This window comes from Corallococcus sp. AB030, from assembly GCF_003668965.1.
Lineage (GTDB): Bacteria > Myxococcota > Myxococcia > Myxococcales > Myxococcaceae > Corallococcus > Corallococcus exiguus.
The window spans coordinates 1-54827 of sequence record NZ_RAWQ01000012.1; the positions used below are offsets into that span (position 1 = coordinate 1).

Annotated in this window: 54 protein-coding genes (1 of these 54 running past the window's edge); 23 read left to right on the forward strand and 31 right to left on the reverse strand. The window is 68.2% G+C overall.

Translation table 11 applies throughout. From position 1 onward, the window contains the following. Together D7Y15_RS46350 and D7Y15_RS46355 are read right to left on the reverse strand one after the other, a co-directional pair. The coding region (locus D7Y15_RS46350) for a transposase (protein WP_255430331.1) at positions 1-390 on the reverse strand (390 nt) is incomplete at its 3' end. Further along, entirely contained in the window at positions 276-863 is a 588-nt protein-coding gene (locus D7Y15_RS46355) for a transposase (RefSeq protein ID WP_255430330.1), read from the reverse strand. The genes D7Y15_RS46355 and D7Y15_RS46350, both read right to left, overlap by 115 nt. Positions 864-1672: 809 nt before the next feature. Here D7Y15_RS46355 and D7Y15_RS04920 point away from each other — a divergent pair. After that, positions 1673-2302, forward strand: coding sequence for a hypothetical protein (locus tag D7Y15_RS04920; protein WP_233604826.1), 630 nt, complete (start codon positions 1673-1675; stop codon positions 2300-2302). 381 nt (positions 2303-2683) lie between these two features. On the opposite strand, the gene D7Y15_RS04925 is transcribed toward D7Y15_RS04920, so the two are convergent. Continuing rightward, positions 2684-3964 (reverse strand): TcdA/TcdB catalytic glycosyltransferase domain-containing protein, encoded by a 1281-nt coding sequence (locus D7Y15_RS04925; protein ID WP_158629007.1) that lies wholly within the window; start codon positions 3962-3964, stop codon positions 2684-2686. A gap of 152 nt (positions 3965-4116) precedes the next feature. Between D7Y15_RS04925 and D7Y15_RS04930 the strand changes: the two genes are divergently transcribed. The 4 genes from D7Y15_RS04930 (at position 4117) to D7Y15_RS45555 (ending at position 5804) form a co-directional block, all read left to right on the forward strand. Beyond that, on the forward strand, positions 4117-4566 hold the full coding sequence (locus D7Y15_RS04930; RefSeq protein WP_233604827.1) for a transposase: 450 nt from the start codon (positions 4117-4119) through the stop codon (positions 4564-4566). A gap of 4 nt (positions 4567-4570) precedes the next feature. Continuing rightward, the gene (locus D7Y15_RS44615; protein ID WP_158620536.1) at positions 4571-4717 is read left to right on the forward strand and encodes a hypothetical protein; all 147 of its coding nucleotides are present in this window, start codon (positions 4571-4573) and stop codon (positions 4715-4717) included. A 595-nt stretch (positions 4718-5312) separates the two neighbouring features. Next, positions 5313-5648, forward strand: coding sequence for an NlpC/P60 family protein (locus tag D7Y15_RS04935; RefSeq protein ID WP_233604828.1), 336 nt, complete (start codon positions 5313-5315; stop codon positions 5646-5648). 18 nt (positions 5649-5666) lie between these two features. After that, positions 5667-5804 carry a hypothetical protein gene (locus tag D7Y15_RS45555; protein WP_233604829.1) on the forward strand — a complete coding sequence of 46 codons (138 nt, stop codon included), beginning with the start codon at positions 5667-5669 and terminating at the stop codon, positions 5802-5804. Positions 5805-6555: 751 nt separating this feature from the next. On the opposite strand, the gene D7Y15_RS04940 is transcribed toward D7Y15_RS45555, so the two are convergent. Continuing rightward, the gene (locus tag D7Y15_RS04940; RefSeq protein WP_120593324.1) at positions 6556-6750 is read right to left on the reverse strand and encodes a hypothetical protein; all 195 of its coding nucleotides are present in this window, start codon (positions 6748-6750) and stop codon (positions 6556-6558) included. A 239-nt stretch (positions 6751-6989) separates the two neighbouring features. Here D7Y15_RS04940 and D7Y15_RS04945 point away from each other — a divergent pair, with 239 nt between their 5' ends. Both D7Y15_RS04945 and D7Y15_RS04950 read left to right on the forward strand, forming a co-directional pair. Beyond that, entirely contained in the window at positions 6990-7637 is a 648-nt protein-coding gene (locus D7Y15_RS04945) for a hypothetical protein (RefSeq protein ID WP_120593323.1), read from the forward strand. Then, positions 7638-7967: a hypothetical protein gene (locus D7Y15_RS04950; protein ID WP_233597302.1), complete on the forward strand. Its 330-nt coding sequence runs from the start codon at positions 7638-7640 to the stop codon at positions 7965-7967. On the opposite strand, the gene D7Y15_RS04955 is transcribed toward D7Y15_RS04950, so the two are convergent. The 3 genes from D7Y15_RS04955 to D7Y15_RS04965 all read right to left on the reverse strand — a co-directional run bounded on the left by D7Y15_RS04955 (position 7925) and on the right by D7Y15_RS04965 (position 10627). Then, positions 7925-8293 (reverse strand): DUSAM domain-containing protein, encoded by a 369-nt coding sequence (locus D7Y15_RS04955; RefSeq protein ID WP_120579501.1) that lies wholly within the window; start codon positions 8291-8293, stop codon positions 7925-7927. The genes D7Y15_RS04950 and D7Y15_RS04955 overlap by 43 nt on opposite strands. A 4-nt stretch (positions 8294-8297) precedes the next feature. Then, complete coding sequence (locus D7Y15_RS04960) at positions 8298-8720, reverse strand: hypothetical protein (protein ID WP_233597301.1); 423 nt, start codon at positions 8718-8720, stop codon at positions 8298-8300. A 704-nt stretch (positions 8721-9424) separates the two neighbouring features. Continuing rightward, the gene (locus tag D7Y15_RS04965) at positions 9425-10627 is read right to left on the reverse strand and encodes a hypothetical protein (RefSeq protein ID WP_121751839.1); all 1203 of its coding nucleotides are present in this window, start codon (positions 10625-10627) and stop codon (positions 9425-9427) included. Positions 10628-11034: 407 nt separating this feature from the next. On the opposite strand from D7Y15_RS04965, the gene D7Y15_RS04970 reads away from it, so the two are divergent. Beyond that, positions 11035-12675, forward strand: coding sequence for a hypothetical protein (locus D7Y15_RS04970; protein WP_148712688.1), 1641 nt, complete (start codon positions 11035-11037; stop codon positions 12673-12675). 28 nt (positions 12676-12703) lie between these two features. Here the strand turns inward: D7Y15_RS04970 and D7Y15_RS45560 are convergent, their stop codons facing one another. Continuing rightward, positions 12704-12892 (reverse strand): DUF1615 family protein, encoded by a 189-nt coding sequence (locus D7Y15_RS45560; protein ID WP_255430332.1) that lies wholly within the window; start codon positions 12890-12892, stop codon positions 12704-12706. A gap of 308 nt (positions 12893-13200) precedes the next feature. On the opposite strand from D7Y15_RS45560, the gene D7Y15_RS04980 reads away from it, so the two are divergent. Then, positions 13201-13572, forward strand: coding sequence for a hypothetical protein (locus tag D7Y15_RS04980; RefSeq protein ID WP_121751841.1), 372 nt, complete (start codon positions 13201-13203; stop codon positions 13570-13572). A gap of 327 nt (positions 13573-13899) precedes the next feature. Here D7Y15_RS04980 and D7Y15_RS04985 read toward each other — a convergent pair whose 3' ends face one another. Beyond that, the gene (locus D7Y15_RS04985; protein WP_148712689.1) at positions 13900-14097 is read right to left on the reverse strand and encodes a hypothetical protein; all 198 of its coding nucleotides are present in this window, start codon (positions 14095-14097) and stop codon (positions 13900-13902) included. Between the two features lie 164 nt (positions 14098-14261). Further along, positions 14262-14795, reverse strand: coding sequence for a hypothetical protein (locus D7Y15_RS04990; RefSeq protein WP_121751843.1), 534 nt, complete (start codon positions 14793-14795; stop codon positions 14262-14264). A 140-nt stretch (positions 14796-14935) separates the two neighbouring features. On the opposite strand from D7Y15_RS04990, the gene D7Y15_RS04995 reads away from it, so the two are divergent. Continuing rightward, positions 14936-15700 (forward strand): hypothetical protein, encoded by a 765-nt coding sequence (locus D7Y15_RS04995; RefSeq protein ID WP_121751844.1) that lies wholly within the window; start codon positions 14936-14938, stop codon positions 15698-15700. Positions 15701-16138: 438 nt separating this feature from the next. Continuing rightward, entirely contained in the window at positions 16139-16768 is a 630-nt protein-coding gene (locus D7Y15_RS05000) for a hypothetical protein (RefSeq protein ID WP_233604831.1), read from the forward strand. 23 nt (positions 16769-16791) lie between these two features. On the opposite strand, the gene D7Y15_RS05005 is transcribed toward D7Y15_RS05000, so the two are convergent. Continuing rightward, positions 16792-17637: a dienelactone hydrolase family protein gene (locus tag D7Y15_RS05005; RefSeq protein WP_121751846.1), complete on the reverse strand. Its 846-nt coding sequence runs from the start codon at positions 17635-17637 to the stop codon at positions 16792-16794. Between the two features lie 75 nt (positions 17638-17712). Between D7Y15_RS05005 and D7Y15_RS05010 the strand changes: the two genes are divergently transcribed. Continuing rightward, positions 17713-18729: a GlxA family transcriptional regulator gene (locus D7Y15_RS05010; RefSeq protein ID WP_121751847.1), complete on the forward strand. Its 1017-nt coding sequence runs from the start codon at positions 17713-17715 to the stop codon at positions 18727-18729. A 7-nt stretch (positions 18730-18736) separates the two neighbouring features. Here the strand turns inward: D7Y15_RS05010 and D7Y15_RS05015 are convergent, their stop codons facing one another. From D7Y15_RS05015 to D7Y15_RS05045, 6 genes are all read right to left on the reverse strand, one after another. Then, positions 18737-19606: an endonuclease/exonuclease/phosphatase family protein gene (locus D7Y15_RS05015; protein WP_233604833.1), complete on the reverse strand. Its 870-nt coding sequence runs from the start codon at positions 19604-19606 to the stop codon at positions 18737-18739. A 36-nt stretch (positions 19607-19642) separates the two neighbouring features. Continuing rightward, positions 19643-19885, reverse strand: a complete 243-nt coding sequence (locus tag D7Y15_RS05020; RefSeq protein ID WP_121751849.1) for a hypothetical protein — start codon at positions 19883-19885, stop codon at positions 19643-19645. Between the two features lie 417 nt (positions 19886-20302). Beyond that, complete coding sequence (locus tag D7Y15_RS05030) at positions 20303-22159, reverse strand: M9 family metallopeptidase (protein WP_121751851.1); 1857 nt, start codon at positions 22157-22159, stop codon at positions 20303-20305. A gap of 104 nt (positions 22160-22263) precedes the next feature. Beyond that, positions 22264-23415 (reverse strand): TIGR03118 family protein, encoded by a 1152-nt coding sequence (locus D7Y15_RS05035; protein ID WP_121751852.1) that lies wholly within the window; start codon positions 23413-23415, stop codon positions 22264-22266. A 157-nt stretch (positions 23416-23572) separates the two neighbouring features. After that, positions 23573-24334 (reverse strand): hypothetical protein, encoded by a 762-nt coding sequence (locus tag D7Y15_RS05040; protein ID WP_148712690.1) that lies wholly within the window; start codon positions 24332-24334, stop codon positions 23573-23575. Between the two features lie 111 nt (positions 24335-24445). Further along, positions 24446-25561: a sterol desaturase family protein gene (locus tag D7Y15_RS05045; RefSeq protein WP_233596672.1), complete on the reverse strand. Its 1116-nt coding sequence runs from the start codon at positions 25559-25561 to the stop codon at positions 24446-24448. Between the two features lie 125 nt (positions 25562-25686). Here D7Y15_RS05045 and D7Y15_RS05050 point away from each other — a divergent pair, with 125 nt between their 5' ends. Both D7Y15_RS05050 and D7Y15_RS05055 read left to right on the forward strand, forming a co-directional pair. Further along, positions 25687-26121 carry a hypothetical protein gene (locus tag D7Y15_RS05050; RefSeq protein WP_120574897.1) on the forward strand — a complete coding sequence of 145 codons (435 nt, stop codon included), beginning with the start codon at positions 25687-25689 and terminating at the stop codon, positions 26119-26121. Next, positions 26105-26461 carry a hypothetical protein gene (locus D7Y15_RS05055; RefSeq protein WP_121751854.1) on the forward strand — a complete coding sequence of 119 codons (357 nt, stop codon included), beginning with the start codon at positions 26105-26107 and terminating at the stop codon, positions 26459-26461. Before D7Y15_RS05050 ends, D7Y15_RS05055 begins: the two co-directional genes overlap by 17 nt. Before the next feature lie 10 nt (positions 26462-26471). Here D7Y15_RS05055 and D7Y15_RS45570 read toward each other — a convergent pair whose 3' ends face one another. Next, positions 26472-26699: a helix-turn-helix domain-containing protein gene (locus tag D7Y15_RS45570; RefSeq protein ID WP_233596667.1), complete on the reverse strand. Its 228-nt coding sequence runs from the start codon at positions 26697-26699 to the stop codon at positions 26472-26474. 98 nt (positions 26700-26797) lie between these two features. On the opposite strand from D7Y15_RS45570, the gene D7Y15_RS05065 reads away from it, so the two are divergent. Together D7Y15_RS05065 and D7Y15_RS05070 are read left to right on the forward strand one after the other, a co-directional pair. Then, positions 26798-27148 carry a PaaI family thioesterase gene (locus D7Y15_RS05065; RefSeq protein WP_121751855.1) on the forward strand — a complete coding sequence of 117 codons (351 nt, stop codon included), beginning with the start codon at positions 26798-26800 and terminating at the stop codon, positions 27146-27148. Positions 27149-27226: 78 nt separating this feature from the next. After that, entirely contained in the window at positions 27227-27544 is a 318-nt protein-coding gene (locus D7Y15_RS05070) for a hypothetical protein (RefSeq protein ID WP_121751856.1), read from the forward strand. 38 nt (positions 27545-27582) lie between these two features. Here D7Y15_RS05070 and D7Y15_RS05075 read toward each other — a convergent pair whose 3' ends face one another. The 3 genes from D7Y15_RS05075 to D7Y15_RS05085 form a co-directional block, all read right to left on the reverse strand. After that, a complete protein-coding gene (locus tag D7Y15_RS05075; RefSeq protein ID WP_121751857.1) occupies positions 27583-30798 on the reverse strand; it encodes a type 2 lanthipeptide synthetase LanM family protein in 3216 nt (1071 codons plus the stop codon). Between the two features lie 116 nt (positions 30799-30914). Next, positions 30915-31142 (reverse strand): mersacidin/lichenicidin family type 2 lantibiotic, encoded by a 228-nt coding sequence (locus D7Y15_RS05080; RefSeq protein ID WP_199745882.1) that lies wholly within the window; start codon positions 31140-31142, stop codon positions 30915-30917. 187 nt (positions 31143-31329) lie between these two features. Continuing rightward, positions 31330-31893 carry a hypothetical protein gene (locus D7Y15_RS05085; RefSeq protein WP_148712691.1) on the reverse strand — a complete coding sequence of 188 codons (564 nt, stop codon included), beginning with the start codon at positions 31891-31893 and terminating at the stop codon, positions 31330-31332. Positions 31894-31997: 104 nt separating this feature from the next. On the opposite strand from D7Y15_RS05085, the gene D7Y15_RS05090 reads away from it, so the two are divergent. After that, the gene (locus D7Y15_RS05090; protein ID WP_121751859.1) at positions 31998-32924 is read left to right on the forward strand and encodes an RluA family pseudouridine synthase; all 927 of its coding nucleotides are present in this window, start codon (positions 31998-32000) and stop codon (positions 32922-32924) included. Between the two features lie 19 nt (positions 32925-32943). On the opposite strand, the gene D7Y15_RS05095 is transcribed toward D7Y15_RS05090, so the two are convergent. Continuing rightward, positions 32944-33675 (reverse strand): hypothetical protein, encoded by a 732-nt coding sequence (locus D7Y15_RS05095; RefSeq protein ID WP_233604832.1) that lies wholly within the window; start codon positions 33673-33675, stop codon positions 32944-32946. Positions 33676-34076: 401 nt separating this feature from the next. Here D7Y15_RS05095 and D7Y15_RS05100 point away from each other — a divergent pair, with 401 nt between their 5' ends. The 3 genes from D7Y15_RS05100 to D7Y15_RS05110 are packed head-to-tail and all read left to right on the forward strand — an operon-like array spanning position 34077 to position 38150. After that, on the forward strand, positions 34077-35018 hold the full coding sequence (locus tag D7Y15_RS05100) for an efflux RND transporter periplasmic adaptor subunit (RefSeq protein ID WP_120574891.1): 942 nt from the start codon (positions 34077-34079) through the stop codon (positions 35016-35018). After that, positions 35015-35962: an HlyD family efflux transporter periplasmic adaptor subunit gene (locus D7Y15_RS05105; RefSeq protein ID WP_120574890.1), complete on the forward strand. Its 948-nt coding sequence runs from the start codon at positions 35015-35017 to the stop codon at positions 35960-35962. The genes D7Y15_RS05100 and D7Y15_RS05105 overlap by 4 nt, the downstream gene beginning before the upstream one ends. Continuing rightward, positions 35952-38150: a peptidase domain-containing ABC transporter gene (locus D7Y15_RS05110; protein WP_120574889.1), complete on the forward strand. Its 2199-nt coding sequence runs from the start codon at positions 35952-35954 to the stop codon at positions 38148-38150. Before D7Y15_RS05105 ends, D7Y15_RS05110 begins: the two co-directional genes overlap by 11 nt. On the opposite strand, the gene D7Y15_RS05115 is transcribed toward D7Y15_RS05110, so the two are convergent. Together D7Y15_RS05115 and D7Y15_RS05120 are read right to left on the reverse strand one after the other, a co-directional pair. Further along, positions 38147-40288, reverse strand: a complete 2142-nt coding sequence (locus tag D7Y15_RS05115) for a M28 family peptidase (RefSeq protein WP_121751860.1) — start codon at positions 40286-40288, stop codon at positions 38147-38149. The two genes, D7Y15_RS05110 and D7Y15_RS05115, sit on opposite strands and share 4 nt — an antisense overlap. Before the next feature lie 249 nt (positions 40289-40537). Then, entirely contained in the window at positions 40538-42049 is a 1512-nt protein-coding gene (locus tag D7Y15_RS05120) for an ABC transporter substrate-binding protein (RefSeq protein ID WP_121751861.1), read from the reverse strand. A gap of 697 nt (positions 42050-42746) precedes the next feature. On the opposite strand from D7Y15_RS05120, the gene D7Y15_RS05125 reads away from it, so the two are divergent. Further along, positions 42747-43727 (forward strand): ferritin-like domain-containing protein, encoded by a 981-nt coding sequence (locus tag D7Y15_RS05125; RefSeq protein ID WP_121751879.1) that lies wholly within the window; start codon positions 42747-42749, stop codon positions 43725-43727. Here the strand turns inward: D7Y15_RS05125 and D7Y15_RS05130 are convergent. Both D7Y15_RS05130 and D7Y15_RS05135 read right to left on the reverse strand, forming a co-directional pair. Then, positions 43717-44094: a hypothetical protein gene (locus D7Y15_RS05130; protein ID WP_121751862.1), complete on the reverse strand. Its 378-nt coding sequence runs from the start codon at positions 44092-44094 to the stop codon at positions 43717-43719. The two genes, D7Y15_RS05125 and D7Y15_RS05130, sit on opposite strands and share 11 nt — an antisense overlap. 185 nt (positions 44095-44279) lie before the next feature. Next, positions 44280-44639 (reverse strand): helix-turn-helix domain-containing protein, encoded by a 360-nt coding sequence (locus D7Y15_RS05135; protein WP_120574885.1) that lies wholly within the window; start codon positions 44637-44639, stop codon positions 44280-44282. 301 nt (positions 44640-44940) lie between these two features. On the opposite strand from D7Y15_RS05135, the gene D7Y15_RS05140 reads away from it, so the two are divergent. Together D7Y15_RS05140 and D7Y15_RS05145 are read left to right on the forward strand one after the other, a co-directional pair. Beyond that, a complete protein-coding gene (locus D7Y15_RS05140; protein WP_120574884.1) occupies positions 44941-46773 on the forward strand; it encodes a serine/threonine-protein kinase in 1833 nt (610 codons plus the stop codon). Positions 46774-46799: 26 nt separating this feature from the next. Beyond that, complete coding sequence (locus D7Y15_RS05145) at positions 46800-47714, forward strand: DUF2381 family protein (RefSeq protein WP_120574883.1); 915 nt, start codon at positions 46800-46802, stop codon at positions 47712-47714. Positions 47715-47748: 34 nt separating this feature from the next. On the opposite strand, the gene D7Y15_RS05150 is transcribed toward D7Y15_RS05145, so the two are convergent. The 5 genes from D7Y15_RS05150 to D7Y15_RS05170 form a co-directional block, all read right to left on the reverse strand. After that, on the reverse strand, positions 47749-49041 hold the full coding sequence (locus tag D7Y15_RS05150) for a kelch repeat-containing protein (RefSeq protein WP_121751863.1): 1293 nt from the start codon (positions 49039-49041) through the stop codon (positions 47749-47751). Next, entirely contained in the window at positions 49038-49937 is a 900-nt protein-coding gene (locus D7Y15_RS05155; RefSeq protein WP_121751864.1) for a hypothetical protein, read from the reverse strand. The genes D7Y15_RS05150 and D7Y15_RS05155 overlap by 4 nt, the downstream gene beginning before the upstream one ends. Before the next feature lie 77 nt (positions 49938-50014). Next, entirely contained in the window at positions 50015-50833 is an 819-nt protein-coding gene (locus D7Y15_RS05160) for a hypothetical protein (protein WP_121751865.1), read from the reverse strand. A 126-nt stretch (positions 50834-50959) separates the two neighbouring features. Then, the gene (locus tag D7Y15_RS05165) at positions 50960-51859 is read right to left on the reverse strand and encodes an RNA polymerase subunit sigma-70 (RefSeq protein WP_121751866.1); all 900 of its coding nucleotides are present in this window, start codon (positions 51857-51859) and stop codon (positions 50960-50962) included. After that, on the reverse strand, positions 51856-54827 hold the 3' portion of the coding sequence (locus D7Y15_RS05170; RefSeq protein ID WP_120574878.1) for a tetratricopeptide repeat protein. It continues 133 nt past the right edge of the window; only the last 2972 of its 3105 coding nucleotides appear in the window; its start codon lies beyond the right edge, outside the window; the stop codon is at positions 51856-51858. Before D7Y15_RS05170 ends, D7Y15_RS05165 begins: the two co-directional genes overlap by 4 nt.

The window sequence follows — 54827 nt, forward strand, 5'->3', positions numbered from 1 at the left end:
GAACGTCCTTTTCAGCAGCCCGGCCTGGTCCAAACGGGATGTGCGCTCCTTCCTCGGCTCCTCCACCGTCGCGGCAAAGGCGAGGCTCTCCTCCTCCAGCCCCGGCTCCGCCCCTGCTTGAGGGAGCAGGAATGGCCGCACTTTCGCGCCTGGGGCAAAGATGCCGTGGAACCTCGTCAGGTTTGCCCTCGGCGAAGGCACCAGGCTGGCCAGCCGGCGGAGCAGCGTAAGCCCGGTGAAGAGCAGGTGCGTGGTTCCGTCCGGCAGCGGGCGCTTCATGCGATAGGCGATGCGGCCATCCTCCGCTCGTGACAACCGCTCCAGTGCCAGCGCACCGCGTGCCCCGTAGCGGCATAGCCGCTCCAGTCCTTGCCTGTCGTTCGCATGCAGGTGCGTTTGGCGTGCAGGGAGAAGCCCTCCAGGAAGGCGCACCGGGGCTGTTTTCTGGGAGGGAGCCGCACGTCCACCTCCGTCCAGCGCAGCCGCTGCAGCAGGGAGTGCGCCTGGTATGTCTGCAGCGCGTCCTCGGGCCCTTGCGCGGGCAGGGCCCCTCTTTTCTCCAGCAGGCGTAGCACCCGGTGACGCGCCACCCGCAGCAGTCGCTCCACCTCTGCTTGCGTGGGCGGAGGCAACGGCTCGAAGCGCACGCCGCCCTCCCGCGGCACGAAGACGCCGTCCGGCACCAGCGAGTGGAAATGAGGAGTCACCTGCGAGGCGGAGCCGAAGAACTGGATGAACGACACGGCCCGACCTGCCCACCACGTAGGCCATGCCGTCGTGCCCTTCCGGCGCTGCAGGGCGAACACCGCGCGCAGGAAGAGGGTGAGGACGTCCGAGAGTAGCCCCACGTCCTTGAGCAGCACCCACCGCACCCGATGCGGAAAGGACAGCGTCCACTGCCGGTAGGGAGCCCGTCACCCGCGGCTACACCCGGGCCATGGATGAGGCCGGTGCGGAGGCGGGGCTCGCGAGGATCGAGGCCGCTCCTGTCTGATCAGAGCTGCCCCTACTCCATCGCATGACCCACCAGATCATGGTGGGAATCCAACTCCACTCGAAGTGGGGGATTCTCCGATGAAAACCAGTGAGGAGTCCTTGCTCCGCCTGGGCTGGCCTCTTGCTTTGCGGCTGGAGCATGGTGGGCGGTGTGGCCGCGGAGGCTCCCGTGCATGGCATTACGGGTTCAACGAGCCCTGCGCGCGAATGGCCTCTCACCTCTGGTCTTGGGAGCCTTCATGGCCAGGGGCCTTGGGCGGGCCCGGTTCCGGCACCTGCTCTGGACTTCTCCAGTCCTGTTGCAATTCGCTTCCTGGTGAAGGTGCAAATCCTGGCGATAGCGTTCACAAGGCAAACACTTGTTGCTCCATTGGTTTGCTTTGCTCTACCTTTCAAGGCGTCGCCACCGGCCCGGGCGACGTCAGTTCCTGGGAGTGCGAATCATTGTCCGCCCCCAGCGGCTGTCAGCGGAATCGCCTTGTCCCCGGATACCCGGTCCGCTCGGCAGCACCCACCCTTGAATGGAGATGAATCCGTGCGCGTTGTCTCGTTTCTCGCAATATTTCCTCGTTGGCTCGCTCTGGGGCTGAGTCTCTTTGGTGCTCAGGCCCTCGCGGGCTACGCGCCCATCCCGGACGGTTACGTTCTCCTCAGCACGGACACGACAAACCGATACGTGGTGGCGGGTGGCGCGCGGTTCTTCATCCCTCCCGCGCAGTGGAGCAATTATTCCTCCGCCAGCACGGTGGTGCTGTCCCAGGCCACCATCGATTCCTATGCGGAGATTCCCCAGGAGGGCACGCTGCTCCGCCAGATTGGCTTCTCTGCGATTTATGTCGTGGTGGGAGAGATGTTCTGGTGGATTCCGAGTCCCACGGAGTTGGACTACTGGGATGACTGGAGGACCGTCAACAACATCCCGAACGCCGGCTGGAGTGATACGTTCTTCAACTACTCCTACAAGGTCCTGGTCCAGGAGCGCACGGGGAGCCAAGTCTATCTCTGGATCGCGGGCGCCAAGTACCCCATCACCAATGCGTCGGACCTCGCCTACTACGGGGGCGCGTCCAGCGTGAAGATCGTCCCCTTGGGAACGCTTGCCAACAACACGCACGAGCCCTGGTGCGGCGCTCTCTTGCGCGAGCGCTCGAGCAGCACCGTGTATAGTCTGGGGTATATCAACTCCTCTCTCCCCGGTATGTATCGGTCGCCCGTGGCCGCCACCGCGCACGGTGAGGTTCCGGATGGCGCGCTGAGCTCCATCCCGGTGTTCACCCCCGGCGGATTCCTCAGCTGCATCTGGTAGCGACAAGCTCCCAGCGGGGGGCGGTCACCGACAGGAAGCTGGATGCGCCCGGGGCAGGCTTCCCCGGGCGCATCCCTGGAATGTTTCCTGCTTCGACCGCGAGAGGCTCAGCGCCTGGGACTCCATCTCCGGATCCGCGGTGAAGAACAGCGTACGGGTGGCTGGTTCATGAGGCCGTTGCCGAACGCGAGCGCCCAGAGGCCGTGATAGGGGGTAACTGCCCGAGGGGTCGATTCCCTCCGCCTCCACAGTGAAGGAGCCTGGCAATCCAGTACGGGTTGTCAGGCTTTTTCTTTGGGCCGAGCTCGGGGGCTGTCGGACGAGTTGGCCTCGCGCATGGCGCTGGACCCGGGGTTTCGCCACTTTTGCGCAGAGGGCTCCCTACGGGAACCACATGGCCCTGGGGGATAGCCACGAGAGTTCATTGCCGTAATGCATGCCTTCCACGGCGAACTGATAATTTCTTTCCCAGGTGATCATTGGCGCGCCGAGGACCATTGTGACGGCCTCATTGAGGACGTCGGGACCTGTCCTGAACATCGTGAAATTCTTCGCCGTGAGAAACACCGGCATCTCCTCCGTCCACTTGTCGTGGTTTTCGCGCATCGTCTGGGTGATGAGCTGGAGGTCCTTGTCGGAGAGGTACAACGACAGGTAGTTCGCCATCGCCTCCACGTACGCATGGATGACCTTGGCCAGCTTGGGAGAATTCGGACGGGCGGCCATGCCCGCGTTGACGGGATGCCCGTTCTGCCACCGCAGAAGCGCGAAGCCGTGCTCGTTCAGCGGGAAGGAGATGTTCCTCTTCTTCCAATCCCGGGCCATGGGCATGTCCATGTCCAGGTAGAGGCCCCCGTACAGGTAGACAACCACCAGGCGCAGCACATCCGAAGCAGCCGCGGACGCGACAAAGCACTCGGCGCCCTCCATGCGGGGCCTGAGCCCGATTTCCTTCTCATAGGCATCGGTCCACATCGCCTGACAGGCCGCGGCCAGCGCCACGCTGGCATCGAACACCTTGCATCGGGACTTGCCGAAGAACTGCGAGTTGATGGCGTCCCAGCCGCGAACACGTGAGTCCGCCCAGACATACACCTGGAGGCCGGGGTCGAATGCGCTGATCCAGGTGTCCAGGGCCTTCATCCGGGCCTCGGGCAGCGCGCTCCCGAACCAGATGATGTGAAGCCGCGGCTGCTCGTCGCAGGTCAGCCGGCAGAGCGCCTGGGAGAAGGCCTCGCGTGAGACCTCGTTCTCGCGCATGGCCTGGAGGGTGGGGTGCGGGACCACGTCCTGGGCGTTGACCCAGACATGCTGGTTCGTGGTGCCACCCACGCGCACCTTCAGCGTAGGCGCATCCGACGGGCTGGCGAGCTGGCCGAAGAGCTTTCCACGCCCCTTCACTTCCACATGCATTGCATCCCTGAGAGGAAGGTTCGCGGGCTTCGTGAGCTCCCGGGCCGAGATCATCTCGACGGGCGGCAGGCTGGTGGACGTGGAGGACACCTGCCTCGGGGCGGTGCTCTTCTTTTCGACGACCCCTGAGGGCGTGGGTTTCTTCTTGAGGTAGGGCGTCTTGGGGGCTTCGAACTTGGGCGCGGTCGGAGCCTTCAGCGCTTTGCGGCAGGTGGCGCACAGACCATCATCTGTATCCTGCTGTTGCATGAATAACGGACACGGCCTGGGCGGTTCGTTGTATCGCTTGTTGAAGCACTTGCCCCTGATGCCCATGTTCACACCCCCGGCGTTTTCCTAGGCGGAGGGGGAGTATAGCGAAAGCTGTCCGTAGCGCTCCAGCCGACCTTCCGGTGCCCGCGGTGGTGCTGGTGCGCCAGAAGGGAATGAAGGAGCCGTGGTGTCTGGCCACCAGCCTGGGGGCTGTCAGCGCACGCCAGGTGGTGGACCTCTATGCCCGACGCTTCTCGTGCGAGGAGACATTCCGGGACGTCAAGGACTTGAGATTCGGGATGGGACTGTCCTCGGTGCGTGTGAAGAGTCCCGAGCGCAGAGACAGGCTGCTGCTGGTGAGTGCCTTGGCCCAGGTGCTGCTGACGCTGCTGGGCGCCGCTGGGGAGAGTCTGGGGATGGAAAAGGGCTTGAAGGCCAACACAGCCAAGACGCGCACCTACTCGCTCTTCCGGCAGGGCTGCATGTATTACCAAGCCATTCTCATGGTGAAGGAGGAACGATTGCGGCCTCTCGTCGAGCGCTTCGCCGAACTCCTCCATTGTCACCCTGTCTTCAAAGAAGCGCTTGGCTTCATATGAGGGGATGGCTCAGGACTGGATGGGCGCCGCGCGGCCGCAGCTGCACCAGGCGGTGAACCACGTCACGCTGCTGATGGGGGAGCGCACCTCTCGGCAGATGCAGCACGCCGCCAACGTGGTGGCCAAGGACGCAAGCCCTGGCCACCCCTGAGCCTCATCCCTTGCCGTGGCAGATCAAAAGGCCCAGGCTTGGCGTTGTACGTGTACGTGCCCGATTCTCCACACTCATCACGGGCGAAGGCAAAGCATGCCGCGATGCTGCCGGCGTAGGCGGATGTTCGATAGCCCGCGCGAGGGCCGACGTCACACCAGACGTGGCAGATGTTGTCGGGTGGGAGGCCTGCCGCGAGAAGCTTTGCGCTCTCGTCCTGGCGGGAGGGGGCAGCTCCCGCCAGCTCGCACTTCGCCTCGCATGCTTCGAATGCGGCAAAACATTCGTTTATGCCGCCCCCTTTTCGATAACAAATCCTCAGCTTTTCGCTGCACGCATCGTAGCAGTCGGCGGACGCTGATTGAGCTGAAGCACTATCCGCTCGCCCATCGCTGGCTTCTGCCGTTCCCTCTGCTTCAGGGCCGCCGCAGCCGAGTATCAGCCCCACAGTCATCAGCCCGGCAATGATTGCCACTCGCATCCGTTTCTCCTGGTTTGAGGGTTGGTGCTGCCTCGCCAGGATGGCGCTGCCATTCGCGGTGAGCCAATGGGCACCCCTTCTCCGGGGAACACGTCGCAGTCCCCGGAGTCCACCGTGCCCATCATCACCTCGCAGCGCGCCGCCTTCCTCGCCCTCGTCCTCGCCCAGATGCATTCGCCCTACCGGTGGGGCGCAAAGGGGCAGCGCGTGCCAGCGGATGGCCCGCGCTTCTTCGACTGCTCCGGACTCGTGACGTGGGCGCTCAACCAGGTGGGCGGCCCGGACTGGCGGGCCACGCACAACACGGACCGCCTCTGGGACATCTGCGCGCCCGTGGCGACGGAGGCGGAGCTGCTGCCAGGCGACCTCGTGCTGTACGGGCGCGCGGGCCACACGACGCTTCAGGGGCGCCCGGTGACGCGTGACGACCCGAACCACGTCATGGTGTAAGTCGGAGCGGGCGTGGTGATGGGAGCCTCCGGAGGCGGGAGCACGACGCTCACCCTGGCGGCTGCGGCTGCGGCTGGGGCGCGCGTGAAGACGCACCCGCGCATCGCCTACCGGAGCGACGTCCTGGGCTTCCGCCGGCTGCCCTTCACCTCCTGATGGGCTCGCCACCTCGATGCCACCTGTGCGGCAGGCGCCTGGGCCAGTGCGACCACCCGCGCTGGCTGCCACGCCGCTGAGCCGCCCCTTCCTGCTAGTGCCGTGCAGTCCACCCGCACGCAACAACGCGCAGCATGAGCGCTTACTGCAATCAGGGCAGTGTGAAGCCTTGGGGAACGCAATATGGGCTCAGGGCGGGCTGATAGAACCAACAGCTCGTGCCTGGAGGACAATCCCCCCCATATACCCACGCCCCCTGGGCGTTACAGACCAGCCACCCACCACTGCCTGGTGCGCATGCGTATGAGATGGGCGTGCAGGCCCCCCCTACTACTTGGCCGGACGAGGCGCTTTCCTTCTGGCCGGCCTCCGTTGGCGCTCCGTAATTTGGGGTCGACGGCTGAAATGCAAGGATACCTAGGACAGCCAGCAGGATTGGGGCTGTTCGCATGATCCGCTCCTTCATTTGCTTGGCCATTCAGCGGGGGCGAAGCGCCGTCGGCTGATGGCCATGTTGGCATATCGCAAGTGACCTCAGGCGGAGGCAGGACCGAAGCCACCAAGAGGCGAGCCCCCCGCGAGGCGCCCCTTCTTCGTGGTGCAGCTCATCCGCCGCACCAGGAAAAGCGCCCATGTCCACGCCCACCCCCGCGCCGTACACGCCTCCGCCCGAGCTCATCGCCAGTGCCGAGAAGGCACTGGCCCAGGCCAGCCCCAGCAAGCTCGCCCTCGCCCTGATGCTGTACCACTGCTACGGCAGCGTCACCGGAGGACGCTCCGCGGTGACGGGCGCCGAGCTGCGCCCGTTCGAGAAGTGCTCCACACTGGTGCGCGCCGGCTGGCTCGCGGTCGCCGAGACCATCAACACGCCGGTCGCGTCCGTGTCCACGGTGCTGCCGGGACCGGTCGGGGCTCCGGTGGTGCCGCCCGGCCAGAAGCCCTCCATCGACCGCGCCGTCCACTACCAGCACGGCGTCCTGGTCTGCGCGGCGGACATCACCGCCGTCAACAGCGACGGCTCAGTGTCCCTGCTCGTGAAGCCGCCCAACGCGCTGCCCTTCCCGGTGAGCATGGCCGCCAGGCGGCCACCGAGGCCCCAATGGACGGCTGCTGGAACTGGATGCCGCGCGTCTGAGCCGCCCCTTCTTCCTGGTGCTATCCACCCCCCTCAACGGGAGCAACACCATGAAGAAGCGTCTCACCCTGGCCGCGGGTGTCACCGACCACGCCCTGAAGCGGCTTCGGCGGGCGAAGAAGGCGGCGCGGAAGGAGGGCGTGCCGGTGTCCACCGCGCTGCGCGCCCAGGGGCTGGACGAGGCCTCCATCCTGACGCTGGGGGAGGGCTCCATCTCCACCGTCTCCCTGGACCAGCTGCTGGCCGGCGAGGAAGGCCGGGACTCCGCGGCGAACATGGAGACGCGCCTCGGGCTGGTGGACACGACGGCCGCGCGTCACCGACTGGTGGCCGAGCGCGAGGCGGCCCTCACCGAGCTGTACCAGATGCCTCGCCTGCAGCGCGTGGTGGCCCAGAAGCTGGCGGGCTACGAGCGGGGCCCGGGCGCTGAGCCCGCGGCGCGGACTGTGGCCCAGGAGCTGCGCCTGTCGGAGGACGAGGTGCTGCGGCTCCACCGACAGGCGCTGAAGCGGATGCGCGAGGCACTCGACGCCAAGGGGCTCGGGCCGGAGCTGCCCGCGCGCGTCTCCGGGAAACTGCGCCAGCGCCGCGCGGCCGCGCCTCGGGATGTGCGGCCGCGCCCGGTGGGGCAGGGCGCTCAGATGGGGCTCGCGCTCCCCGCAGTGGAGTCCCGCCGCCCGTCGGCGTGGGGCGCGTAGGTGCCCACCATCATCGCGGCGAAGGCGGGCACGTGCACGGCGGCCGGGTGCAGCGGGCGCATCCTCAAGGGCGAGTACGTGGAGTACTCCGCCGCCACCGGCACGCGGCACCTGGTGTGCGCGAGCGCCGAGCAGGGCAGGCGCCCCAACCTCCGCGCTGGGCTCTGCCGGTTGCGGCGCCCAGGTGGCCCCTCGCGAGGGTTCGCTCGTGCTGAAGGAGACGACTCGCGGGACCAGCTTCCAGAAGAAGTGGCTGGTGCTGTGCCCGCGGTGCGCGTGAGCGCCGGTCAGTCCAGGTCCTCCAACTCCAGCTCCGCCTGCTGCCGGTAGAGAGGCACCACCTCCACGGCGAGCAGGTCCTCCAGCAGCTTCCGGGCCCCGGCTTTATCGCCCGCCTTCGCGAGGTCCCCAGCCAGCATCCTCGTGCGCGCCAAGCGCATGGAGCCCTCGCGGATCCGCGAGCGAGCCTCGCGCAGAAGCGCGGTCGCAGTAGCCGCGTCTTGGACGGCGGCCTGTGCATCCGGCTCAGGGATGGCCACCTCGCGCGCAGTACGCAGCAGCAACTCCCGCACGTCTGGAGTGAGCGCCAGTGCTTCGCCGGCCTCGATGCGCGCAGCGAGCGCACGCACCTCGTCCCAGTTGATGTCCTGGCTCATGCCGCTACCGGCCCTTCCGTTGCCGGAAGCATCGGTCGTGCGGCCATTCCCCCTGCTGGCCCTCACAGAGGCGGAAGCAGTCGTAGCAAGAGCCTATCCAGTCCTGATTCTGGCACTTCTCGTACTCGTTCATGCAGTAGCGCTTCCACTCCGGCAGGTCCTCGCGGGCCAGCTCCTTGGCGACCCTGGCGCCGAAGAGGATTTCCTCTGCCTCGAAGTCCGTGGCCCCGCAGCGCGTGGGGTTGCCCGGGTGCGTCTTTACGCAGCAGCTCACCGTGGAGTCCTGGGGGCCGCACTGCGCCTGGGCCAGGTACACCGCAGTGGCGCTGGGCTCGGTGTCGCTCGCCCGCGCATGGGCACCGCCACCACAGCCCGCCCCCACCAGCGCGAGCGCCGCCACGAGCATGCCCAAGAATCGGGTGTTCAAACTGCGCATGCATAGCTGTTTAGTTTCGTTTTTCTTGTGCTTCAATCCTTCTCAGGAGGGAGCCGGAGCCGCGCATGAAGGCCGGCCCCGGAGCACGCCGCCTCTACGCGATGAGCGCGGGCAGCCCGTCGGCCGGCAGCACCTTCTCGCGGTAGGCAGCGACCTCGGATGCGCCAGGGGAGACGGGCGTAACGTTGTTACGCTGCTTGGCGTCGTTCAGCGCTCTGGCGCCGCTGCTCTCACCTTCAACGACAACGCGCCCCGATTGGTGCTCTCCACCGCCAGCGTGGCGCCCGGCGCCGCTCCCGCGGCGTCTTCGTCTTGTCGTGGGTGGACACGGCGCGGACATCGCACGCGCGGGCACGAGCGCCGAGGGTGTCGGTTCTACCGACCTCCCTGTCTGATGGCTTCCGTCGCGCCTGCCGCCCAGAAGATGGGGTCGCGGAAGCGAAGGGCCAGGAGCGCTAGAGGCACCACTCCTGGCTCTTCGAGGCCATCCCCGAGCCGGCAAACTCGGGTGCAACCAGCCCTCTCGCAAACTACCTCCGACCGCAACGCCAGGCGAGGGCCTACCGGGTGATGTCATGGATGCCCCCAGCGACAACGTGGCAGCTCGGGCGCCGCGCGATCACCGTGCAGGTCCGGCAGAACTCCTGAAACAACAGAGCTCCCTCCCCAGGGCTTGGAGGGGCGGGGAGGGGACCTCAGTGGATGCGCGCCGGCGTCTCCTGTTCCCGCGCCGCCGGGGATGCGCGTGGCACGGCGGCCGGGGCCTTGGGCGCATGGGCCACGCCCTCCTCGCGGTAGCGCCGCACCAGCGTTTCCAGGTGCCCTCTGTCAAGGGAGGTGTGGAGGGCCTGCGCGGCCTTTTGAAGCAGGGCCCGCTCGGGTTCGGTCACGGCGAGGTCCGCGGCGGCGAGCGCGTTCAAGGACTCCTGGAGGACTTCACGCGCGCTGGCCGGTGCCGAGCGCAGGCGTTGGAGCCACTCGGACTCATCGTCCACGAAGCGCACCAGCGCCTCCCGGCGCCGCGCCGGGGTGAGCCGGGAGAGCTCGTGGGTGAGCACGGCGGACTCCTCCTCGCGGAGGCGGCCGTCGGAGACGAAGAGGAACCACGCGCTCTCCAGCAGCAGGCTCTCGTTCCGCGGCGCCACCTCGCGCAGGGCCGCGTCGGCGTCCTCCAGCGCGTGGCGCAGCCGCACGTAGCGCAGCATGGAGTCGCCCAGCCGCCGGGTGCGCCGCCAGTTGTCCACGGAGGACGTCACCACGTTCAGGAAGGGCACGATGTTGCGCGCCACGCTGTCACCCAGCAGCTTCGCCCCCAGGTCCTCGCCCAGGTCGGTCGCCTTCGCTTGCGACAGGTGCTCCACGCGCTCCAGGCCGAGCGGGTCCTCTTCCTCGTCGTGCCCCCCGCCACGGAGGAGGGCGTAGAGTCGCGAGAAATCCGCGGGGTCCTCCGGGTCGAAGCGGATGTGGAAGGCGCTGGCCAGGTCGCACGCCAGCCGCAGGTGGATGAGGGCCCGCACGATCATCTCCGCCGTGACGACAATCCCCGATGCGGGAAGGGCCACCATCAACCCGACGACGCCCGCGTCCGCCGAGGCCGCGGTGATGCCGGTGGTGACCGAGCCACTCCCCGCGCCGGTGAGGAAGGCCGCCTCGCAGGCCTGCCGGATGAGGGTTTCGGTGGTGTCAGCGCCCGTCCCCTTCGCCGCGGCGACCGCGTGCAGCCGGTGCGTGTCGTAGTGCCGCAGATAGATGGACAGCAGCTGGGTGAACCAGCGCCCCGTGCGCAGGTCCCTGGGGGACAGCTCCTGCAGCAGCGCCCTCGTCAGCTGCCAGGAACGCAGCAGGACCGCCGCGCCTTCCTCTCGCTCCCGTGGGACGACTTCCAGTGTCTCCGTCATGGTTCCTCCTCGCGGATTCGCAGCCGCGGAGTGGGAGACCATGCATTCACGTGTGGCATGGCCTCGCGGAACGATGGACACGCGGAGCATGGGAAGGACAGGAGCCCTCTTGGGCGTAGCGGGCGGGAGCAGGGCGGGAGGTGGGGGAGGCTGACGGTCAGCCCATGAGCCGCACTCCGGGCCGGCGCAGAGGCCATACAGCTCCAGCAGACACACGCCAGATTGGCTCCTCTCCGCGTTCACCGTCCACCGCGGCGCGGTCCATCCGGACGCGGTCAGCGCGCAGGGAGCTGCTGGAAAATCCCGGGAAATTCAATGAGCCAGGGAAAAACGCCCACTGCGTATAGAGGGGCCGGGTCTGGGCTGAGGCCCGGCCGTCAATCCATTTCATGCCTCCCGGGACCGTCATGTCATTGCGCCGTCTGTCGTTGTTGCTCGTTCCCTCTTGCGCGGCCTGGCTGGGCTGCGCGGAAGCAGGGCCTCCCTCGGATGAGGTGAAGGGGCCGGACGTCGTGTGGAGCGACCCCCGCGAAGGCACCGCGACGGTCAGCGACGGGGACCTGCTGCCGGGCTGTGGCGAACCCGACGCGGGGCCGGTGGAGCCGGACGCGGGCGTACCCGACACCTCCGTGCTGGTGACGGCCGACTCCCGCTTCCATGCGAGCACCGGCGTGACGGTGGTTCCCCAGGACCTGTCCACCCGCGACCTGGAGCTCCTCGTGCCCGACCCGAGCGGGGTGGGCTTCGACCGGCGCTCGGGCACGCCCGTGCCGGGCGGCATGCGCTTCGAGAACATCCCGGATGGGGAGTTCTTCGTCCGCTCCAACCACCTCTACTACCTGACCCGGGAGCGGCGCTTCGACCTGGGCGTCAACCGCGTGGGGCGTCCGGACGCCGTCTATTCGCCGGTCACCTACACGCCCGTGACGGCGGACCTGTCCCAGATGGATCCCTGGCAGGACTACGAGTCCATCAGCTCGCCGGGCACGGTCTTCCAGGTGGTCAGCGGCGACGTGGACCTGGCCGCGTCGCTCGACTTCACGGCGTGGCCCTCGGCCGGCACCACGTCTCATCAAGACCCGGACGCCTTCCTGACAGGCTTCACCGGCTACCCGCTGCCCGTCCTGGACCCGGCGAAGGGCGACCGGGTGTACGTCAACCAGCTCAATGCCGTGCCGTCCGGGACCCTGCCGAGCGGCGCGCCCATGGCCTACACCACGGTGACGAGCAGCCAGCACCTGCCGTCCTTCGCGTTCACGCCGGATGGCACCACGCCCCTGTCGCTGACGAGCAGCCTGCAGCCCACGCCCCGGAGCGAGTTCTCCATGGAGTGGCGCCTGTCCGAGTTCACCCGCTGGCGCGCGGACGTGAACCCGGACTCGACGCTCAGCCTGCCCATCTTCCAGGTGCTGCCCGTGCCGCACGGCCTGGAGGATGGCTGGGTGGGCTACCAGGGAGAGCTGCTCAACCTGACCCTGCCGCGCGGTGAGAACGGCGTCATCACGCGCCGGATGGCCTTCGGCAATCCCTATCCCGCCTCGTGGGGCGTGCTGGGGTACGCGACCTATACGTTCCGCGCGGGGGCCCCGGTCGTCGTGGGGGCCAGGGGGCACTACCCCACTGGCTCCATCACCGTCGTCGACCGGTTGGAGCACTTCATCGCGGGTCCCATCGTGCCGAAGATCTCACCACCGCGGGAGGTGCGCATCGACGGCCTGGATGCCTACGTGTCGCGGTCGGTGGGCACCACCCAGCCGGTGGTGAGCTGGCGGCAGCCGGTCCTGGGCACGCCCCAGGCCTACAGCGTGACGCTCACCAAGCTCACCGACAGCTCCGTCACGCCGCCCGCGAAGCGCTTCTACGTGCCCGGTGACAGGACGTACCTGCGCCTGCCTCCCAACGCGCTGGAGCCCGCCTCCACGTACTTCCTGCGTGTGACGGCGGATGGCTCGCCGGGCTTCGAGCCCTGGCGTGCGCCCTCCATCAGCATGGAGCGGCTGCCCGGCTCCAGCGCGTCCACGTTCAGCGCCGCGTTCACCACGCCGTAGCCCGCGGAGTCCCGGGCGGGCCCGCCCGCTACCGCGCCGTCTGGCGGTGGCGGGTGAGGCACTGCGGGTGGCGCACGTCCACGGACCCGGTGAGCTTGCTGACCTGGGCTTGCAGCGCGGCGTTGCGTGAGCTGTAGACATCGCTGTTGGAGTCCGCGAAGAGCATCCGCGCTCTGGGGCACCCCTCGCGCAGGGGCCAGGTGCGCACTCGCTTCACGTACGCCAACACCCGTCGCCTGCCTCCACACCTCCAGCACGAACGTCTTTTGGGTGGCAATGCAAGGCACACTCAGGGGCATGGGCGAACCACGTCGGAACGCCCGGTGTGGCAAGGGACTCATTCGCGTGAGAGCCCGCGACCTGGTTGTGGTTGCTGTTTCCGAGAAGCACTCGGACTTGAAATAGAGGTGAGGAGGAAATGCCGTCCCGCACGTTACTTCGAGCGGAAATGCAGAAACGCTTTCCGGAGCCCCACGCCCATCCTGGGCGCGGAGGCCTCAGCCAACGGCAAAAGGGGACAACACAATGAAGCGAGCGTCCATCGTTGTTTCGGCGGTGATGATGTCGGTCGGATTTGCCAGCACGGCCCTGGCGGCCCCCATCACCGTGAATGGCTACGTCTGCGCGGCGACGTACACCCGGCAACCCAACGTCACCTACGGCCAGGGCTACGTGGTCGTGCAGGTGAACACCGGGGCGAATTGCACAGGGAGCTTCGTCGGCAACTACTACTACCTGGGCTCGGGCGCCTCGTCCGCCGGCTACCAGTACAGCGAGGCCGAGCGCCTGGGCCTGTTCGAGCGCGCCACCCAGGCCGCCACCCAGGGCACGTCCGTCAGCCTGTACGTGGAAGGCGCGGGCATCGGCATCCTCAACACTACCTACCGCGGCAACTGACGGCGGACGGGCTATCGCGCTCCTCTGGCGAGTAGCCGCGCGGGGGACCGGCCTCGTTTCGGACCGGCAGAATGATGGGAAGGGGTCGCGGGAGGGCACGTCAGCCCCCTGTGTCAGGAAAGCTGTCGCCTCGGGGTTACGCGCCGAGCTGACGATGCCCTCCGCGCGCCTCGCTCACTCGCTTCGACGAGCTCATGACGCAGTGAGCGAATTCTGGGCAGGCACAGCGGCGTCGAAGCGGTGAAATCGCCCCTCGGCGCAACTCCAGCCATGCTGGATGCGCGCCCCCCCACGAACTGGAATGCGCGCATCAGGGACCCCGTCAATTCAGTACACCACCACCGAGGCGTAGATACTGGTGCCGTTCATGTAGGCCACCAGGGCGCCGCCGTTCGACGGGAGCGCCGCGACCGCTGGCGTGGCGCCTGGCCCCACGGTCGGGGCGTCGCTCTCCGAGAAGACATCTCCGCTGATCTTGTCCACGATGACGTCGAAGAATGCACTGCTCCGGTCTACGGCCGTCACGCTTGGAAGTCCCCACGCCATGGGCAAACCGGTCACGGCGGATTCAGCGGGATGTATGCACTTGCGAACGCACGCATGGGCACATCACCTCCGCGCTGATGACTGCTTGACCGACCCAAGGGGCTGTCTGCGGTTGCAGGAGCCAGTTGTCGGTTGTGTCCGCGTCACCGCGAGGGGTAGCTTTCCTGGTTCTGCCGCCGCTGCTGCTCCTGCTGGCGCTGCTGCTCCTCATACTTCGCATTGCTCTCCGCTTCGGCGGCCCGGCTCTTCTCCAGGGCCTCGGAGGCGTCACGCGCTACGATGGGCGCGAGCTCTTCCAGTCCCGCGACCAGGACCGGGAAGGGCACCGCTTCCGTGTCCACCAGGATGGACCATTCGTCCTTCACCGATGAGCGTTCCGCCTTGAACGAGAGTGCGTCATGCGACCACTGCTCGGGGAGCACCACCTTCGCGCTCCTGGGAACGAGGCCCTTCGCATCGCAAGACGTGATGAAGACGTCTCGCCGGTGCATCTGCCGGTGATGGGACCGGGTCCACTGGTTGTATTCGATGAGGCACGCATCGACCGTGCGCAGTTGGGCCTGCACCGAAGCGAGCGCCTTCCGGTTTCCGACGTCGGTCTTGCCCGCGCCGCTGCCGAGCAGCTTCACCGCTGCGAAGACGCCGCCACCCATCGCCAGCACCACGCAGCCAAGCATGAGGAGGATCCTGGCCCCACCCGACTTCGAAGCAGCTTTCTGACTCATGGCGCGACATCCTAGCAGTGCGCGCCTTCGCGGGGAGCAAGCCGTGGTAGGTGGCTTCGCTTCAGACCTTCCCTTCCGATACGGAGCGAGTCATGCGAAGCCTCATCCTCTGGACCTTGCTGTTGTTCTCCACGACAGCCCTTGCGGCGGAGACCCGGTTGGTCGTGAGGGCTCGCGCCCGGGACGGCAAGTTCATCGGGACATCCATGGGGGGCGTGCGCGTGGTGCTCCGGGATGGTCAGACCGGCCAGGTGCTGGCCAGCGGCGTCACCGCCGGCTCGACAGGCAACACCCAGACGCTGATGAAGCAGCCACAGGTGCGAGGCGCGCCGCTCGCGGATGAGGCCTCCGCGAAGTTCACGGCCACCCTGGACCTCGCCGAGCCGCGGTGGGTGACGGTGGAGGTGTCCGGGCCTCTTGCTCAGCGGCAGGCGCTCGCGACCAGCACGACCCAACTCTGGCTGCTGCCCGGCAAGCACATCGAGGGCGATGGCCTCATCCTGGAGCTGCCTGGCTTCGTGGTGGATGTGCTGACGCCATCCGCTCACGAGTTCGTCAAGCTCGCGAAAGACAAGAAGCTCACCCTGCCTCTTCGCGCCAACCTCATCCTCATGTGTGGCTGCCCGACGGAGCCCCAGGGGCTCTGGGATTCCACTCGGTATGAGTTGCAGGCCACGGTGAAGCACAATGGAAAGCCGCTCACCCAGCTCCCCCTGAAGTACGCAGGGAAGACCAGCACCTTCGAGGCAGAACTCTCCGTCCAGCAGCAGGGCGCATACGAAGTCACGGTGACTGCGTACGACCCCGTCACGGGCAACACCGGAGTGGACTCCACCACGTTCATCGTCGAGGGGTGATGAGTCAGGGGCCTTGGGCGGGCCCGGTTCCGGCACCTGCTCTGGACTTCTCCAATGCTGGTGCAATGCGCTTCCTGGTAGAGGTGCAAATCCTGGCGATAGCGTTCATCAGACAAGCAATCGTTGCTCCGTGGGTTTGCTTTGTTCTACCTTCAAGGCGTCGCCACCGGCCCGGGCGACGTCAGTTCCTGGGGAGTGCGAATCATTGTCCGCCCCCCAGTGGCTGTCAGCGGAGTCGCCTTGTCTCCGGATGCCCGGTCCGCTCGGCAGCACCCACCCTTGAATGGAGATGAATCCGTGCGCGTTGTCTCGTTTCTTGCAATGTTTCCTCGTTGGCTCGCTCTGGGACTGAGTCTCTTTGGTGCTCAGGCCCTCGCTGGCTACGCGCCCATCCCGGACGGTTACGTTCTCCTCAGCACGGACACGACAAACCGATACGTGGTGGCGGGTGGCGCGCGGTTCTTCATCCCTCCCGCGCAGTGGAGCAATTATTCCTCCGCCAGCACGGTGGTGCTGTCCCAGGCCACCATCGATTCCTATGCGGAGATTCCCCAGGAGGGCACGCTGCTCCGCCAGATTGGCTTCTCTGCGATTTATGTCGTGGTGGGAGAGATGTTCTGGTGGATTCCGAGTCCCACGGAGTTGGACTACTGGGATGACTGGAGGACCATCAACAACATCCCGAACGCCGGCTGGAGTGATACGTTCTTCAACTACTCCTACAAGGTCCTGGTCCAGGAGCGCACGGGGAGCCAAGTCTATCTCTGGATCGCGGGCGCCAAGTACCCCATCACCAATGCATCGGACCTCGCCTACTACGGGGGCGCGTCCAGCGTGAAGATCGTCCCCTTGGGAACGCTTGCCAACAACACGCACGAGCCCTGGTGCGGCGCTCTCTTGCGCGAGCGCTCGAGCAGCACCGTGTATAGTCTGGGGTATATCAACTCCTCTCTCCCCAGTATGTATCGGTCACCCGTGGCCGCCACCGCGCACGGTGAGGTTCCGGATGGCGCGCTGAGCTCCATTCCGGTGTTCACCCCCGGCGGATTCCTCAGCTGCATCTGGTAGCGACAAGCTTTTAAGGGGGGCGGTCATCGCCCCCCTGTTTCACGAAAGCGGCGAAGCCTCCGCGCGAAGAAGGACAGGATCTCATCTCGCGCCGCGAGGGTCGGCTCTCCGGCCGCGTCGATGAGGTGCGCGGTCACGACGCTGTGCGCACCGCCGACGATGCGCTCGAAGAAGGGTGGGGGCCTGGAGTTCGCGGCCGACGACGGCAGCACCCTGGGGTGGAAGCGGAGCCCAAGCGCTTCGGCGTAGGCGGCGAAGCGCTGGGCCGTGCAGAAGCGATCGCCGTCGAAGCGGTACGCGAGCACCGTCAGGTCTTCACGCTCGAGCCGCTCCTTCACGGCCGCGGCTTCTTCGGGGGCGATTTGAATCGCTCCCGGAGTGTCGAGCGGCAGCGAGGGCTGGCACAGGACGGGCGCCAGCACCGCGGGCTCGAGCATCAGGCTGAGCGCGAAGTTGCCGGTGAAGCACATTCCGATGGCGCCGACGCCGGGGCCTCCACATTCCTGGTGCGCGAGGCTCGCGAGCGCACGCAGCCACTGCGTCACAGGGCTTGACGCATTCGCCGCGAACGCGCGGAACGCCGCGCTCACGCAGGCCTTCTTCATCACGGCGAGCCCCGCCTCCGCCTGCGGATAGGCCCCATCCCTCCCGAACAACGACGGCATGTAGACCGTGAAGCCGGCATCCCGGACCCAACGTGCGAAGCGCGCGACGTGAGGGCTGATGCCAGGCATCTCGGCCATGACGATGACCGCGGGACCTCGACCGGCGACGTAGACGGTGCGCGGGGTCGCCTGAAGCGTGATGGCGCGCCGCTCGAAGTCATCCAGGGGATCGTCGGCGGTGGGCTCGGGGGCGGGAGGAGTCATGCCCGGACGATGCGGGAAACCCTCTCCGGTGAGCCAGTGGCGACGTTGACAGCTTTCGGTCTACCCTTGCCAGGAATGATTTGGCATGTCGTGCTGGATGGCGTGGCCGAGGGCCCGCTGGGTGTCGGCCTCGACGTGGTCAACACGGCCGCGCGCCTGCTGGAGTCAGGCCTTGTCCCAAGCGCTCCACGAGGAGCGAACCCACTGCGTCAACGCGTGGTGTCGCTGGATGGCCGCCCGGTCCGCTCCGGCACGGGACGCTCCGTCTGCGTGGACGGTGCGCTCAGCCTGCGAAGCGTGAAGGCGGGAGATGTGCTGCTGGTGCCCGGACTCTCCGCGGCCAGCGAGCGCGCCGTCGAACAGTTGCTCTCCCGCGCCGACACCGCACGCGGCATGGAGCTGCTCGCGCGAGCGGCGGCGAAGGGGGCGATGGTCGCTGCTTCGTGCTCGGCGACCTTCGTCCTGGCGGCGGCGGGGCTCCTCGGGGGACGGGACGCGACGACGACCTGGTGGCTGGTGCCCGCGTTCGTGCGCCGCTTCCCTCAGGTCACCGTCCGCGCGGACCGGATGGTCATTGAGAGTGATGGCGTCCTCACCGCGGGATCGGCCTTCGCGCACGCCGACTTGATGCTGGCCATCGTCGCGCGCGTCGCCAGCCCGTCACTGGCGCACCTGGTGGCTCGCTACCTCGTGCTCGACGAGCGCGTTTCGCAGGCCCGATACATGGTGATGGAGCATCTGCGCGTCTCGGACCCGGCGCTGCGCTCGGTCGAACGGTTCATCACCGCGAACCTCGGCCGGCAGTTGACGCTGGCGGAACTCGCACGCGCCGCCGCCACGTCACCGCGCACGCTCGCGCGGCGGGTCCAGGCTGGCCTGGGCATGACGCCGCTCGAGTTCGTTCAGCGGGTCCGCGTGGCGCATGCCTCCCACCTCCTGGAGACGACCCGGGACTCGGTCGATGACGTCGCCGCCCGGGTGGGCTACGCCGACGCGGCTGCCTTTCGACGCGTGTACCGGCGGTACGCCGGCGAGAGCCCCCGCGGCAGACGGCCGAGGGGCTCCCGTCAGGGATGCGTTCCGAGCCAGTGAATCCGGCTCAGTTCGTCACCTTGGCCGTGCCCATGAGCGCGCGGTGATCGGAGCACGTCTCTCCGCGCAGGGTGGCCTCGATGTTGTTCCTCCCCGTCCAGTTGTACGAGAAGAACACGTAGTCGAGCTTCGAGTTCCACGGCTGGTTGCAGGCCGGGCTGTACTGACGTTTGGTCTCGCGGGGCGCCTTGAAGTCCGCGTCGATGAACGGGTCACCGTTGCCCAGGTGGTTCAACGTCTGGATGACGGGCGAGCTGGGCGCCGCGTTGAAGTCTCCGCCGACGATGACCCGGTAGCCCGAGTTCATCCAGCTGGTCGCCCAGGAGCGGATTGTATTGGCTTGAGCCAGCCGCGTGTTGTCGTCCGGGCCCGAGCCAGCGATGAGATGGGTGCTGCAAGCCCGGAAGGCCCGGCCCTGCTTGGTGAAGTCGATGCAGATCATCCCGTGGCCTGAGTTCCCGGGGAGGTCGAGGTTGTATTGCACGGAGGGGCCGTACTCCGTCCGCACGGCGATCAGGTTGCCGTGGTTGAGCGCCCCGCCGACGCCCCCACAAGCCGCCTTGTACTTGGTGGGGTAGAACGCGGCCCAATAGCCCCGGGGATGGTTGGCGTTCCAGAACGCACTTGCCTGCGTCTGGCAGACCTCCTGGAGGGCGACCACGTCGGGTTGATTGGCGCCGCCCATCAAGGAGTTCACCAGGTCGATGGCGCCCGTGCCGCCCCCGTAGGCGAGCTCTCCCGCGATGTTGTGGCTGATCGCGACGATGTAGCCGGGGTTGACCAACGCAGCCGACTCCTGCGCCTCGCGGGACTCGGCCGGGGCCGAAGCCTCGCTCGCCAGCGCGACGAAGGGGGCACACAACAATCCCATCAGCATCTGCTTCACGTGGACTCCTCCTGGGAATGTGCGGGTTCAGACGTCAAGGCAGGGCAGCCCGGCCTGGCGTGGGGCGCAGATGCCCATGTTGGGGTCCAGGGGCTGGACGGCGCAGCATTCGCCGTCTGGCGACCACGGGTTTTCACACTGAAGGGAGTTGGTGCAGAACCGGGGCGCCTGGGACACGGGCCCCGTGCCCTGGAAGGACAGCGCGAAGCCACTGCTCGCCGAGAGAAGAAACACCGCCGCGACGAGCAGGGGCTGCTTCGACAACTTCATGGCGAAACCTCCGACGCAATAGGGATGTTTCACCAATACTCGCATCTCAAGATGTTCTAGGCAACCGCGTAAAACGCGAAGAGAGCGGGCCTTCAGACGGAATGCGTCACGCGCGGGAGGATGGGGCTCCGCGCGGTCAATACTTCAAGAAGCCATAGGCCTTGCATCTCACGAGCGGGGCCGTCGAGGCGGCGAGCGTGTACGGCGTCTCGGCTGTAACGGCGAACTCAGCGCTCGCCAGGACTTCGTCTTCAGGGGGCGCATCGTCGGCGGCGCAGCCGCAGCCGGGGAAGACGAGCGCAAGGGTGGCACTCCTCAATCGATTCATGGCGTTCAGATTACACCCTCGCGCAACGGCTCACCCCGTGGATGGCTCCCGGGTGGCCTTGAGTCCAACCGGGAGCCCGCCCGGTCACGTCAGGGCGTCCTGTCGAAGTGGGCCTCCAGCTTCACGTCCGAGTAGGGCGTGCGGGCCACGAGCATGAGGTAGTAGTAGGCGCCAGTGGTGGGGGAGGGGACTTCCACCGTCTCGTCATTGCCTGGGAGATAGGGCCGGTAGTCATACACGGTCTGCGAGGGCCAGGTGCCGCCGCGGACATACAGGTCCGCGTTGCCCGTGCCGCCGCTTGCCACGAAGCGCAGGTTGCGCGCGCCGGGAGGCACATAGAGATAGAAGTAGAGCAGCGTGCCGGTGGAGGCCAACGGGCCCCGGTAGCAGTTGTTGTCGAGCTGCTGGGGGTTGGACGCCGTGCAGGCAGGAGTCGGCCCGGGGCCGGAGCCAGGGGGCACGCAGACACTCGGGTCCGCGGCCCTCGCGACGCAGTCAATCCACTGGTGGAACTCCGTGTCGTTCGCCGTGCCCAGCGCATCCAGGGACTGGCGATAGTGGGTGTAATTGCCCGCGCGGAACTGGTTGAGGAAGGTGTCCACCTGGTCCGCGTGCCGCTCGAACATGAACCGCGTGGACAGATAGCCCCACGAGTACACGCGGTCGGCGCTGCTGCTGTAGTTGTTGCGCAGGACCTCGCTGAGCTGGAAGGCCTTGCTCTTGCCCAGCGTCACCGCGCTGGCGTTGTCGTTCTTCTTGGAGATGTATTCGGCCAGGCCCTCGAACCACCAGACGGTGGGCTGGCTGGTGCTCGTGTTGAAGTCACCCTTCATGTTGTAGCGGCCATCCAGGTAATGGACGTATTCGTGGCGCAGGTTCCAGACTTCGAAGGTGGGCCGCAGCCACTCCGCCTCGTAGGAGATGAAGCGGGCCTGGTTGCCGGAGGCGGCGGGGTCCCCTTCCAGGTACATGCCGCCATTGTTGGTATTGATGCCAAACAGCACGCCAGCGTAGTTCTGATAGTCGAGGCTGCTGTCGAAGATGATCACCTCCAGGGACGTGTTGTTGTCGTTGGCCACCGGCACGCGGTTCGTCTTCAGCGTGTCGTGGAAGTACGTCTCCTGCGTGGCGAGCTGGTCGCAGCTCTGCGTGAGCTGTGTCGCCGTCATGTGCTGCGCGCGCATGCGCAGGGTGGCTCCACAGGTGTGGGTGATGCCGAGCACCGTCTGTTCCACCGTCCGGCGGAAGTCGCAGGTGCCGTAGTACGCGCAATTGGCTTTGTCGTAGAAGTCGACCATCTCCGCCGCGCCCACCCAGAGGCCCGCCGAGGGACCTGTCATCGAGTGGTTGTCGATGACCGCCTTCACCTTGGGGCGCGTCAGGGGCTGGAGCGGTCCGGAGTGTCTGAGGAAGCGGGCCAGTTCGCGCGCCGCGTTGACGGTGAGGTACTGGTTGGAGGTGCCCAGCAGGTGTTCGGTGCGGGTGATGAAGGACTCGAGCGACTGGAGGATGGACGTGTCCGCCTGCACGGCCGCCAGGAAGGCCGCGTTGGAATGGCTCCGGTAGAGGACCTGGTAGACGCTGTTGGTGGCGCCGCTCATGTAATAGGACGCCTCGGTGGAGGCGTTGAAGCGGTCCAGCAGGCCCCGGAGCGTGCCCAGGTGCTGGGCTGCCTCCACCGCGCTGTCGATGAGGATGACGAACTCCCGCAGCACCGCGCCGTGTGCGTCGTTGACGTCCGTGAAATGGGTATTGGCGACGAAGGCCGCGAGGGCCGGACGGATGGCGTCGCGCAGCGAGGCGCCGTAGCTGCCCACCGTGCCTGACTGGTAGAACTGGACGTAGTAGCCAGCGCGCAGGAACAGGATGAGCTGGAGTGTCTGCGCGGAGTTGTTGCCCGCGTACTGCTGGGCGCTGACGGTGAGCGCGTTGGCGATGGTGACCATCCGAGGGATGGGGGCCCCGTTGATGCGAAAGAAAAAGGGACGCGCCCGGGGCAGACTTCCCCGAGCGCATCCCTGGAGTGTTCCCTGCTTCGACCGCGCGCGGCTCAGCGCGTGGGACGGGAGGGGACGCGGGTCGCGCCCGGGGTGGCCACGTCCAGCCGGCCGTACAGGCCCTGGCTCTCCTCCGCCGGACCCGCGGTGAAGAACAGCGTGCGGGTGGGCTGGTTCATGAGGCCGTTGCCGAACGCGAGCGCCCAGAGGCCGTCGATGACGATCGGCTTCCCGTTGGTGCCCTGGAGCTGGGCATCCAGGGTGCCCGTCACGGTGTCGAAGGCGTTGATGGTGCCGTCGCCAAAGTTGCCCACCAGCAGGCGCCCGGCGAACCGCCCGAAGCTGGCCGGCGCCACGGCCATGCCCCACGGCGCGTTCAGGCTGCCCGCGGAGATGAGCCGGCGGATCAGGTTCCCGTTTGAATCGAAGACGTTGACGTAGCCCAGGCCCGCGCCGTGCACGTCGTCCTTGCGCTCATCGTCCTGCTGCGCATAGCTCACGTAGAGGTCGCCGTTGATGTTCTGGATGCCGAACGGCGCGAAGCCGGCAGGCAGGTTCGGGTCCGTGAAGTTCCCGCTCAGCGTGGCGGGCGCGAAATTGCTGTCGAAGACGTCCACCTTTCCGTTGTGGAAGTCGGTCGCGTAGAGATAGGCGGCGGTGCCATTGTTCGCCAGGGCGACGCCCTTGTAGATCGCGTTGCTGCCGGAGTTGTCCACCGTGAGGATGGCATTGGCTGGGGCCGCCAGCGGAGACCAGCCAGCCACGACGCCCTGCTCCGTCACGAAGATGAAGCGAGCAGCCCCACTGGCGCTTCCCGAGGTGACCACGAAGCCCTCGGAGCCGTTGAAGACGACGCCCGTGGGGCTCGACGGAGCCGTGGCTCCCGTGGGCACCGGGATGGTGACCACGAGCGACTGCGCGTTCCCATCGCCGTCATAGAGGGTTGACACCCCTGTTCCGTTGTCGGCGACCCAGGCGGCGCCGAACGGGTTGAAGGCAAGCCCCCAGCTGTTGATCAGATTGGGATCCGGATGCTCCGCGGCCACGCTGCCATCGGAGACAAGGTTCCTCTGGGTGTACGTGTTGGGAAGCCCGCCCGGTGCCTGGGCGATTGCCGCTCCAGGCAGCGCCACCACGGCAAGCGACAATCCAAGCACATATCCCCCACACCGCCGCCCCAGTTCGCGAATCGACGTTGTCTTCATGATTCCCCCCTTGAGCTATCGCGCTGCTGTGACCTTCTCGTCTGGCTGAAACCTGAGAAGAGGGGCACTCCGCCGCAACAGGCCCTTTTGAGCAGGGAAATGACCGCCAGTGCTTATTGCCCGGCTTCCAACGCGTCATCCGACCCCGGGCCGGGTGCTATCCGCCGCGGCCTACGTTGCTCACCGTGGCCGCGTGACACGCGAGCAGGTCCGGGATGTTGCTGTGGACGCTTGAAGCAATCTTGCCGTGGAACTGCTGCCACCGGGTCGGCGGCACATGGAAGATGCGCGGGTCGCCGCCGGTGGACTGGTCGTAGAGGATGGCGCCCACCTCTCCCGCTCCGTAGGGAGGCGCCCCGCCGACACCGTCGAAGTCCCAGATCTCCCGCAGGTACCGGGACAGGCCGGGGGCTCGTGCCCGGATGTTCCGCATCAGGCCACGGCCAAAGCTGAAGTCGGAGAGCACGACGTCCTTCAGCACCACGGGAAAGGGGTCGGTGCGTTGCAGCGCTTCCGCCCTCACCTCCGTCAGGATGTCCAGGACGATGTCCTTCCAGTTCGCACCGAAGAGGCCCGTGCTCGAGTACGACGCGTTGTTGAAGAAGGGGACGATCGCGACCTGGTCGGAGCCGGCGATGGCGAACTGGGCCCCCATCATCTGCGCGTAGCGGAACAGGCGCGGCCACGAACCCGCGCGCGTCGGGTAGTCCCGGTCCGTCATCCCGGCGGTCCCCGGGCTGGGGTGACAGAAGATGTTCACGGAATCGAAGGACTGGATGCCCTTGCGAAAGCTCACGCCAAACCAGTTCGGCGCCTCGGCACCCTCGATCTCGAAGGACATGACGTGCACCGCGAACTTCTTGAACAGGAACTCAAGAGGCGTGCTCGCGTGACTGTTGCCCACGCTCAACGGAGACACGACGTGTCGTGCGTCCTCGATGAGGCCGGTCCCGCCGTGCTTGACGTCCCCCGCCGTGAGCGCGGGAAACGGCTTGGAGATCAGCTTGTATTTTCCCAGGGTGGTCGTGGGCTACCCGTAGGGCGTCTCTTCATGGCGCTTGAACGGGTATGCCAGCTGGCCCAGGTAGGTCTCCGGCGGCTGGAACTTCGTGGTGCCGTACTTCGAGGGCCAGTGGGACGGCATGTGCGCGGTGCCGAAGATGACGTCGATGAATGACAGGAAGACAGCGAAGTTCTTGTCGATGCCTTCGTCATCGGACGTGTGGTGCCAGTGGTGGAACTCCGGCGTCGCGAAGATCCAGCGCAGGTACGGCCAGCGGTGGTTGACGTTGGCGTGGATGTACACCGCGTGGAAGGACACGAACACGAGGTAGCCGTAGATGGCGGACGGGTGGAAGCCCAGCAGGAACACCGGCACGAAGCCCGCGAAGCGGTTGACCAGGATGTCCACCAGGTGGCTGCGCGAGCTGGCCAGCCAGTCCATCTGCAGCGTCGAGTGGTGGATGGCGTGGAAGCTCCACATCCACCCGACGGTGTGGAAGGCCCGGTGCACCCAGTAGCTCACCAGGTCGATGACCAGCAGGATTTCGAAGAACTGCAACCAGATGGGCTGCGCGGCGACGTGCGCCTGGAAGTCGAGCTTCACGGCCCAGGACAGGAACACCTGCACGGGGATGAGCACCGCGAAGGAGATGAGCTGCACGCCCACGTGGCTGACGAAGAAGTGCTTGAGGTCGGTCTGCCAGCCGACGCGGAAGATCTTCTGTTCGTTCAGCGCCCACAGTCGCTCCATGGGGATGAACACCAGCCCCAGCACCAGCAGGTCCAACGCGAAGAAGTCCAGGCCCGCGCTCATCGAGCGCTGCGTGTGAGTCAGGGGCTCCGCCTCGCTGCCTCCCAGAAGCAACGCCACCAGCGCCAGCACCATGGCGATGCCGCCGTGCGCCTTGGAGCGCAGGGTCATCACGCTGAAGGTGCCCAGCAGGAAGGTGGCGATGATGGACACCTGGAGGATGCCCCGGAAGATCTCCAGGTGCTCCACGTAGAAGGCCCGGCCATCGTTGGACACGAGCACGTGAGGGAACAGGAAGCAGAACTCAGCGACCACGCAGAGCACGCCCAACAACCCGCCGGTGACACCGGCGCGTTTGCCCAGGTCGATGCGCCGGGCGGGAGCAAGAAGCATTTCCAAGGAAGACCGTCCAGAAGGAGTGCGGCGAGGCATGAGCCTACACCACCCGGGTGGCGGCGCAGGCCCTCCGGCGGACTCGCGCGTTGCTGTTCGCATCCCAATGCGTCAAGAGGGGCGGCATGGACCTCACGCTGCGGGACGAAGTGAACAGGCTCCTTTCGCCCGACATGAACATCACGGGTCTGGGTGACGTCAGCGTGGATTGGCAGTCGCAGGGCGCCGGAGTCCAGGCCCGCTTTCCGGACCTCCACGGAATCAGGCAGGAGATCAGCTACATGTCCCTGTCAGAGGCGAAGCAGGCGGGAATCACCCTGTATGGTGATGCCTCGTTTTCCATCGACGCATACCCGGTGGAGCGCTTTCAAGGCTTCGCGCATTTCGTGGCCGCGGTGATTGTCCAGGAGGTCCGCCGAAGTCACTGCCTGCAAGCTCCTGTCGACTGGCAACGAGCAGTTGTATGCGCTGGATTGCAGTGGCCGCTACGGCACCCTCTTCTTGCAGACGTCGTAGGCCCCTGCTGCCTGCTATCGTGGACGCATGAAGACCGTGGATGAATGGAAGGCAACGCTGCGGGCCGCGATGAAGGAGGCCCTGCGCAACCGGAACGCGCCCGCTTCGGCGGTGCTTCGGGAAACGCTCGCCGCCATCGACAATGCCGAGGCGCCCGACGTGAGCGTCGCTCCTGCTCCGGTCTCTGGCGGCATCGCCGGTGGCGTGAGTGGGCTCGGCAGTGGAGAGGTGGCCCGGTTGCTGTTGTCGCCGGAGGCGGTGGATGCGCTCGTCCAGCGTGAAATCCAGGAGCGTCGCGACGCGGTGGCGCTCTACACCCGACTTGGCAAGCATGAAGAGGCCCGGACGCTCCAGGCGCAAGTGGATGTGCTGCTGGCGCTTTGAGCGCTGCCGGTCAGCCAGCGGAGCCCCTGGATGACTCGCGGTAGGCGGCCGGCGTCTGCTCGTGGTGCCGCCTGAAGAGCGCGGTGAACGTGGCGGCGTCCTCGTAGCCCACCCGGTGAGCAACCTGTGAGACGGCTTCGTCGCTGGCGTTCAGCAACTCCCGCGCCCGAGCCAGACGGACCTCCGTGAGGTACGCCAACAGCGTTCGCCCTGTCGCTTCCATGTCTCGCGCGGTCACGAGCCTACCCGTGACAGAGATGCGCAGGTCGCTCGTCCAGTCGACCCCGGGATACTGATGCCGGCAGCGTCCAGGCTGGCCCAGTGGGTCGTGGCCGTATGGCCATGGAGCAGGCCTGTCTCCGCGAGCTGGTGGAGCGCGGTCCAGGGACCGCTCGCGTCCGCCTCCCGGTGTCCTCTCGCCGGTTGAACGGGCTTGGGACGCCGCACGGCGCCTTGATCTTCGCGCTGGCCGACATCGCTTTCGCCACGGCTTGCAACTCGCATGGCCAGACAGCCATCGGCATCCAGGCCAACATCACGTACCTGACCGCGGCGAATGACAGTCCCCTGGAGGCGACAGCCCGCGAGCTTTCACGCGGCAGGAAGCTGGCCACGTATGAAGTGCGCGTGCTCGACTCCGGGGAGCGGCAGGTCGCGGCCTTCCAGGCGACTGCGTATCTGAGGTGAAGAGGTGACCCCGGCTGGAGTTGGGATGAACGAACGTGCGAGATTCATCCGGAACTCCTTTCACGAGGTGAGGACCCCATGAAGCAACTGCTGGCAGTGGCTGCGTTCCTGGCGTCGGGTCTGGTTGCGTGCGGAGGCGATTCCAGGCTGGAAGGCACCGGGAACGAAGTCCGGCAGCCTTCGGTGGTCTCGGATTCAGGCGGTTCCGTGACGGCGAGCGCCTGCACCCAGCATTACATCCCCAGGCTCACCACCTATTGGACCTCACTCCCCATGCAAGCCGATGGGCAGGTCGGTGAGTGCGAGCTGGATGCGTCCTGCTATCCCACCTGCTGGGGCGTGGAGAGCGCCTATCCCGTCTATAGCGACTACTTCTACTGCACGCATTGTCCCTGAGGCCCTCGCTCCCGCTGCACAGCGCGGGAGCGTTTGGCCTACCTCGCCTGGGCGCGTGGAGGCTGCAACGCCAGCACGGACGGCACGAAGTCGGGCGCGGCCAGGCGCAGGAGCCCCATCCCGATGCCGGCAAGTCCCAGCATCAATCCTGGCGCCTCGGTGAACCTCGGCAGGCCGCAACGCCACGCTCCGTCCCGGCCCTGAGCCAGCACCCGCGCGGCGCGCGAGCGCGCGGTCTCTTTCCAGGCCTCGTCGCCCAGCACCTCTCCCGCCAGGTGCAGCACCTCCAGGTTGCCCACGTCCCCGTGGCACAGGCTGTGGCTGCCGCCGAAGCCTTCCCGCTGCACTGTGGCGAGCCCCGCGCGAAGCTCGTCGCGCAGCCGCGCATCGTCCAGGTGGCGCAGCGACAGCAGCCGGGCCAGTGCTCCGCCCGCGGCTCCGTTGCACCAGGCCGTCATGAAGCCACCGGGCACCAGCGGCTCGCCTTCCTTCGACGTGCGCAAATCCTTCCAGTTGCCGCGCTCCGGGACGAACAGGGCCCGTTCGAAGGCCAATCCCTGGCGTGCGGCCTCCCGGTAGCGCTCGTCGCCGGTGAGCGTGGCCAATTCCAGCAGGGCCCAGACGAAGCCGGCCGCGCCGTGGGCCAGACCCGTGAGCGCGCGCCCGGCCGCGGGCACCACCCACGCGCGTCCACCGTGTTCGGAGTCGCTCGCTGTCTGGAGCATCCGGTCCCCGCACTTGCGCGCCAGCCGGAGCGCCTCCTCGCTGCCGGTCTGTTGGTGGAGCCGCGTCAGCGCCAGCGCGGTCCCCGCGACGCCCGCGACCAGATCCAGCGCCGTGTCCGCGTCGATCTTCGCCTCCAGCGAACCCAGGCCCGCGTGGACCTCGTCCAGCATCGCGGTGTCGCCCAGCGCCACGGCCAGATGGCTGAGGACGTAGATGTTCGCCGCGCGCCCCGTGAACACCCCCACGCCGGAAGGGTCCTGGGACGCGGGCGCGCGCCACTGCTCGCGTACTGGCACGGACGCCCTGCGCGCCAGCGCAGCGAAGTCCTCCCGGCCTGTCACCGCCGCCAGGTAGCCGTAGAAGAGCGCCACGCCCCCCACGCCGTCGAAGAGGTCCGTGCGCAGGGGAGTGAGCCCCCAGCGACGGCGCTCCAGGTCCTGGATGCCCACGCCAATCCAGCCGACGTCGTGGGCGCCCTGGATGGCTCGGGCCGCCAGCAGCTCGCCCAACTGCACCGCGCCGGCCAGGCACGCCTCGGCCGTGGCGGGCGGGGGCAGGGCATCCCCGGCGGCAGTGCCCGACGCGCGAGGCGACACGGTCTCCTGCTCCCGATCGAGCGTCACCAGCGACTGGCGGATCAGCGCCACCTGGCCGGCGCAGTCCTCGGGGCCCAGGTCTTCCAGCAACTGGCGCGAGCCCTCCAGGCCGGCGCGCGGCAGGTGATCCGGGATGCAGCGCCCCCGGCTGTCCCAGACGTGGCGGGACCCCGGTCGCGCCGTGAAGACGGGCACGTCCCCCAGCCGGAGGTCTTCGTGCTCGGAGGGCGTCAGCGTCGCCAGCGAAGGGCGCACGCGGACCTCCGCCCACAGCTTGTCGAGCAGCTGATCCCGGTCGAGCGCGTCGCGCAGGAAGTCCGGGTGCAGGCCCTCCTGGAGAAGGAAGCCGTAGCGCATCGTCGCCCGCGCGATGTGGCGCACCTCCACGTCGCGGAACCCCTCGAGTGTCCGCGCTACCTCCTCGCGATGCTGGAGAAGCAACGCGTAGGTCTCCTGGAAGCCCTCCTCGATGCACGCCCCGAACGCAGTGACGTCCACGGGCTGGCCCTCGAGCAGCGGGCGGTTGTGGGCCGCCGCCGTGGTCGGCTGTCGACGGACGACGTGCAGGGTGTCCCGAGCGCGGTCCTCCAGCATGGGCGCGGCGTGGGGGAAGAGCTGACCAGCCTCGCCGCCCAGGCCGCTCAGCTCCACGCCGGCCCGGCCCTCCCTGCCGAACATGAGCGTGGGCAGCAGGCCGCTGCTGAGCACGGACCGCTCCAGGAAGCGCGCGGCGCGGGACACCGCCGTGTCGTCAGCGCGCGGGGCGGGCAGTTGGTGGAAGAGCCCCTCCAGGTCCACCAGGACGGGGAACTCCCCGGCGGCGAGGAGATTTCCGGAGTGCAGGTCCACTCCGCGCAGCAGATACAGCAGCGCCAGGTGGCTGCCCTGCCGCCAATAGAAGCGCGCCACGGCGTCGCGGTCGACGCACCCGCCGGTCTCGACGTGCTCCACCCAGCCATGCGACTCGCGCGTCAGCACCTTCAGCCTGCGGTGCGGATGGCGCAGGCCCCAGCGCTCCAACTGTTCCAGCAGGTCCTGGTAGCGGGCCTCGACCTCCAGCGACCGCGGCTTGTAGACAACCCGCAGGCCGGAGCGAAACGTCAGCAGCGCCACGCTGCGGCCCTCGCGGTGCGGATCTCCCGCGCCGGTGCGCGCCTCCACGAGCGGCCCCGGATCCACGTCCGCGCCGAGCACGGCCACCAGGGACTCCCGGTCCTCCGCCAGGTGTGTCAGCAGCTCCAGGCTCGTCTGGATCCACCGCTCCAGGGACGTCACCAGGAGCCGCGCCAGCACCGGGTACTCCTCCAGGAACGCGGCGAGCCGGCCCGGGGCCTCCAGGTGGTGCAGCGCGAAGTGCTCGAAGCGCGCCTGGGGTGTTTCGCCCCGCAGTTCGCCGCGCAGCCGGGCCACGTTGAGCTCCAGCACCAGCGACCGGGTCGCGGTCTGCATCAGCCGCTGCTCCAGCGCGTCCACGAGCCAGGCTTCGGCGCGCGCGTCCAGCAATGCATCGGCGGCCAGGACGCTCCGGGCGGCCAGCGCATCAACGCCAGCCCGCAGCAGGCGCAGTCCCAGTTGGAGGAACCGGCGCGTCAGTGCGGGTACTCGCATTCGTGGACCCGGATCCACGGGGGAGGGGAGGGCGACGTCGGCCGCGCGGTCCGACAGCACCTCTTCCAGGAGCGGCAGCCACGTCAGGGCTTCCGGCCGCGTCGTGCTTCCCGCGAGCCTGCGCACGAAGGACGCCGCGTCCAGCCCTGCTCCGCGAAGCCGTTCATCGAAGGACGCCTCATCCCCCAGCGTGCTGCGCCGCCACGCCTGGAGGCGCGACTCGGCTTGCTGGAGCGACGGGGCGGAAGGGTCCTCTCCCGCGGCCTCCCGCTCATGGAGGAAGGCAGCCCGCTCCCACGCACCCATCTTCGAGCCCTCTCGCATGTGCGCCCTGCACGTCCGTCTGGACTTGGAAAAAGACAGGCGCGAGGACCGGAGCCCCCGCGCCTCGAGTGGAACGGGACGACTCCCCGTGGGAGCCGCCCGTCACACACCGTCCATCAGCACAGGGAGAACGTCAGGTTGGTGCAGATGTACTCACAGGAGTTGGTGGCGGTGAAACCGACGTCGATCCTGCCGCCGACCACGTCCATCAGCTCGGTCTCGCTCAGCTCGTTCAGCGTCGCGCCAGAGGGGTTCGCGGGCAGCTGGGTGCGCTGCTCGGCGGTGAGGCTCTCGCGGAACGACGGGTCCTTCCAGGCGCGGATGATCATGTCGGGGGTCATCATGTTGAGCCGCCTCCTTTTTTGACGGCCCACCCAGGCTAGCCCGCGAACTCCGGCTGCTTCAAACGTCCGCGGCCTTTTCATGTATCACCGGGTGATGCCGGTGTGAGTCGCGGGCGCCCCATTTTCCCTGGCGCGTGGGAGGGAAATCACGCGTGGTGAAGAGACATGCGCCGAGACCCCTCCAGGACTACGGCTCGGGTGGGGCTTCGGGGGCTTTCTGCATCGACTCACGTGCGCGAACCCGCTCCTCGCGCTGCTTCTCGACCAGCGCTCGCGCTTTCTCCTTCTGAGGCTCCTCCAGGAGTGCTTCGACCTCGCTGTACGCCGCTGTCTCGTTGGCCTCCATCGCCTGGAGCAGGAGCTGTTGCCGCTTCAGCGCTTCCTCGCTCACGGGTTCGGGAGGTTGGGCCGGCGGCCTGTACGGAGGCCGGCCTCCCCGGCCCGCGGGGCCGACCCTGACAGGCATGGCTCCCGGCGCCGGATTGCCTCCCATGGGGGGAGTCCAGATGGCCCGGAGCTCTTCACGCAGGGGCCTGTTGGTCACGGCCAGCGCTTCGTCCCGCTGTCCTATCTTGATCAACTGGTCGGTGCTCAGCCCCAGCTCCTGATAGTTCTCGAGCAGCAACGCGAGGGGCGACTCGAAGAGGATCCTCGGGGGCGGCTGCCTTCGCTGCTCCACCGGGGGGGACGATGCGCAGGCAGTAACAAGGGTCACCAGCAACAACCATGGCGCGAGATGACGCGGCGACATCTGTCCTCCTTGGGGCGTGTGCCTTCTCTCTATTTTGATATCGCGTCCCATGGAAGGACCACGAGGTCCTGGTGTCCGCAGCACTGACGTAGAGTGCACGGGTGATGTCCCAGCCTGACGACTCCTCCGGCCTGAATGACGGCTACGTGTACCGCGAGCGGATTGGCGCCGCCTCCGTGGGGCGCACCACGCTCGCCCACCTGTCGGACAAGTACCGGCACTCCACCGAGGAGGAGTGGCGTGCGCGCTTCGTGCGTGGCGAGGTGCGACTGGACGGCCTCATCGCGACCGGCGACGAGGTGCTGCGGGCCCACCAGGAGCTCTGCTGGCACCGGCCGCCCTGGCGGGAACCGGAGGCGCCCGAAAGCTTCGAGTTGGTGTACGAGGACGCTTCGCTGCTCGCGGTCATCAAGCCGAGCGGGCTGCCGACGCTGCCCTCCGGCGGCTTCCTCAAGCGCACGCTGCTCTCGCTCGTGCGGCTGCGCTGGCCGGAGGCGTCCGCGCTGCACCGGCTGGGGCGGGCGACCTCGGGGCTGGTGCTCTTCTCCCGCACGCATGAAGCCGCCGCGAAGCTCTCAGGCAACTGGCGCGAGGGCGACGTGGAGAAGCGCTACCGGGCGCTCTCGGACGGGGTCGCGGCGCAGGAGTCCTATGACATCCACACGCCCATCGGGCTGGTGCCGCACCCCGTGCTGGGGGCGGTGCACGGGGCGACCGCGAAGGGCAAGCCGTCACACAGCCGCGCGGAGGTCCTGGAGCGGCGTGAAGGGCAGACCCTCTTCGAGGTGCGCATCCACACGGGCCGCCCCGAGCAGATCCGCATCCACCTGGCGGCCATCGGTCATCCGCTCACGGGAGATCCGATGTTCGCCTCGGGAGGTCTGCCCCGCGAGCACGCGCCCGGCCTGCCCGGAGATGGAGGCTACCTGCTCCACGCGGAGACGCTCGCGTTCACGCACCCCATGACGGCGGAGCGCCTGCGGCTGTACGCCCCACCTCCGGCCGCGTTGAGGATGGCGTCGGAAGCCTGAGCCCCCACACGCAATGGCCTCAGTAGGAGCCCCAGCGCGAAGGCAGGGGGCCACTCCATTGCGTCTTGAGCCCCGGAGTCGTCAACGGCGCGGTGCCACTGATGCGCATGATGCTGGAGCTCTCGTTGAGGCTGGACCAGTCCGCGGCGATGTTGCGGCAGTAGCGGTCTTTCGCGAAGCCGGTGGTCATGTCGTGGATGCAGGGGGTGGCATCCCAGACGCGGTCCGCTTGAAGGCGATGGACGGCGGCGACGATGGTCAAGGGCATCTCTCCAGAGGCTCGAACGAAGGGAACGCCATCGACAGGCACGCCCTTCGACGACAGCAGCTCGAAAGCCTTGCCGGAGTAGCTCAGCGTGCCAGGCATGCTGAAGTCCCAGGCACTGGCGCTGAAGGGCGCGGTCTGTCCACAGGATGCCGCGTTGCTGGGAGCGTCGGTGCAGGCGCCGCCGAGGTGAAGCACCAGCACTGCGCCCGTCTCCACCGTGTAGCCCTGGGGAAAGGTGAAGGCGAAGTCGGAGTTGGTGAGCTCCTGGAGGGAGATACCGGTCAGCGTCCCGCCGGTGACGGCCACCAGTTCGATGAGGTCCTGCGGGGCGTCTGGGTTGATCTCGGTGATGCGAAGCGAGGCTTCCGGCGGAGGCTCACCGCCATCCAGGGTGCCCGTATCCGAGTCCCCGGCATCCGGAGCGCCCGCGTCGCCGGAGCCCGCGTCGCCGGAGCCCGCGTCGTCGGACGTGCCTGCGTCCACGCCCGAGTCACCCGCACCTGCATCTGGCGAGGACGCCTGAACGCAGCGTTCCTCAACGCAGACGATGTCGGGGCCCCGGGACGCACAGTCCGCTGTTTCCGTGCACTCTGGGTCGGAGCAGGCGGAGACAAGCGGGAGCAGGGCAAGGGCTACGAGTCTCGGGCGGAGCATGGGGAGGACCTGGATGCGCGGTGGGGGGAGCGCGCTGAACATAGAAGAAATGGCAGCGCTGTTGGGGAGGGGAGCGCTGGCCCGGCTCCTGGCCGCCCGCCCCCTGGAGATGGAAAGTGGCGTCGCGCCCCGCCGAAGTACAATGCGGCACTGGTTACGACTCGCCTCCCCGTCCTTCGATCCTGCCCCTTTGAGCCCGTGCGAGCCGCCCCCCGCATGACTTCTGTGTGATGTCACGACGCACGACATGGATGATGGGCCTGGGCGCCCTGGTCTTCCTGGGGGCGCTCCTGCTCATCCGGTGGCACGGCGGCCGTGGAGCCTCGGCCGTGGCCCGGCCGGGAGCGGCTGTCTCACAGGAACTCGTGCCCCGCGTGATGGAGCCTGCGTCCCGCCGTGAGGGCTTCCTGGGCGTCATCGTCGCCAGCGGCAGCGTGGACGTGGCCGCCAGGCTGGAAGGCTCCCTCGAACGCGTGAACGCGCAGGTCGGAGACACCGTGCGCCAGGGCGCGGTCCTCGCCCAGCTGGACACGCGGGCCCTCCAGCGCGAGTTGGCGGTGGCGCAGGCGTCGCTCCAGGCAGGGGAGGCGGAGCAGCACATCGCCTCCATCGCGCTCACGGAGATGCAGGAGCGGCTCCAGCGCCGCTCCGACCCGCAGCAGCGCGCCCTGGGGGCCCTCTCCGAGGAGGAGCTGGCCACCGCACGCTTCCAGGAGCAGACCGCCGTGGCCCGCCTGCGCGCCGCGGAGGCGATGGTGGCGGAGCGCAAGGCGCGCGTGGCGCAGATTGCCCAGAAGATCTCCGATGCCTCCGTCCTCGCGCCTTTCGACGGGCAGGTCGCGAACCGCTACCTCGACACCGGGGCGATGGTGGCTCCCGGCCGCGCCGTCTTCCACCTCATCCGCTCCGGAGCACAGCAGGTGCGCTTCGCCATTCCGGAGGACCAGGCGGCGAGCCTTTCCGTGGGCACGCGGCTGTCCGTGGAGGTGCCGTCCCTGGGGCAGGTCCTGGAGGGGAGGGTGGAGAACCTGGCACCGGAAGTAGACGCGGCCTCGCGCATGCTCCTGGCCATCGCGAGCGTGCCGCGCGAGGGCCATGCTCCGGTGCCCTCGGGTGTCGTGGTGCGGGTGTTCGTCCAGAAGGACGCCGCTTCCCAGGCGGTCACGCCATGACGTCCAGGCCGAGCCCGTATCGCAAGGAGGCGCTGGAGTACCGGCAGCGGGCCCACGCGGAGTCCGGGGGCGACCTCTTGCGGATCAGCCCCGCGTGGACCCGGTGGGCCTACTGGGTGCTGGTGGGCGCGCTGGCCTGTTCGCTGCTCTTCTTCTGCGTGGGCACGCTCTTCGAATACGCGGCGGGCCCCGCGCTCATCCGCGTGGAGGGCAAGACGGACCTGACGGTCGCGTTCTCCGGCGTGGTGCTGACGGTGGACGTGCAGCCCGGCCAGCGCGTCGTCGCGGGCCAGCCGCTGGTGCACTTCGCGTCCGAACAGGAGCAGGGGACCCTGGCGCGCATCTCCCGCGAGTTCGAACTGCAACTCGTCCGCTACCTGCGCGACCCCTCGGATGAAGGGGCACGCCAGGCGCTCACGGGCCTCAGGGCCGAGCGCGAACTGGCCCAGGCCCGGCTGGAGGAGCGCACGCTGCGAGCACCCCACGCGGGCGTCGTCGGGGATCTGCGGTTGCAGCCCGGCCAGTACATCCCCTCTGGCATGCGCGCGCTGTCGCTCCTGGGGGACGACGCGACGGTGGTGGTGCTGGGCTTCCTGCCGGGCCAATACCGTCCGCTGCTCGTGCCGGGCATGGACCTGCGCCTGGAGCTGCAGGGCTTCGCCTACGAGTACCGCGACCTCGTCATCGAGTCCGTGGGTGATCAGATCATCGGGCCCGCGGAGGCGCGGCGCTTCCTGGGCTCGGAGCTGGGGGACGCCATTCCCTTGGAGGGAGCGCTGGTGCTCGTGCGCGCGCGGTTGCCGCTGCGGACGTTCGTCCGCGAGGGACGGACCTTCAACTACTACGACGGCATGCCGGCGCGGGCAGAGGCGCGGGTGAAGTCGGAGAGCATCCTGCTCACGCTCGTTCCCGGACTGAAGGAGTTGCTGCCCCATGGCGGATGAATCCGGACGGGGGCTCGTGGAGCGCTTCCCCGCGCTGCGGAGGCTCCAGGCGGCGGCGCGCGGGCAGCGCATCCCGGAAGTGCGGCAGATGACGCCGGCGGAGTGCGGCCTCGCCTGTCTGGCCATGGTGCTGGGCTTCCATGGCCGGAGCGTGGGACTGGACGAGCTGCGGCGCGTGATGGGCACCTCCCAGGACGGGCTCGCGGCGGCGCACCTGCTGACGGCGGGACGCGCCTTCGGCCTGAGGGGGCGGGGCGTCTCCGTCGACCTGGACGGAGTGCCCTTCCTGCCCGAGGCGTCGGTCCTCCACTGGAAGTTCACCCACTATGTCGTCCTGGAGCGGTGGGCCTCCGACGGGGTGCACATCGTCGACCCGGCGCAGGGCCGGCGCTTCGTGACCCTAGAGCAGTTCCGGCAGTTCTTCACCGGCGTGGCGCTGCTCTTCGAACCCGGCGAAGGCTTCGTGCGAGCCCCGGGCAAACCCAAGCGCAGGTCGCGCTACGTGGAGAAGTTCGCGCGCCAATCCCAGACGCTCACGCGGGTGTTCGTCCTGTCGTTGATGTTGCAGGTCCTGACGCTCTCCATCCCCCTGCTGACCGGCCTGGTGGTGGACCGCGTCGTTCCCCGGGGCGACTACCACCTGCTGCTGGTCCTGGGCGTGGGGCTGGGCGCGCTGGTGTGCTTCCACCTGCTGACCTCGCTGGTGCGCAGCCACCTGTTGCTGGAGCTGCGCACGCGGGTGGATTCGGACATGACGCTCGGGTTCCTCGAGCACCTGGTGTCGCTGGCGTATCCCTTCTTCCAGGCGCGCGCCGCGGGCGACCTGATGGCGCGCCTCAACGTCACCGCCACCGTGCGCGAGGTGCTCTCCTCCAGCCTCGTGTCCACGCTGCTGGATGGCCTGCTGGTGGTGCTCTACTTCGTCATCCTGACCGTGGCGAGCCCCGGAACGGCCCTGCTGGTGGGCGCCCTGGGCGCGTTGCAGGTGCTGGTGTTCGAGGTGTCCCGGCGCCAGCAGCGCAGCCTGCTCGCGCGCAACCTGGAGCTGGAGGCGCGCAACCAGAGCTACCAGATTGAAATGCTGACGGGGATGCAGACGCTGAAGGCCTTCGGCGCGGAGCACCGCGCCGTGCAGCACTACTCCAGCCTCTTCGTGGACGTGCTCAACGTCTCCCTGGCCCGAGGCCGGCTGACCGCCTGGGTGGACGCGCTCTCCGGCACGCTGAAGTTGAGCGCGCCGCTGCTGCTGCTCTGCATGGGCGCGCTCCAGGTCCTGGAGGGTCGGATGAGCCTGGGGACGATGTTGAGCCTCAACGCGCTGGCCGTGGCCCTGCTCACGCCCCTGGCGAACCTGGTGGCCACGATGGGGCAGCTGCAGCTGGTGGGCAGCTACATCGAGCGGATCGATGACGTGCTGGACACCCCGGTGGAGCGCGATCCGGCGCGGCCGGAGGCGAGCGCGGAGCTGCAGGGACGGATTGAAATGGAGCGCGTCTCGTTCCGCTTCGGCACCCTGGCGCCGATGATCGTCCAGGACATGTCCGTGCGCATCGAGCCCGGGCAGTTGGTGGCGATTGTCGGGCGCTCCGGCGCGGGGAAGAGCACGCTCGCGAACCTGCTGCTGGGGCTCTACCTGCCCACGGGAGGACGGGTGCTCTACGACGGAGTCGACCTGGAGCAGCTGTCCTTGAGCGCGGTGCGGGAGCAGGTGGGAATCGTCCTGCAGGAGCCCTCCTTCTTCGGAGCGACGCTGCGCGCGAACATCGCGCTCGGCGACCCTTCAGCGCCCCCGGAGCGCATCGTCGGCGCGGCGAAGCAGGCGCAGATCCACGATGAAATCATGGCCATGCCGCTCCAGTACGACACGCCGCTGGCGGACAGGGGAATGTCCCTGTCCGGAGGCCAGCGGCAGCGGCTGGCCCTGGCCCGCGCCCTGGTGCGCGACCCGAAAATCCTCCTCCTGGATGAAGCGACCAGCGCCCTGGACTCCGTCACGGAGCACCGGGTCCAGGACGCGCTGGCTTCACTGAACTGCACGCGCATCGTCATCGCGCACCGGTTGAGCACCATCCGCAAGGCGGACCTCATCCTGGTGATGGAGGACGGGCGCATCGTCGAGCAGGGGCGCCATGAGACGCTCGTGCAAGGGGATGGCGCCTACGCCCGGCTGGTGTCAGCCCAGCTCTAGCGTCCGCGCGTCATGATGCCGCCCTGCTCCAGCAGCCCGAACAACTCCAGCAGGGACTCCACGGGAAAGACATAGCCATACTCGGCATGGGCCGCGTCGCGGATGTCCGCCACGGAGCGCTTGCCGTCGGCGTAGCTCGCGAGCGCATCCGCCAGTTGGTAGAAGCGCAGCTCGCTCTCCCCCTGTTCGCGCAGGGCCGTGGACGCGGTGTTCATGGCTGCCTTCACAGTTTCCACCCGGGCCTTGGATTCGGGGGGCGCGCTGCGCTCCAGGTCATCGAACGACGCGAGCTCCTGGCCCTTCACGCGACGCGGAACGAAGGCCCGTGCCTTGCGCTCGGCTTCGCCAGGTGAGGGCTCCTTCAGGGACACGCCGCGCGCCTTCCCGTCCGCATCCAGGCGCTTCAGGGCCTGGGATTCAGCGGTCTCCAGCGCCTGGACCATCGCCTTCACCGGTTCGGCGGGCGCGCCCAGGGCCAGGCAGGAGCGCAGGGCGTCGCGTTCGCGCTGGTAGCCCGCGCGCACCCCTGCTCGGGCCAGACGGGCGAAGCCGGGCACCTGCGCGGCGGGCGTCGAGGCCAGCTCGCGGCGGGCCCGGAACTCGTCCTCCGCCACGCGCTTCGCGCCGTGCACCGCCACCAGGCGCGAGAGCTCCAGGGCGCCCATGCCTTCGGCCCACGCGGCCACGGTGATGCCGGCCAGGCCCGCGAACGCCGCGCGGTGCAGCTGGGTAGGGTCCACGTTCTCCGGCCGGTCGCCGCTGGTGTGGTAGGCGTCATCGGGCCACGTGGAGTAGGCGACGCCCGGGATGCCGTGGTCGTTGAAGAGCTGGTGATCCGAACCCCGGCCGTAGCGCTCCATGTGCGCATCCATCGGGTCCTGCGAGCCGGTCACCGAACCGATGCGGAAGTCCTTCCTCGGCGGGTAGGCCACCCCGTTGAAGCGGTTCATGAAGGCGACCGTGGACTCAGACACCGCGTTCACGAAGCTGCCATTCCAGTCCGGCGTATAGGAGACCTGGAAGCGCGAGTGGACGCGGGTCATGCTGGCGCCGAGCATGTCGAAGTTGAACTGCGCCACCCGCCGCACCGGATCCGCGCCGTGGTGTGAGAACCAGTCGCGGGTGCCCTCGAACTCCGGCAGCCACAGCACGCGCAGGGTTCGCACCGGCTGGGGCAGCACGCCCTTGCGGATGAGCGTGGTGTACGTGCGCACCAGCTCCAGCACCGTGGCGGAGCCGGAGGCGTTGTCGTCGGCCCCGGGCTTGTAGTGGTCCAGGTGGGCGGTGAGGACGACCTCCTCTCCCGCGAGCGTCCCGGGAATGACGCCGCTGACGATGCTGAGGTGTCCCATGGGCGCTTGCGTGGCGACGCTCACGTCCACCTTCACCGGCCCCTCCCGCAGCTGGGCGCGCAGCTCACGCCCCTGCCGGTCGGACACCATGAACAGGAAGGGCGTCCGCGCGCCCTGCGGCATCAGGCTCCGGGGGACAGCGGCCCAGCCCACCTGATCCGGGAAGTCACCGTCCATGCGGTGGGGCGCGTTCCACGGCGGCGTCGAGTAGGACGAGACCACGCCCACTGCGCCCAGCTTCACCACGGCGTTACGCAGCGCGGACGTGGGGTGCCCCCGGGTGAGCACCACCTTGCCCTTCAGGTCCTTGCCCGCGTACTCCGCGTCCTGGGTGCCCGTGCCCACGTCGACCAGCTCCAGGTCCGTGCCCTCGAAGCTGCCGCTGCCGGTCGCCAGGGCCATGGGCAGGTCGGCGTAGGACGTCACGCGGTACCGGTGGCGACCGGCCACCCACAGCTCGCCGCGCGTGGCCCGCCACTGGGGGCCGTCCTTCATGGCCTCCAAACGGACGGCCTGGAGCCCCGCGGCCTCGGCGGCGGTCTTCGTCCAGGCGGCTGCCTCCGAGTAGCCATCGAGGCTGTCCCTCGCGATGAGGGACAGCCGCTGCACGCCGTCATGGATCCGGTCGCCCGAACTCTCCTGGATGAGGGCGCGCACCACGTCGTCCCGAAGCACCAGTCCGGTGGTGGGAGAGATGGGCCCCAACGGGGACGCGGGAGTCTGGGCGGAGGCGCTGAGTGAGACAGACAGCGCGAGGAGGGCGAAGGGCAATGGGCGGAATGTCATGGGGTGTCTCGGGAAAAACTAGCACCAGCTCCACGGAGTCACGTCCCCGGATTCAGCCTCAACCGACAACCCTTGCGTTCCATCCGCTTCGAAGCGGGAGAGAAGATCGGTGCATACGGCTCGGGTTGGAACGCGAGCGTGACCCTCAGTGGCTACGAGTTCTGATTCGACTTCCGCCACTGGGGCCCGCGGCTCATTGGCTCGTGGGGAAGGAGGGAGCGGGCTCCCTCCTTCCCTGGACTTCAGTGGCTACGGGCTGAACGTGCCAGTCAGCACGCTGGCGCGGGCTCGGGGCAGGGCGCGCTTGAACGGGCTCGTCGCGAGGTCCGAGCCGGGCTGGTACCAGCTCTGGATTTCAGCGAAGTACGTCTGGCCCGACAGCAACACGCCCGGGGGCAGGTACACGCTCTGGAGATCCGTGTGCAGCGCCGCCACGCGCGTCGCGGTGGTGGAACCGTTGCTCGTGCCCAGCCGGAAGATGTTCACCACGTAGTTCGTGGCCGTGCCTACCAGCGGCTTCGACCAGCGCAGCGAGGCGTCAGTCCCCACGCCCGTGAGGTTCTGGAACGCACCTCGCGTATTCACCAGGGGCGCCTGCACCGGTCCGACGAGGGGCTGCACGGGCGCGGCGGTGAATGCGCTTGCCTCCTGATCCACGCGGATGTCCACGCCCATGGTGTAGGGCGTCGCGGTTCCCAGCGCGTAGCTCTTCGTGAAGCCCGCGGCGGCGAGCGCCACCTTCTGCCACGTCGCCGGGAGCGCGTTGTTGTACGTCATGCTCCCCGTGACGATGTCGGTCCGCTGCGTATCAGGATTGAGCTTCACGAGCAGTGGCTGCCCGCTGATGGACGCGAGCGCCGTGCCCAGCGCGGCCGGCCGGGCGGACATCCAGATCTCGTTGTACGTGCTGACCGCGCCCGGGTTCACCTGGGTGCGCATGGCTTCGAAGGCCGAGCGTCTCCAGTCCACCGCGAAGGTGCCTGTCGCGGTGGGCTGGGTGAAGGTTCCGCTGACGGAGGCGGGCTGGCCCTCCACCTGCGTGATGCTCGCGTCGAGCACCTTGTGCATCGCGCGGTAGGGCACTCCATTCGCGCTCGTCTGCCACCGCATCTGTACCAGCGAAAACACATCCCCGAGGCCGCTGTCGAGCAGCACCGGGTTGAGCATGTCGGAGTAATCGAAGCTCAGCCCGGAGAGCGACGTGGCGCCCGCCAGGGGGAACCCCGTGACGCCGCCGTTGACGTAGCCGAACGCGCCCGCGTTCAACGAATACACCTCCAGGTAGTCCCCCGGCTGCCAGGGAGACAGGCCGGTGGCGGACACCGTCACGGGAGTGGGCAGCGAGACGAAGGTGCCATCACGGCCCCACTCCGTGGAGCCCAGGTCGAACGTGCGGCCGGTGCTCACCAGGTAGCGCGAGCCCAGCTTCAGGTAGATGCGGCCGGAAGGGACGTTCGGCACGGAGAGGGTGCCGTCCGCGGAGCCCGTGCCCGGGTAGGCCGTGAACGCCCCGGTGGTGGAGTCCCGCGTGTATGCCACCACCGACGTGGCGGACTGGTCGTACGGCTTCGTCTCGTTGCCCGACGTGGCGACGAAGGTGACCGGGCTGGTCCCGGTGACCTGGGTGATCAGTCCCTGGGTGAGCTGGGAGGTCGTGTCCGCGGACACGGCGGAGTCCACCGCCTCGGCCTCGTCGAGACCCGCGCATCCAACGCCGGTCATGCCGACCAGAAGCCCGAGGGAAACCAATGACATATTCATTGTGGAGGGAGCCCTTTCGGCGGCGCCCAGAATGGCGCCGCGCAGGGAGATAGATACCGCGCCGGTCTGACATTTCCGGGCGCGCTTCGATTCCAATTTTCCCTCGGGGCCGTGAAAACAAACGCGCTTGTCGGCAGGTGATTCCGGCAACGGGCCATCGGTGGTGTTTCTGCGTGAGCAGGAGAAAAAAGTCTTGGCGGACTTTTCTTTGGCCCTGTCCGCTCATCCCCGCGCCTCGCTGCCTTGCGCCCCGTCAGAATGGCGAAGGTCGAGTCCGGGCAACGCCCGCTTCATCACGTGCTCGACGGTGGCCTGACGCCGGGCCCGGTCATGCAGCCTGCGGTCCAGCGAGGGGTCCGCCTGGGCCGCCTGTTTCACGTCCTGCCGGCTCAGTCCCATCCGCACGGGGAGAGAAGGGCATCACGCGGTCGTTGTGGAAGCCCACCACGTCCATCAGGACGTCATCCTCGAGCGTCACCTCTTCACCATGCTCGCCGACGCCTGGTCCGAATCAGCCGCTGTCTGACATCGAGCATGGCGGTCAAGAGCCGCTCCAGTCCGCGCAAGGCCACCGCCGCGGCGGAAGCCCCGCGTGCATCGCGATGCACAGGTGGGCGCCCTCCTGCACACCGGGGCGCTCGTCCTTCCCCTGGGGGGCGGTTGCACGCGCTGGCACATGCGTTGCTCCAGGGAGGGCATGGTCGAGCTCATCGCGGTGTTCGTGTGTTTCATCGTCCTTCTGGGACCCATGCTCTTCGTTTCGGGAATCGTCGTCATGATGAAGGGCGCCGGGACCCGTGGGGGCGTCCTGACGATCCTGGGTGCCACGACGATGGGGCTCGTGTACTGGGCCTACAGTGCAATCAGTCACATGAACTTCTCGAAGGGACGCGTGCTGCGTCTCAAGGGGCGCGCTCGCGTGGCCCGCCGCGCCCTGGGAGACGGCTGGGCGGACGACGCCGCTCCAGAACTCGAAGGGCTCACGCCCTGGCAGCGGACCGTGCTGGGGGAGGCGTGGCTGCACTCCGCGGGCATGGAGCACGCGTCGGTTCCTGCCTTCGCGAAGCTGTCGCTCAAGCTCTCCGCCCTGGGCGCACCTTCGGAGCTGCTGGAGGCGTGTCACCTGGCGGCCCTGGACGAGGTCCGTCATGCCAGGCGGTGTTTCGCGCTCGCCCGGGCCTACTCGGGGCTGCCGTGGAGCGCGGGGATGATTCCGGAACTGGGCCAGGAACGCCCCCAGCGTCCCAGTCCAGGCGAAGGCGATGAGTGGTCGCGGCTGGTGCGCGGGTCGTTGCTGGATGGGTGCCTGGGTGAAGGACTCGCAGCCAGCGTCGCCGCTGAAGTGTCAAGGCGGGCCAGCGACCCGGTCGTGCGGGAGACCCTGGCGGTCATCGCGGAGGATGAGGGACGGCACGCGGAGCTGGCCTGGGATGTCATTGCGTTCGCCCTGGAGCGGGGCGGCGGCAAGGCGAAGCAGGCACTGCGTCAGGCATTGGAAGCGCTGGAGACGCAAAGGACGCCCTCGCTCCCCAGCATCCCGGGAGTCGATGAGTCCTTCCTGGCGCGCAACGGAGTGTTGCCCCAGGCGGAGCTGGGGCGGCTGATGGAGGAATGCATCCAACGGACGCGGGCGAGAGCCATGGGGTCGGAGTACGCCCCGACGCCGGTTACTGCTTGATCCAGCGCGCCGCTGCCCAGGTGGCGAGGAAGCCTGGCGGGAGAAAGGCCGGCGCCACTCGCACGATCCATTCCAAGGTCCAGATGTCCGTGGTCCTGAGGCCCACGAAGCCCACCAACACGTAGATGACAACCATCACCAGTTGAGCTCGCCAGGTGCATCCCCGCTGATATGCCCCGGTGAGGACGATGGCCGCTCCCACCGCGGCTCCCGCGGGCGCCGAGTGCGCCGCGACGAACAGGGCCAGCTCGAAGAAAGGCATCCATCCCTGAAAGCCAAAGAACATCATCAAGGCGAGGGTCGTCGCGGCGACCGCATAGGGGATTCCGAGGACCCCGCCTTTGAGCATTCCCTTCAGCATCTTCATTCCGCCTCCTGGAACCCGGAGGTTGCACGGAGGCCTCTCCCGCGGGAGTCCGGGTCCCATGAACGGTCCGTTTTCCGCCTCCAGCCGTCGAGAATGCGCGGTGAGTCGCGGTGCGCTGGTGACCGGGACCGGAAGGGCGGGAGGCGGACGAACCCGACGTGATGACGCGGCGGAAGTAGAGGCCTCTAGCGGGTCAGGACGGTAGCGACGTGGAGGAGTGCTTCGAGCTTCTCCGCGTCCAGCTTGCGCGCAAGGTAGAGCAGGCGGCGCAGGGCGGGCACTTCGTCCTCGCGCGCTCGCGGACGCTGGCCCTTGCGGCCTCGCACCAGGGCGGTGAGGCCGAGCATGTCCTCCGGAGACACCTTCAGTTCCGTGCAGAGACGGTAGAGCGTCGGAACGCTGGGGAGCATCTTCCCGCGCTCCAGGCGGCTGTAGACGGTGGAGAGGAGGCCCACGCGAGGGCCCACCTCGGTTTGGGTCAGGCCCTGCTCCTCGCGGGCGGCGCGGGCGACTCTACCGATCGTGATGGCCAGTTCTTCATTCATGGGATCGGCTCGGAAGCAGGTGGAGGTGAATGCGCGCCTGAGGCTCCCCAGGCGCCGCACGAGGTGTAGCAGACGACGTCGGCCGGAGGATGCTCCATCCGGTCAGGGAGGCCAGGGGGTGGGGCAGGCAGGTAGTGGGTGCGTGGACTTGAAAGAAACAGAAGAGTGAACCTGAAAGAACTCCTGTGAGAGGAGGGGCATCCAGAGGAATGCCCGGGCTTCTCGTGTTTCTGGTAGCGTCCCCAGCCCCGCTTCGAGGACGTCGCATGCGAGTGGCCCTGAGTTCCCAAGGAAGGACGATATGAAGCCGCCTCCCTCCATCCTGCCGCCCGGGGCCAAGGTCTTGGGCTACACGGTGGAGCGCCAACTGGGGCAGGGGGGCTGCGGCACGGTGTACCTCGCTCGCAACGCGGGGCAGCCCTTCGCCATGAAGCTGCTGCACCTGCCGCGCGTGGGCGAGCGGGCGGAGCGCGAAATCTCCATCCTCTTGAAGCTGCGCCACCCCAACGTGGTGGGCATCCAGGGCCACGGCCTGTGGCCACCAGGGGCGCCGCAGTTCGTCATCATCGTCATGGAGTATGTGGATGGGCGCCGGCTGGACGTGTGGGCGGACGAGGAGAACCCCACGGCGCGGCAGGTGGCTCGCGTAGTACTCGATGTAGCGCGGGCACTGGCGGCTTCTCACGTGGCGGGCGTGCTGCACCGGGACGTGAAGGAGGCCAACGTCATGGTTCGGGCTTCGGACGGCCTGGCCAAGCTGTTGGACTTCGGCATTGGCGACTACGAGGGCGCGCGGAGGCTGACGGTGGACATCCTGCCGCCGGCGACGCCGGAGTATCGCTCCCCGGAGGCGTGGCGGTATTTCCGGCAGCACGCACGCCTGGCCGGAGCCCAGTACAGCGCTGGTCCTTCGGATGATTTGTGGGCCCTGGGTCTTGTCCTCTACGCGTTGCTGACGGCGCGAAAGCCTTTCGATGGAGTCGACGACGCCAGCTTCATCGAGGCCGTCATGACCCGTGAACCGGTGCCGCCGCACGAGGAGAATGCACGGGTGCCTCGAGCGCTGGGCGACGTGTGCTTGCGCCTCCTGGAGAAGACGCCAGAGACGCGCACGTTGAGTGCCCTGGCCGCTGTGACGGAGCTTGAGCGAGTGCTGGTGCACGCGGACGCGGCGTGGGACGTGCCGCTCTGCGACGCCTTCGGTGAGGACACCGCGACGACGGAAGGGGGGAGGGACAGCGAGGAGCGGTGGAGGCTTGCACCGATGTACCGTCCTCGTCGTGGAAGACGCCCACCGCCGCCAGGACTCCCTCCGTCCGCCGACGCGGCGACGACGGCGAGCGGGACCCCCGTGAAGGCCGCGCCGAAGCCGCGAGGACACTCGCGGGCCTGGACGAGGGTCGCGCGGGTCCTGGGGCTGCTCGCGGCGGGGGCCTCGCTGATGCTCTGGCCGTCACGAATGGCTCCGGTGACGCCTCCCCGTCAGGAAGTAGCGCCCTCTGGCAAGTCGCCTCAAGCTGACCGCGCCGCGGCTCCCATCGGGCCGGAGGCCACCGCCGCGGCCGTCGCACTCCCCGCGACGCTCCAGGAGGTTTCAGCCACCGTGACTACGCAGCCGAAAGACACCCTGCCCCTTCAGCTCCCCTCTAAGCCCGCGAAGAAGGGCCTGGGGATCATGGCCCGTGCGGTGAGCGCGGCGGCGGCCTGCACGGCACTCGCATGCCCTGGCACCCAGGTGCGCCCTGCGCCTCCTCCCGAGCCGTGCCCGGTGGGAGCCGCCAAGGTCATGGAGAAGTTGGGTATCAATATCGGGACAAAGGAAGACGCGCTCTTCGTCGTCGACGTGCCCAAGGTGATTCCGGTGCGGGAGGGACCCACTCAGTTGATCCTGATCAGCGATTGGGGGGACATGCCGCGCATGACAGTGCTGTCAGGCCGGCTCATCGTGAGGGACCGCGTCTATGGGCGTCTGACCTGGGCGACGACGCGGAAGGGCGACAGCTTCCCCGTGTGCATCGAGGTCTACGCGGAGGAGGGCGAGCGAGGAATGGCTCGAGAACCCGGAGACGACTCGGTCTCCAGTGCCCGCATCTACACGACAGCTCGCGTGAAGGCAGTGGGCGAGTTCGAGTAGCAGAACCCTCTGGGAGCCGCCGCCGAGTGCCTTCATCTTCCTTCATCGTTCTCCTGGGCCTCTTGTTCGTGGGCGGAGTGGCAGACGCTCAATCCACGGTTCTGGCCACCCTGCCGGGCGCGCGGCGCATCGAGTTGGCCCCTGACGACGCTCGACCCGCGTCCGAGATCGTCATCAGTGCGAACGTCTCGACAGGCCTGTTCTTTGACTCTGACCTGCTGCGCGATGGCATCGAGCTCGAAGGACGGGACCGCTTCTCCCTCGTGGATGTGGGGCAGACCACCCTCCGGTTGGTGCCCTCTCCGCGCGTGACGGCTGGCGAGCAGTTTCGACTGGTCGTGCGTTTCCAGGATGGAGCCGCACCGAGGAGTGCCACCTTCCTTCTGCGGGCGCATCCCGCGAACGCGGAGCCGCTTGTCGAGGTCTATCGTGGGCGGCGGACGGTTGAGACGTACCAGCAGGAAGCCAGGGAGGTTCGTGACGCGCTGGTGCGGTGCCAGCAAGAGCGCGCCCACCTGATGGCGGAGCATGAGGCTCCGGCCGGTCTTGCAGGCCTCATCTCCACCAAGGCATTGGATGAGCACGGTGTGGCCGGATGGGTCGTGACCAAGGACGTAGCCCAATCGGCTGGGAATGTGCTTCGGGCAGCCATCGTCCGAAGCTACCGATCCTCGACCAGGGTGGCCGTGGAAATCCATCTGGCGGTGAACTCGGGGGCCCAGACCTGGATTGGAAAAGGGGCAATGCTTCGAACCAAGGCCGGCGTGGAGTTGAAGGTGCTTCGCCTGTGGCAGGAGCACCCCATTTCGACAGGAGAGATCGGCCGCGTCGTGGTTGAGGCCGAGGCTTCAGCGGCTCTTGTTCAAGGGCCCTTCTCGCTCAAGCTGTGGGAAGAAGACGGGCCTCGGACCCTCACGCTCACCAACGTGACGTTCCCCTGACCTGGAGGAACGCCTCGCGGGGCTCGGACGACGCTCAGGGGACGTACCGCTCGGCGGTGTTCAGCGCCACGTCGCCGTCGGTGCCGCCGATGATGAGCACACTCCCAGATTCCAGCCACGTGGCGGTGTGAGAGGTGCGCGCCGATGACATGGGGGCGATGGGTTCCCAGCCGCCATCCCGCCGGAGTATCTCCGCGGAGGCACGCGGCTTCGCGTAGGAGGTGGAATACCCGCCCGTCACCAGCACCTCGCCCGAAGGCAGGGCGGTGGCCGTGTGGAGGAAGCGGGCTTCCCTCATGTCTGCCTGGGGCGTCCACGAAGCGCTGCCTGGCTCGAAGAGTTCCACTGACGGGAGGACCGTTCCAGGTGAACCCTCGAGGGAGCCGGTGACCAGGACCTGTCCAGAGGGCAGCAGCGTGGCGGCGTGCCCGTTGCGCCCATGGCCCATCCGCTGCGAAAGGAGTCGCCATCCTCCATCCGGTGGGTTCGAGTCGTAGACCTCGGCGGTCGCCTCCGCTCCGTTGCGATGGTAGCCACCAATGGCCAATGCCACGCCACCGTCCAGCAGGGTGAGCGTCAGCATGTTGCGTCTGACGTTCAGGTCCCCTGTCTTCGTCCAGGAGTCGTTGTCCGGAGCATAGAGTTCGGAGGTGTTCAGCCCATCGGCATCCGAGCTGCCGCCACCCGCCACCAGCACCTTCCCCGAGGGCAGCAAGACGGCGGCATGGGAGGCACGTGTTCCGCCGGGCATGGGACTGACCGCGGTCCATTCATTCGCACCCACGTCATAGATTTCAGCACTGCCCAGCGCGCCACCCGTGGGTCCCCTGCCACCGACCACCAATACGTTGCCATTCCGCAGCCGGGTGGCGGTGTGGTCCATGCGAGCCGTCCCCAGGTTCCCGCCGGCACTCCAGCTGTTGGAGGCGACGGTGTAGATCTCCGTCGTGTTCGTCGGGTTGACCGCCGAGAGGTCGCCCGTGCTGCTTCCGCCAACAACAAGCACCCGGCCGTCTCCCAGCGCGGTGGCCGTATGGCCTGTGCGCCGCATTCTCATGGAGACCACGGACTTCCACCCCGGCGGTTCGCGCTCGTCATCGGGAAGGCCCCCGTCAGGTCCTCCGTCCTGCCCCGCGTCCCCGCCGTCCGGTCCACCTGCATCCAGGATGTCATTGCCGTCAGGCCCCGCATCCGACCCGCCATCCTTGCAGATGCGAGGATTGTCGAGGCAGAACTGGTCCACCAGGTCGTCGACGTCGAGACACGCAGTGGCCTGGACGCCGAGCAGCAGCAAGCCAAGGGCTGTCGAGCGGAGCAGGGGCTTCATGGCAACCTCCCAGACACGAACACGGACGTCCCATCCAGCCCGAACTGCACGGGCACCGGCTTCTTCGGCGACCCCAGCAGGTACATCCCCGTGGAGGCGCCCAGCCCCACCAGCCCCGTGACCAGCAGCCCCACGGAGGCCGTCTGCAGCCTTCGCGCGCCGTGGGCCGCGTTCCTGGCATCGGCCTCTGAGTGGATGTCCTTTGCCACGCCATCCAGCTTCGACTTCCGCCCCTCCGCCACTCCCCAGAAGACGCCCGCCGCGACGACGAAGGCCCCTCCCGCCACGGCGGGAATGAGCGCCCGGTCTCGCAGGAGTGAGTGCGAGCCGGACAAATCCCGCAGGGGAGAGGATGAAGACTCCGGGACTCCCGTGGTGACGACGGGGAGCGGCTCTCGCGGCGCCTGAACCTCCTGCGCTTCCGAGGGGGGCTCCTGGTTCAGGGGCTCACTGGCCGCCCCTCGCGCGGCCAACTCCTTCAGGACTCGCTTGCGCACCGCTTCGAAGTGCCGCTTCACCTTGGGCGAGACAGTCAGCGGCAACTTCGCATCGGGGTTCAAGCTGAGGGCGGCCTTGAAGGCGGCTTCGGCGTCGCTCAACCTTCCGCTCAGCTCCACCAGGATGACGCCCTGGTAGAGCGACAGCACCACCTCATCCTCGGGCCCGCGCGATACCTCCTTGCAGCGGGCCATCTGTTCCAGGGCACGCTCGTAATCGAGGTCCTCGAACAACAGGTAGGTGGACTTCGCGCAGATGCGTACGTCGGGGGAGACGTCGCCTCGGGCAACCCCTGGGATGAGGGAGAGCCAGAGGAGCAATCCCCAGACACAGCTGCCGCGTCGCCACGGGATGCTCGAAAACACGGCTCTTGCCTTGCCGTGGGTGGAAGGACGCATCGAATTGTCTTTCATTGCACGGGTCCATGTTCCCGGTGCTCGCGGAGATGAAGGGTTGCCCTGTCGCCGGGTGCTGCTCATTCCTGCGATTGCGCGACTCCCGCTGGTGAGTCGTCGCTGCCATCTGGCGTGGAGGGGACGGCGGTGCCACTGGCCGGCTGGGACTGCGCCGCGTCGCCCAGGGGGGCTCCCTGCCGCTGCTGGAACCAGGTGTCGGCGGACGGGCCCGTGTACGTCTGCCCGAAGGGTCCCTTGAAGGTGTCCACCGCGTCGAGCGGAACTCCAGGAGCCCCGCCCGCCCCGGACGTCTGGATGACTTCCTGCGGCGGCGGGGGCGTCAAGCCCAACACCTTCTCCAGCTCCGCCTTTCGACTCGTGCCCTCGAAGGCCGAGTCGAGCTCGCTCTTCGTCGGCTTCACCTTGTCGATGTCCTTCTGGCTGTACGGGGCGGGCTTGCACTCCGCGAGGGCCAGCGCGTTCGCCTTGTGCATGGCCTGCTCCGCGCTCCTGGCGGCCAGGGCCGCCTGCTCCTCCGCCTTCTGGAGGTTCTGGGCCGCGGTCCTGGACGCCTCGGTGGCCTCCTTGAGCTTCTTCTCCGCGGCGGCGAGGGCTTCCTTCGACTTCTTCGCCTCCTCGGGCGTCTGCCCCGGCTTCTGCGCGGCTTTGCGTGCGTCGGCGGTGGCCTTTTCCGCGGTGGCCTTCTGCCGTCGCGCCGCCTCCGCTTCGAGCCGGGCCTGCGCCAGCGTGTCCCGGGCCTCCGTCGCCGCCTTGCGTTTGGCTTCGGCGGCGAGCCGCGCCGCCTCCGCCTTCTGTCGGGCCGCCTCCGCGAGGCGCTGTGCCTCGGCGGGATCGACTTTTGATGCATTCGAACCACCGACTGCCTTCACTCCAGCCATGGGTCCGCTCCTCTTGATTGGGGCTGGCGGGTCAATGAATGGCCGCCCCTGCAATCAATTGGGAAGAGGGAGTGGGCCCAAGGGCATCCCAAGAAATCCCTGGGGCGCCGGGCCCCAGGCAGGGCATCAGTCCAGCAAGCCCTGGAGGCTGAGATCCAGTCGGCTGCTGACCAGTCCCAACAGGCTCTCCAGGGCGAGCCGGTCCTGCTTCAGCCGGGGCGCGAGCTCCATGCGAACGCGCTCGAGCAACTGCTCGCGGGCCTCCGCGATCCTGCGCGCGATGCCGGAGCGCGAGCCGCCATACATGAGCGTCAGCCGGTCCATCGTGAACCCATGGAAGTGGTGCAGCCGCAGCAGGGTCCGCTCCTGCTCGGGGAGCACCGCCACCGCCTTCTTGAGCGACTCGACGAGGAGCCTGCGCGCGTCTTCGCGCAGCAGCGCGTACTCGGGGTCGCCCGGGGCCAGGAGCCGCGCGAGCTCCTCGGGAGGCTCCGCGACGAGCTCATGGCGCGCGTCCCGGCCCACGAGCTCCCCGGCGATGCGCGCGGCGACGATGCCCACCCAGGTCAGCAGGGGCCCTCGTCCCCCATAGCTCGCGATCCTCGGGGGCGTGTCGCCGCTGCCCACCAGCAGCCGCTCGCGCAGCACCTGCAGCACTTCGTCCACCATGCTCGGCGACACCCTCCCGAGCCGGGCGGGGATGTACCGGAGGATGTTCTGCTCGAAGGCCCGGAGGGCCGAGGGCTCCCCGGTGGCGCAGGCGCACGCGAGGTACAGGTCGGCGCCATGGAGGACGCGCATCACCTCCAATGTCCTTCCCGCGGGCAGGTGCCGGGCCAGGTGCCGCGCGAAGGACTCCGCCGGGAGCGGCGTCGTGGCCCAGGCCCACCCGTCCCGGGCCGCCTCGACGAATTGGTTCAGCAGTGCCTCCAACCCCTCCACTGCGTCCAGCTCCGCGCGCTGCTCCCAGGGCAGGTGCTCCCGCAGCAGCGCCGCCAGGGAGCCTGTCTTCTGTTGCTCGCTCATCGCTTCGCCTCCCGCTGTTGCCAGGCCAGCACTCGCTGGAGCTCCGGCTGGCCTCGGACTCCCACGGACTCCAGCCGCGTCCGGGCCTCTTCGGCCAGTTCGAACGCTCGCGTCCGGTCCGGGGCGGGGTGCGTTTCCATGAGCGCCCGGGCCAACAGGAAGGAGGTCCTCCCGGCCGCCTCCGCGTCACCGGGCTTGCCCCAGCGGGTCTGGATGCGACGGGCGCGCTCGAGCAGCGGTGTGGCCTGCGCCGCCGCGCCCAGTGCCAGATGCGCCTTGCCGGCGCAGGTCAGCGCGTTGGCACCGTCCTGGGACTCCGCGCCATCGGTCTTCTCGGTGAGGGTCCTCGCCCGGTCGCAGTACGCGAGCGCCTCCTTCGGGGCCCGTGTCGCCAGGGCCAGCTCGGCCAGCAACTGCAGCACGGACACCGTCTTCCCCGCCGCCAGTCCGGAGTCCCCCTCCAGCCGCTTCAGCGCGTCCACCAGGTCGCGCCGCGCCTCGGGATGGCGGCCCGCCTTCAGGTGCACCTGCCCCCGGACGGTCAGCGGCAGGGCGGCGCGCGGCGAGTCCGGGCCCAGGGACCGCTGGACGCGCTCCAGGGCCTCCGTGGCGAAGGCCAGCGCCTCGGCGTCCTGGCCCGCCTCGCGGGCGAGGACCGCCTGCTCCGTGAGCGCGAAGATGACGGTGATGTGATTGGGGCCCCGGGCCCGCTCGAAGATGGCGCGTGCCCGCTCGACCTGTGAGCGCGCCTCCTCCAGCCGGCCTTCGAGGCGCGAGACCCCGGCCAGGTTCAGCAGCACCGTCCCCATCGGAGTCGTCTCCGGGCTGGAGGACGCCTCCTGGAGGGCCAGGGCCCTGCGCCAGGCGCTGATGGCCTCGGCGTGCCGGCCCACCTCCAGCGAGGCCGTGGCGACCCGGTTGTAGGAGGTCGCGAGGGCCGGGTTGTCGGGGCCCAGCAATCGCTCGCGCAGCGCCAGGGCCTCGCGGTGGAGCTTCAGCGCTTCCTCGTAGCGGCCCTGGCCGTAGCGGATGCGTCCCAGCTGGTGGAGGAGGTTGGGCGTGCGCAGGCTGTCCGGGCCATTCCTCCTGCGGGAGAACTCCAGGCCCTGGAGTGCCTCCTGCTCCGCCTCGGCGAGCTGGCCGTGCGCCTCTCGCAGCGACGACAGGCGCGCGTGCAGGTCCGTCGTGATGTCGGGGAAGCGCTCCCGTCCCAGCCGCTCGACGGCGGCCCGGGCGTGCAGGATGAGCTTCTCCGCTTCGTCGGCGTGGGACTGCTCCTCCCCCACCACCCAGATGAGCTCCAGCCAGGCCCGTGCCACCGTCTCGTCGTCACGCGCGGCCTCTCCCTCCCACATCGCCTGGTAGAGGACCGCCTCCGCTTCCTTCGGTTTGTTGAGGCCCCCGAGGAACACGCCGTGGGCCAGGAGCACCTCCGCCCGCAGCGGCTTGTAGTCGAGCACCTTCAGCTCCTCGAGGAGGGCTGTCGTCACCGCGAGGCCCTCGGTGAACCGGTGTGACACGAGGTGGGCGCGGGCCTGCGCCAGCTTGTGCCGTGCCGCCTCCACCGGGGCCCGGAGGTTCTCGGGCGGCTGCGGCCGGGCGGAGAGGCCGGGCGCGTCCCGGCAGCCGGCGAGCCCCTCGAGGGAGGTTGTCAGCGGGTGCGCGTTCTGCACCGTCAGCACGTCCGCCTTCTCCAGCACCTCGGTCACGGCGGCGAACTGCCAGAGCCGCGCGTCCAGGCACGCGGCCGTCTGCCAGGCGACGTCCGCCGTGTCGCTGTCCGTGGCCATGCAGGCCTCGGTGCGAAGCGTCCGCCACTGGGCGGCGTAGGCGTCCATCGCCGACGCGAGCTGCTCCCATGCTGGCGCGGCGTAGGACGCGCCCGTGGACAGGAAGGCCGTGCGGATCCGTTCGCGTCGCGCGGGGCTCCAGGCCACCGTGAGCTTCTCCACTTCCTGCTCGCAGTGGCTCCCCTCGCGATGCGTCACCCCGTAGGCCGCGAGGGTGCCCAGGACGCCCGCCACGGCCGCCACGGCCGTCATCCGCGCAAGCCACCGGATGGGCCGTGGCGTGAGGGCCGCCAGGAGGGACTCCATGGAGGGGAAGCGCTCCTCGGGGTTGGCGCTGAGCCCCCGGAGGACCGCGCGCCGGACGCGGGCTGGAACCTTCACCTCCCGCTTCGGGGGGCTGAGGGTGCCTTGCCGCGCGGCCTGGGCCAGCTCCTGGAGTGTCGCACCCTGGAAGGGGCGCACGCCAAAGAGGGCCTCGTGGAGGGCCACGCAGAAGCTGAACTCGTCGGAGTGGGCGTCCGCGTGCTGGCCCTCCAGGATCTCCGGAGCCATGTAGGCGGGCGTGCCCAGGAGCTGGCCCGTGCGGGTGAGGTGCCTCATGGAGGCGACCGGGGCCGTGTCGGGCTCCTGGAGCGGAGCGCCCTCGTCCTGCTGGAGCGGGCCGGCGATGCCGAAGTCCGTCACGAAGACGCGGCCCTCCTTGCTCAGGAGGGTGTTGGCGGGCTTGAAGTCGCGGTGCACCAGGCCCGCGGCGTGCGCGGCGGCGAGGCCCTTGCCTGCTTCGCGGAAGACGCGGAGCACCTCCTTCCAGGGACGCGGCTGCCGCATCCACTCCGCCAGAGTGGTGCCCTCCACCAGCTCCATGGCGAGGAAGACGCCGTCTGCATGGGTGCCCACGTCGTAGAGGGTGACGACATTGGGATGGCGGAGCCGGGCGAGCGCCTGGGCCTCGCGCAGCAGCCGCTGCCGCAACTCCTCGCGTTGGCGTCCCTCGGGACGCAGCATCTTGATGGCCACCCGGCGTCCCAGTTCGGGGTCGTCCGCCGCGTACACGACGCCCATCGCGCCAGAGCCGATGCGCTCTCGCACCACGTACCGGGAGAGCTTGTCGCCCGGCAGCAGTAGCTGGGACGGCGCCTGTGCGGAGGCCTTCGGAGCACCGGCCAGGACCTGGGTGT

Excerpts from the sequence above, each read along its gene's own strand:
- D7Y15_RS04925 (WP_158629007.1), bottom strand. The coding sequence starts at position 3,964 with ATGCAACAGCAGGATACAGATGATGGTCTGTGCGCCACCTGCCGCAAA.
- D7Y15_RS44615 (WP_158620536.1), top strand. The coding sequence starts at position 4,571 with ATGGCTCAGGACTGGATGGGCGCCGCGCGGCCGCAGCTGCACCAGGCG.
- D7Y15_RS45555 (WP_233604829.1), top strand. The coding sequence starts at position 5,667 with ATGGGAGCCTCCGGAGGCGGGAGCACGACGCTCACCCTGGCGGCTGCG.
- D7Y15_RS04940 (WP_120593324.1), bottom strand. The coding sequence starts at position 6,750 with ATGGAGGGCTTCTGGCCGGGCGGCACCACCGGAGCCCCGACCGGTCCC.
- D7Y15_RS04945 (WP_120593323.1), top strand. The coding sequence starts at position 6,990 with ATGAAGAAGCGTCTCACCCTGGCCGCGGGTGTCACCGACCACGCCCTG.
- D7Y15_RS04955 (WP_120579501.1), bottom strand. The coding sequence starts at position 8,293 with ATGAGCCAGGACATCAACTGGGACGAGGTGCGTGCGCTCGCTGCGCGC.
- D7Y15_RS04965 (WP_121751839.1), bottom strand. The coding sequence starts at position 10,627 with ATGACGGAGACACTGGAAGTCGTCCCACGGGAGCGAGAGGAAGGCGCG.
- D7Y15_RS04970 (WP_148712688.1), top strand. The coding sequence starts at position 11,035 with ATGTCATTGCGCCGTCTGTCGTTGTTGCTCGTTCCCTCTTGCGCGGCC.
- D7Y15_RS04980 (WP_121751841.1), top strand. The coding sequence starts at position 13,201 with ATGAAGCGAGCGTCCATCGTTGTTTCGGCGGTGATGATGTCGGTCGGA.
- D7Y15_RS04990 (WP_121751843.1), bottom strand. The coding sequence starts at position 14,795 with ATGCTTGGCTGCGTGGTGCTGGCGATGGGTGGCGGCGTCTTCGCAGCG.
- D7Y15_RS04995 (WP_121751844.1), top strand. The coding sequence starts at position 14,936 with ATGCGAAGCCTCATCCTCTGGACCTTGCTGTTGTTCTCCACGACAGCC.
- D7Y15_RS05005 (WP_121751846.1), bottom strand. The coding sequence starts at position 17,637 with ATGACTCCTCCCGCCCCCGAGCCCACCGCCGACGATCCCCTGGATGAC.
- D7Y15_RS05010 (WP_121751847.1), top strand. The coding sequence starts at position 17,713 with ATGATTTGGCATGTCGTGCTGGATGGCGTGGCCGAGGGCCCGCTGGGT.
- D7Y15_RS05015 (WP_233604833.1), bottom strand. The coding sequence starts at position 19,606 with ATGCTGATGGGATTGTTGTGTGCCCCCTTCGTCGCGCTGGCGAGCGAG.
- D7Y15_RS05020 (WP_121751849.1), bottom strand. The coding sequence starts at position 19,885 with ATGAAGTTGTCGAAGCAGCCCCTGCTCGTCGCGGCGGTGTTTCTTCTC.
- D7Y15_RS05030 (WP_121751851.1), bottom strand. The coding sequence starts at position 22,159 with ATGGTCACCATCGCCAACGCGCTCACCGTCAGCGCCCAGCAGTACGCG.
- D7Y15_RS05035 (WP_121751852.1), bottom strand. The coding sequence starts at position 23,415 with ATGAAGACAACGTCGATTCGCGAACTGGGGCGGCGGTGTGGGGGATAT.
- D7Y15_RS05045 (WP_233596672.1), bottom strand. The coding sequence starts at position 25,561 with ATGCTTCTTGCTCCCGCCCGGCGCATCGACCTGGGCAAACGCGCCGGT.
- D7Y15_RS05050 (WP_120574897.1), top strand. The coding sequence starts at position 25,687 with ATGGACCTCACGCTGCGGGACGAAGTGAACAGGCTCCTTTCGCCCGAC.
- D7Y15_RS05055 (WP_121751854.1), top strand. The coding sequence starts at position 26,105 with ATGAAGACCGTGGATGAATGGAAGGCAACGCTGCGGGCCGCGATGAAG.
- D7Y15_RS05065 (WP_121751855.1), top strand. The coding sequence starts at position 26,798 with ATGGCCATGGAGCAGGCCTGTCTCCGCGAGCTGGTGGAGCGCGGTCCA.
- D7Y15_RS05070 (WP_121751856.1), top strand. The coding sequence starts at position 27,227 with ATGAAGCAACTGCTGGCAGTGGCTGCGTTCCTGGCGTCGGGTCTGGTT.
- D7Y15_RS05075 (WP_121751857.1), bottom strand. The coding sequence starts at position 30,798 with ATGCGAGAGGGCTCGAAGATGGGTGCGTGGGAGCGGGCTGCCTTCCTC.
- D7Y15_RS05080 (WP_199745882.1), bottom strand. The coding sequence starts at position 31,142 with ATGATGACCCCCGACATGATCATCCGCGCCTGGAAGGACCCGTCGTTC.
- D7Y15_RS05085 (WP_148712691.1), bottom strand. The coding sequence starts at position 31,893 with ATGTCGCCGCGTCATCTCGCGCCATGGTTGTTGCTGGTGACCCTTGTT.
- D7Y15_RS05090 (WP_121751859.1), top strand. The coding sequence starts at position 31,998 with ATGTCCCAGCCTGACGACTCCTCCGGCCTGAATGACGGCTACGTGTAC.
- D7Y15_RS05100 (WP_120574891.1), top strand. The coding sequence starts at position 34,077 with ATGTCACGACGCACGACATGGATGATGGGCCTGGGCGCCCTGGTCTTC.
- D7Y15_RS05105 (WP_120574890.1), top strand. The coding sequence starts at position 35,015 with ATGACGTCCAGGCCGAGCCCGTATCGCAAGGAGGCGCTGGAGTACCGG.
- D7Y15_RS05110 (WP_120574889.1), top strand. The coding sequence starts at position 35,952 with ATGGCGGATGAATCCGGACGGGGGCTCGTGGAGCGCTTCCCCGCGCTG.
- D7Y15_RS05115 (WP_121751860.1), bottom strand. The coding sequence starts at position 40,288 with ATGACATTCCGCCCATTGCCCTTCGCCCTCCTCGCGCTGTCTGTCTCA.
- D7Y15_RS05120 (WP_121751861.1), bottom strand. The coding sequence starts at position 42,049 with ATGAATATGTCATTGGTTTCCCTCGGGCTTCTGGTCGGCATGACCGGC.
- D7Y15_RS05125 (WP_121751879.1), top strand. The coding sequence starts at position 42,747 with ATGGTCGAGCTCATCGCGGTGTTCGTGTGTTTCATCGTCCTTCTGGGA.
- D7Y15_RS05130 (WP_121751862.1), bottom strand. The coding sequence starts at position 44,094 with ATGAAGATGCTGAAGGGAATGCTCAAAGGCGGGGTCCTCGGAATCCCC.
- D7Y15_RS05135 (WP_120574885.1), bottom strand. The coding sequence starts at position 44,639 with ATGAATGAAGAACTGGCCATCACGATCGGTAGAGTCGCCCGCGCCGCC.
- D7Y15_RS05140 (WP_120574884.1), top strand. The coding sequence starts at position 44,941 with ATGAAGCCGCCTCCCTCCATCCTGCCGCCCGGGGCCAAGGTCTTGGGC.
- D7Y15_RS05150 (WP_121751863.1), bottom strand. The coding sequence starts at position 49,041 with ATGAAGCCCCTGCTCCGCTCGACAGCCCTTGGCTTGCTGCTGCTCGGC.
- D7Y15_RS05155 (WP_121751864.1), bottom strand. The coding sequence starts at position 49,937 with ATGCGTCCTTCCACCCACGGCAAGGCAAGAGCCGTGTTTTCGAGCATC.
- D7Y15_RS05160 (WP_121751865.1), bottom strand. The coding sequence starts at position 50,833 with ATGGCTGGAGTGAAGGCAGTCGGTGGTTCGAATGCATCAAAAGTCGAT.
- D7Y15_RS05165 (WP_121751866.1), bottom strand. The coding sequence starts at position 51,859 with ATGAGCGAGCAACAGAAGACAGGCTCCCTGGCGGCGCTGCTGCGGGAG.